Below are 57,671 nucleotides of genomic sequence, written 5' to 3'. Positions count from 1 at the left end.
GGTATTTTCCAAGATGGAGAATTACCAAAATTCAATGATAAAATTGCTGAAAGTCAGCAATTCCCTTTAAAGGCCAATCTGCTTGAAATTCTTCAAATCAATGTCGGATACATGTGCAATCAGGTTTGCGAACATTGCCATGTAGACGCGGGTCCAGACAGAAAAGAAATTATGACCCGTGAAACCATGCTACAATGTCTGGAGGTAATAAAAAAAACTGGCGCGCATACCCTGGATCTTACTGGTGGAGCACCCGAGATGAATCCTAATTTCAGATGGTTCGTTGAAGAAGCAGCAAAAGCCGGTATTAAAGATTTTATTGTCAGGTCGAACCTCACTATTATTCGTGCCAACAAAAAATACCACGACTTACCAGAATTCTTTAAAAAGCATAACATTCATGTGGTAAGTTCCATGCCCCACTGGACCCGCGGAAAAACTGATAAGCAAAGGGGTGACGGTGTTTTTGACAAATCCATTCAAGCACTTAAGGACCTCAACGCTGTGGGTTATGGAATACCAGACAGCCCACTTAAGTTGGATTTAGTCTACAACCCTTCTGGAGCATTTTTACCTGGGGACCAGGCTTCACTTGAAAAGGAATTTAAAAAAGCCCTGTTGGAAGATTTTAATATTCAGTTTCACAACTTATTTGCCATTACCAATTTACCAATCAGTAGATTTCTGGACTACCTCATCGCTTCAGAGAATTATGAAGATTACATGTACCAGTTGGTAGATGCCTTTAATCCGGCTGCCGTTGCCAATGTCATGTGTACCAACACCTTGTCTGTAAGTTGGGACGGCTATCTATACGATTGTGACTTTAATCAGATGCTGAATTTAAAGGTCAACTCTAAAGTTAAACACATTAAAGATTACAACGAAGCTCTACTAACCGGAAGAACCGTAGTCACCTCTCAACATTGTTATGGTTGTACGGCTGGTGCAGGAAGTAGCTGTCAGGGGGTTGTCGCCTAAGTCTATGAAAAAACTCTTTGGCCCTATAATCATTTTACTCATGAGTTTGTGTACACAAGCTCAACCAATGATTGGTGATGTTCTTGCTAATTACAATACTGGTAAGGTGCCCTACATGTACATTTCTGAAATTGACAGCTTAAAAACACATACCATCTTCTTGGACGCAAGAGAACCAGTAGAATACGAAGTAAGTCATATTGATGGTGCTATTCATGTTGGTTTCAACAGTTTTAATTTGAATATAGTTTCCAGTCGAATCCCGAATAAAAAGCAAACTATAATCGTTTATTGTTCTATTGGGGTACGATCTGAAATAATTGGAGAGCGCTTAAAATCTGCGGGCTATACCAATGTATTTAACCTTTATGGTGGTATTTTTGAATGGGTTAATCAAGGATTCCCAATTTATAAAAGCCAAGAGCAACTAACTGATAGTGTTCACGCCTATTCCCCTCGATGGGAAAAATGGTTAACTCGAGGAATTAAAGTTTATGACTAAACATCTGCTAATCATATTTGTCAAGAATCTCATAGAAGGTCAGGTAAAAACTAGACTGGCTAAAACTATTGGAAATCATGCTGCGCTGCAGGTTTACAAATCCTTGCTACATACAACAGAACTGGCTTCCAATGGCACGCATGATACTTGGGTATTTTATTCCAAAGAGATCGACAAAAATCAATGGCCAAAGGCTAAAAAATTTCTTCAGCAAGGTCAGGATTTGGGTGCGAAAATGAAACACGCCTTTAATGAAGGTTTTGTTGCCGGATATAGGTCCATTATACTTATCGGGTCTGATCTTCCGGATATGTCCTCTGCAGTAATTGAAAAGGGCTTTGCACAGCTAAAACAAAGTTCCATCAGCTTTGGCCCGGCTACAGATGGAGGGTACTATCTTATTGGGTTAACCAAAATGATCCCTCAAATATTTGAAAACAAACCCTGGAGTCAACCAAATTTATTAAACCTAACACTCCAAGAATTGCATTCCTTAGGAAACAGAGCAAGCCTACTTGATTCTTATAACGATGTTGATACCCTTGAAGATTTGATAGCTTCTGGTTATCTTGAGAAGCATCCAAGCTTAAAACAAACTTTAGAACAACTCAATGATTAAATATATTGAAGAGAGTGCTGATTACCTGCAATCCAAGGGTTTTGAAAATCCTGAAATCGGCATCATACTTGGTACCGGATTAGGACAATTAGTGGATGAATTGGACATCATCAAATCCATAAGCTATAACCATATCCCTAACTTCCCCAGCGCCACCGTAGAATTCCACAAAGGCAAATTATTATATGGTAACCTTGGTGGAAAGCGAGTTGTAGTAATGCAAGGACGCTTTCATGTCTACGAAGGATACTCACTACAAGAAGTGACCTTTCCGGTAAGGATCATGGAAAAGCTAGGTATTCATACCTTATTAGTTTCTAATGCCGCAGGGGCAGTCAATCTGAAGTTTAAAAAAGGTGACCTGATGCTTATTGATGATCATATTAATCTTCAAGGAAGTTCTCCTCTAGCATTCAAAGGTGTTTCAGAATTGGGCGAACGGTTTACTGACATGAGTGCTCCTTATAATCCTGAATTAAACACGAAGTTTGAGACCATTGCCCAAGAAAATGACATTCCATTACACAAAGGTGTCTATGCTAGTGTTGTTGGTCCACAATTAGAGACCAGAGCGGAATACCGTATGCTAAAGATTATCGGCGCTGATGCAGTAGGTATGAGTACGGTTCCCGAAATTATTGTAGCAAATCATTTAGGGCTAAAAACCGCAGCAGTGTCAGTTTTAACCGATGAATGCGACCCAGATCACCTGGCGCCAATTAACATTGAAGAAATCATAGCCATGGCCACCAAAGCCGAACCCCACATGATTACTTTATTTAAAGAATTGATAAAAACACTTTAATTGCATGAGTTATTTAGAAACCACACATGATGTTTATAAAGAAGCAGCCTTAACTCCTGATGTTGGACTATGTTGCACTACTAATCCTATTTGGGAACTGCCCGGATTAAAGATTCCACGGATTATGCAGGAAATGAACTATGGTTGCGGGAGCACTGTACATGCACGCGATCTCACCAATAATCCAAGAGTTTTGTATGTTGGTGTAGGCGGCGGAATGGAGTTATTACAGTTCTCCTATTTTAGTCGGCAGACTTCAGGAGTTATTGGTGTGGATGTGGTTGACGAAATGTTGGAGGCTTCGCGAAAAAACTTCCTGGAAGCAGAGACTCAAAACGACTGGTTTAAAAGCGAGTTTGTAGACCTTAGAAAAGGGGATGCGCTTAATTTACCCGTTGAAGATAACAGTATCGATGTGGCTGCCCAAAACTGTTTGTTCAACATTTTTAAAGCGGAGGACTTAAAGCAAGCTATTGCTGAGATGCATCGTGTATTAAAACCACATGGTCGCCTAGTAATGAGCGATCCAACTTGCGAACAGCCTATGAATAATACATTGAGAAATGACGAACGTCTACGCGCCTTATGCTTGAGCGGTAGTTTACCAATAGCAGATTATGTAAAGGCCCTAACAGATGCTGGCTTTGGCACCATAGAGATTCGCGCCAGAAAGCCCTATCGTATATTGGATCCAAAACATTACCCTACCGATGAACTCATTTACATCGAATCGATTGAGGTAGCCGCAATTAAAGATCCAATGCCAGATGACGGCCCATGTGTTTTTACAGGAAAAGCAGCTATTTATTTCGGGGAGGAAGAGGTTTTTGATGATGGTAAAGGTCATTTATTGTTAAAGAACCAACCTCTGGCCATTTGTGACAAAACAGCCAATGCATTAGCGAGTTTGCAAAGAGATGATATATTTATAAGCGAATCTACTTTCCACTATGACGGTGGAGGTTGCTGCTAAATTAGCTTATGGAGAAGTACCTTGAGATTATAAAAAAATCGTATTCTGGTTATTGGAATTACCTCAAATACGAACTGATTGATCTCAACCATTGGGATAACTACTTCTATGGCCTGATTGCAATATCGTTTATTGTGTGGTTTTTGGAATTGGTGTTTCCTTGGCGCAAGAATCAGGCAGTTTTTAGAAAGGACTTCTGGTTAGATACCTTTTACATGTTCTTCAACTTTTTCTTGTTGAACTTAATTGTACTCATTGCCTTATCCAATTCCGCTGCTGAATTATTAGATGATGTCCTGGGAATAGTTGGTTTGCAGTTGTCCGATCTGCAGTTATTTGATTCTACAGATTTACCCAAATGGTTAGGACTGCTAATTTTCTTTTTGGTAAATGACTTTGTCCAATGGAATACCCACCGTTTATTGCACCGCGTACCGTGGCTATGGAACTTCCATAAGGTGCATCACTCGGTCAAGCAAATGGGCTTTGCCGCCCACCTGCGTTACCATTGGATGGAACCAGTGATCTACAATTCCATTCGCTATATTCCATTAGCTTTAATTGCTAACTACAGCGCTCAGGATGTGGCCATCGTTTACTTTTTTGCCATTGCCATTGGGCACCTAAACCACGCCAACTTAGGATGGGATTACGGACCTCTCAAATACATCTTCAACAATCCAAAAATGCACATCTGGCATCATGCTAAAGAACTGCCAGAAAATGTAAGGTACGGAGTAAATTTTGGACTGACTTTAAGCCTTTGGGACTATCTGTTTAAGACGGATTATATCCCTCACAGCGGTAGAGATATTGAACTTGGTTTTGATAAAGACGAGGAATTCCCACAAGACTTTATCAATCAAGAGCTATATCCTTTTAAAAAGTAATCCACATTTATGAAAAGTAGTGTTTTCTTAATTTTGGCATTGGTAGGAATGTCCATGGTTTATGCGCAAACCAATCATCAACTTTGGAGCGATGTTCTTGAATCTCATGTCTCAAATGACGGACGGGTGGACTATCAAGTCTTAAAGGAAAATCCTAAACCTCTGATAGCTTATTTAAATGATTTAGTACAAAATCAGCCTAACCAGAGATGGTCGGTAGAGGAAGAAATGGCTTATTGGATCAATGCCTATAACGCCTACACTATTAAACTCATCTTGGATAATTATCCTCTTAATAGTATTCGTGATATTAAACAACCCTGGGATAAAAAGTTTATTCCCTATAAACAAAAACTTATCTCTCTAAATACGATTGAGCATGACATCCTGAGAAAAAAAGGAGACCCAAGAATTCATTTTGCCATAGTTTGTGCTTCTGTGTCTTGTCCCAATTTATCAAACAAAGCCTTTACAAGTGATGATTTAAGCACACAGTTAGATTCTGTTACTGCAGCGTTTTTAAATGATGATTCCAAGAATAAATTCGAGAATGATAAAGCGGAACTTTCCAAAATTTTCAAGTGGTTCTCCAAAGATTTCAAAAACTCAGGTGGAGTCATTGAATTTATCAAGTTATATCGCGATATAGAGGATATTAAAAAGTCGGATATCAGTTATTTAAACTATAATTGGGATTTGAATGACTAAAATATCCATTATCATTCCTACCCTTAATGAAGCCAACCACATTGGCAGGTTGTTGGAGCATATACTATCAAACTCAAGCGCAGACCAAATTCAAGAAATCATTGTAGTCGACGGAGGAAGCTCAGATGACACCTTAGAAATTGTCAGTACCTATGATTCGGTCCGTGTTATCAGTTCTGAAAAAGGACGTGCTAAACAACTGAACAAGGGTGCTCAAATAGCCAAAGGTGACATCTTGTATTTTTTGCATGCCGATAGCCTACCGCCTAAGGGTTTTGACAGCTCAATTCTTGAAGCCATTTCAAATGAAGCTAAAGCCGGTTGTTTTCGCTTAAAGTTTGATAGTCAACATTGGTGGTTACAACTAGCAGGTTGGTTTACTCAGTTTAACTGGAAACTCTGTCGTGGTGGTGACCAAAGTCTTTTTATTACCAAAGCGTTATTTATAGAGATAGGAGGCTACGATGAAAGCTATGTTATTTATGAAGACAACATACTCATAGAACAATTGTTCAAACGAAATACACACGTTGTTATTAAGAAGCCCATTTTATCCTCTGCTAGACGTTATGAGTATCATGGAATTTGGAAACTACAGTACCATTATTGGTGTATCCATTTAAAACATCGTTTTGGAGCCAGTCCGCATGATCTGTTAAGCTATTACCAAAGACATGTTGCCTGCTAAGGCATCTTGTGTATCTTTAACCTATGAAGTCTTTAGACTTATTAGTTTCAGTAATTCTTAGCCTTGGAGCCCTTCAGGGTATCATTTATAGTATTATTCTGTGGCGAGGTCCTTCAATTAATACCACAGCCAACCGATTCCTGGCTACCATACTGTTCTTTTTCTCTTACAGGTTGTTTGTTGAGATTTTAAAACTTTATGGGCTGGGCTATTACGATTGGTTGTATCACATACTCTTGGAATACAACTGGATCTATGGGGCCCTTATATTTTTATATGTAAAGGCCTTAGTGACGCCCAATTACAAATTTCAATTCAAAGAGGAGTGGCAACATTTTATCCCAGTAGGTATTGAATTTATTTGGAGCAATTTCGTTAAAACGCAAAATTTCTTCTGGGATGGCACTCGCGAAAGTTTGAGCTGGCTAGGTTATTGGGGCTATGTGATCTGGATGCATTACCCAACGCAGTTTGTGGTGACTACGGCATTGATAATTTACTACACAGTTAAGGCCAATCAATTAATTTCTACGGTCACAAATGAAACTAATTATATTGTCCCTGACAGTCTTAAGTGGATTGATCGGCTAATCACAGTGATGAAGTACTTTGCTATTTCGGTACTAGTTATTGTTATGGCGGACTTTTTGTTTTTAGATTACGCCTTCACCAAGATCTATGAGTACCCCATTTTTATTGGAATGGCTGGCATTACCTATTGGTTAGGTCTAGCAGGGTTTAGTGAGAAAAATACCGTCGTTATCAAATCTAATGCGGTTTTTAATGAGAAGGACAGGGGGCAAATTAATGACATTGCCGCTTTATTAAGTGAAAAAATGGAAACCGAACAGCTTTATAAAAACCCCAATTTATCTCTCAATTGCCTGGCAGATTCTCTCGGTATTAAATCTTACATGTTAAGCAAGTGTTTGAATCATCACTTCAACACAAAATTTAATGATTACATCAACGGTTATCGTATTGATGAATTAAAATCGCTCTTGGCAGATCCTAAAAATAAAGATTACACCTTGCTATCACTTGCCTTTGAAGCTGGTTTTAATTCAAAAGCATCCTTCAATAGAGCTGTCAAGAAACTTACTGGTGAATCCCCTAAAGCGCTCAAGTCTTAAGGTCTCAATTAGAGAAATGACACTTTTGTCTTTGAAAGTTTGGTCTAATATCTAGAAATGAGACGACTCGCATTAACTCACACAGCATCTTTGTCTCATCAAATTATAAAACATGAGACCTATTCTATTCATTCTGTATTTATTAATACCAACCGTAATAACAGCACAAGTTAACTACGGCACTCCTTCGAAAGGGGAAATTCCTCCAGAGCTTAAAAATATTCCAGTAGGCATTGAAGTGATGCATTTTCCTAAGATAAATGACCCTATAAAAATTAAAGATACTTATTACTGGAAGCATGCGACTGGAATTTTATCTAAGAACGATACCGTAACCATAACAGAATTTGGGGCTTACTTGTATTATAATGATCAATGGAATCTAAGAAAGACCTATAAGCTTAAAGAGCTGGATCAATTTTTTGGAACAAAAAAACAAGTCCTTCCGCAAGGACAACCTCAAGTCTGGACCAAAAACTGGAGGGTTGGCAATCAACTTTATGGAGGCTGGGCCCTATGGTACTTTATTGGAAAGGATAGCAACGGGAAGACTGTTTGTGGCTATGCCACCATACATACAACAGAAAATCTTTTAAATAAATAAGTTATGAAAATTCAATTCACCCTACTTATGAGTCTATTATTGCTTACTAGTAGTACATCACAGAAAGTACCCTCAACCCTCAAATCAAATCAAATATACTGGACAGGCAAAGCTGCTTTTAACTCCTACACCTTAACAGGCACCATAGATATCAAGCGTGTTAGTTCTAAAATTACGACCAATAGTATAGAGGCTTTAACTATTGAAATTGATATGACAAGCCTCAATCATGAAAATCCAGATTTGAAAAGGCATCTGAAATCCAAAGATTTTTTTGAGGTTGACACCTACAACAGTTCTAGTTTTGTTCTTACGAAACCTGCAGATATTAAAGACGGACAGGCGACCCTAACAGGTGTCCTCACTATAAAAAACAAAAAACAAGAAGAATCATTTATAGTTTTAATAAAGGACAACCAATTACAACTGGATATTGCAGTAAATCGCATAGACTATGGTATTACCTTTAATTCCCCAACTATTTTTGAAAAGATGAAAGACCAAGCCATAGCAGACGAATTTCAGCTTAGTGGAATAATCGATTTAAATTAATGTTGTAATTCTCAATTTATTACACTACTTGTTAATCTTATGATAAAAATGTTTTAAGGAAGCCTTAAAGGCTTCTTTTTTTTCAATTGAAGGTCTATTTTGGTTCTAAATCTAAGTAACACATGTCAATCAAAAATCTCATTTTAATTTTTGCAATTGGAAGTTCGTTGAACCTCATTGCTCAAACCACAATTTCGGCTAAACTTATTGATAGTACCAAAACAGAACCCATCCCGTACGCTACCATCCAATTTAATAAGGATGTGGGAGTCATCAGCAATGATAAAGGTGAGTTTAACCTAAACATTCTAAGAAATATCAACGATCAGGACAGCCTTCATATCAGTTGCCTCGGTTTTGAGAAATTGGATATTTCTGCTTTAAATTTTAGAGATAGCATTGTTTTCCTCACTCCTAAATCAATTGATTTGGACCAAGTGGTGATTATCAATAAAGATTTAGACATTGATGAAATTATCGATAGCATTAAAATTGGATTAGCTACTAATTACGAAAAAGACCTTGCTAAACGCAAGCTGTTTTTTAGAAGTAGTTACTACACCTATATGGATAAAAACGACGTTCGGTTGCGAAAGTCCACAATACCTGAGATTAACCAATCATTTGTGGATAGCATCTTAACAACAGTTCCAAAAACCTATGATGACCATGCCGAGATTCTAGGAGAACTATACGGTAAAATTGGTCCAGAGAACGAGCAAAAGATGGATATCTTTAAAGCTACCTACCTCTATGATAAAGCCAATGAATTAACATTTGAGAATTACGAAAAACGCTTTAATGAAATATTCAGAAAACATGTAAAGCGGGATTCCTATTTCAAAATAAAATCAGGCCTCTTTGGCACGAAAGAAGATATTGATCCATCATTGTTTGGTGATGAGGATGAAGCGGCTAAAGCTGAAACTGAAGAATTCCTAAAGGAACAAAAAGAAAAAGAAGAAAAACGAAAAGAGAACTTTTTAAGGTATCGGAAGAACCAGATTAGAAATGCCGAAATCGACAATTTTTTAAGTGAGGACAACCAACTCAATTTTATAGAAAAATCCAGAAAATACCGGTTTATAGTAGAGGATTATGATTTTTATGACGATGCCTTTGTTTACAAAATTTCATTTGTACCAAAGGGTGGAGCCGACTTTAAAGGAGTAATGTATGTCAACTCTGATGATTTTGCAATTCTTAGAGTGGATTACGAAAATGTCAAATCTCTAAGAAAGTTTGCCTTACTAGGCATCTCTATGAATGCATATGAAAAGAAAGGTACCATCATTTTTAAAAAGAATGAAAACGACAAGTATTCACTCAAATACATGGATGAGAGCTTTGGTCAGAAATTTGGAATTAAACGCCCTATCAAAATCAAGGAAAAAAATAAAAACGTAAACGGACGGCGCTTGCAAAATGAGGTCTCCTGTAAAATCCATTTTATTTTAAGAACAGTGCAGAAGAAAGAGCTTATTGTTTTTGAAACAAGTGCCCTCGAAGCCTCAGAGTTTGAAAACTTCAAAGAAGATCCCGATGTGTTACCAACTTACCTCAGCGCCTACGACCCTACCTTCTGGGAAGGTTATAATATAATTGAGCCTAACGAAGCTATTAAGACCTTCAAGGTAATTGAAGAAGAGGAAATCGATTAAAAATACTGACCTATTCCAAAGACAATCCCACTATTAGGTTTAGAGCCTAAACTAAAACCATAGTCAATTCTAAAAACAGCATTGAAAATACGTCGGTGAATAAAGCGGATTCCAGCACCTGTAAATAAAGCTGAATTTGAAAATTCAACAAGGTCACTCAAGCGTCCACCGGGATCCTGCCAAGAACCGGCATCAATGAATAGGTTACTCTGCATGGCAAACCATCCTTTCTCTAAAAACGTGTAACGGTACTCTGTATTCAAGACTACTTAGGCCGTACCGCGATCCACCACATTCCCCACCCCACGAATGTTTATTTGGTTATCAAGCGCAAACGGAGCAAATGGAGTAGTAGCATTAGACGCTAAACCTAATCGCAGACGGTTGGCCCAATTACCGCGCTCACCCACACGTAGAAAATATTCAGTATCATTTCTACCAATGAAAAAGTTTCGCAAGAAATTATTATCACCTTTAGAGGCTAAGGTAAAACTATAGGTAAACAGATTTCTAAACCCATCTACGTATTGATACTCGTTCGTTATATTATTGTATTCGTACTGGCCTACAACCGAGATGCGCTGAACGCCCAATTCTTCTGGTATCTCTTCATGTAAATTCCCATTTAAAAAACCATAATCTTCATCGGCAAAGTTCAAACCAAGATCAAAGCGGTTATTAAAATTGTGCTCATAGAAAATACGAAATTCAAAAGCTCTACTATCGAATTTATAATTAACGTCACGACCGTCATCAAAAAAAATAGGTTCCTGTAGCACATTGTTCTGATAGTTGATACCAATCCCCCATTTTCGAGTAAATAGGTTGGGTGCCACCCAATAAAAGTCATACGAGTCGAATACATTTCTGCTGTAAAATCCACCGATAGTTTGGTTTTGTCCTAAAAAATTAAAATCAAACAAAGACGTCCTAAAGGCAATATCATCATTAACATCTTGAGTAACGTTGAGCCCCGGAATAATGGCAAAATTCTCTACAACGGTATAAACAACTTTATAGTTTTCATCACCTTCTGGTATGACTTCAAAAGAAGCGCTAGCCACTGAGGGCAGTAACTTAAAACGGCGCACATCCGAAGCCAACCTGGCTGAATCCAGCATACTACCTTCCTTAACATAGCCCAAGCGTTTTAGAAACCAGTCGCGCGTACGTTTGTTACCCTCCACCTCCACTTTGGCAACTAGGCGATCTTGGGCCGAAAGTGGCAAAATCAATAGCAGGAGGCATACTGGAACAAGTGAATAGACCTTCATGTAATAATGTTCATCAAAATTTGCTTTTCAAGAAATCAGACGAACAATTAAAAGTCTCATTACATCTTAGATAAAGATAAAGTTATTCTGCTGGGAGGTCATTTTTGGCATTTATGGCGCTATCCTTGTCACCCCAAAATATAGTACGATGAGGATAAGGTATTTCTATTCCTCTCTCATCAAAGGCATTTTTTAATCGTTTTCTATATTCTCTTCCTATAGCCCATTGTGTACCCGGTATGGTTCGTAGTCGTGCCTTAATAACTATTTCACTCTGACCGAATCGATCTAAACCAGAGATTTCAATAGGACCTAAAATATTAGGCCCATGGATATCATCCTGTTGCATTTGTGCTCCAACCTCATCCATAACAGCCATGACCTCATCCGGATCTTCTTTATAGGCCACACCAATATCAAAAGCTACGGCAGACCACCCTTTGGTCATATTTGACAGTGAATTAATTTTCCCATTTTGAAACACATGTACAGTCCCTGTAAAATCCCTGAGCGTCACAGTTCTAATCTCAATTTCCTCTACCCCGCCACTAGTTCCATTAATTGTTACCACATCTCCAACCCTGATTTGATCTTCCAAAATCATGAAAAACCCCGAGATAAGATCTCTTACCAATTCCTGAGCCCCAAAACCTACTGCCAAACCTGCAAATCCGACACCTGCGAGTAAGGGTGCAATTTTTACATTGAACTGATCTAAAAAGGCCAATGTAAAAAACACATAGACTATAATATTTAATGTGGTTCGTAAAAGTTCGGATAGGGTTACAATACGTTTCTTGCTTTCTGCATCTCCTTTACGTTCATTAATTTTAATTAAATACTTCTGAAAGCGGTTAACAACCACCCTTATTAGTCTTGTTGATATAAAAAAGATTATAATAATGGCTACAACTTCTGGACCATTATTAATAAGCCAATCATTGAGTCCCTTCCAAATTCTGTCGAAGATGTTCATTTAAAATGGTGTCTTAATTAATTTTTTTACCCTCGGTGGTAAAGGATAGTCCTTGCTGCCCTAGTGTCGAATTCATCACTCCTTCAAAAAGAGGTTCATTTCCGCCCGCAGGAATATGCCACTCAAAAATAAAATTAGCCCCTGTACCACCAGAAAAATCGTTTTCACTAATCACAATTTCAATCGTTTCTAAAGGGTCTAAGGCTACTGGATTATCAAGATACGTTCTTATTAATTCTCCTGAAGTACTGTAATATTCTGCCCTTGTTAAATAGACGTCGTGTTTTTCGCTAATGTTCCTAAGGCTAGCCATAACCGTGAGGTTAAGTGTTCTTTGTTCGGAGATACTATACACCTGTGAATAAACTGGGAGATAGGTTTTTCCAGAAATTAAAGAATCATTGGCTGGTAAACTAACAACCTCAGAAGACCATTTAGGAAGCTCAAAATTTGTTTCCCTTGTTGGCTCATCGCATGAAGTTAATAAGCCTAATATAATGGCTAACAAGCCTAGCACCTTTTTCATAAGAGTTTGATTTTAGTTTGTTTAAATATACTTTTTTATTCAAAAAAAAGTAACTACCAAGTTCTAGATATTCCTTTTCCTTATTTAGAATAATACTTAGCTATTAAGGCTTCAACCGGTTTGTTCTGGGGTGTAAATTGATTATTCTCTGGCCCTCCAACTTCATCATGAGCAACAAACCACTTCCAGATATATCCGCCGGCAAACCAGGGCTCATCCCAAACTGATTGGAATAAGGCTTCAGTGGCATTGCTTTGCCCCTCAAGATTAATGGAGGTCATGGACCGGTCATATTTCCAGGGTTCTTTAGCTGTATAATCGACACTACGGTAACCAAATTCTGTAAATAAAATAGGCTTTGTCCATTGCTTTGAGAAGTTAGCCAGTTTCACTTTCTCAGATGCCCACCCCTTTATACAATCTTTTACAGTAGGTGTTTGCATGTTACTTACGGGAAAATAAGCGTCAATGCCAATATAATCAAGCTCATCCCAGAAGGGTGTTCGCCAAAACTCGTCCCAATTGGCCGCATAAGTGAGTTTACCTTTATAAACGTTTCGAATGTCTTTGATAAGACTGAACCAGAATTGGGGTCGGTTTTTTATAAACAGTTCAAGCTCAGTACCAATGCAAAAGATCTGAACTTGCATTTCCTGGGCCAGATCAGCATAGTCCAGAATAAAATTCGCATAACTTTTTTCCAGGGCCTCCCAATCCTCTTCATTGTTCATAACCAATGTTCCAGTAAACTCACCACGCCAAATCCAAATCTGAGGTTTTAACATGATGCTCAATCCCGCTCTGTTCAGTTCTGAAATATACTGTTTAGCACCAGCTTTGGTTTCCCCGTACCATTGCCTATCTGAATTATAAATAATCTCGGGATCGTTAATATTTCTAATAAACCCAAACGGCATTATCGCCGCTGAATTTGCATTAATATTAATGACAGGCTGTATATGCGTACTATCAACAGCAATCCTGTTCGCTACATAGCTTATACCATTGATTTTAGAAACAGGACTTGGAGCCGCGGCGCAAGCCATAAGAAGAAAAATAAGGGAACTATAAAGTAAACGCTGCATGCCAAAAAATATGTCTAAATTTAAAGAAATTGCGAAGGTCTCGTTAAGTTTTAACAAAACCTTCGACCTATTTCTCAACTAACATTCAGCATCAATGCAGCACATCGTTATTATTGGTAATGGCATCTCGGGAGTTACACTGGCACGGCATATCCGTAAACTTTCAGACTATAAAATCACCATTATCTCATCTGAAACAGAATACTTCTTTTCGCGTACCGCACTTATGTATATCTACATGGGTCACATGAAATTTGAACACACCCAACCTTATGAGAACTGGTTCTGGAAGAAAAACAGAATTGATCTTAAACAGGCATATGTTAGTGAGGTAGAAACCGAAAGTAAAACGTTGCACTTGGCCAATGGAGAAAAAGTTAACTACGACAAATTGGTTATCGCAACTGGCAGTAAACCAAATAAATTTGGATGGCCAGGTCAGGATTTAAAGGGTGTTATGGGTATGTATCACAAACAAGACCTAGAAAACTTGGAGGTGTATGCACCAAACAATAAGGTTTGTAAACGTGCCGTGATTGTTGGGGGTGGTCTTATTGGAATTGAACTTGCGGAAATGCTGAGCTCTAGGAGTATTCCAGTAACCTTTCTTGTTAGAGAATCTAGTTTCTGGAATGGAGTGCTACCTGAAGGAGAAAGCGGCATGATAAATAGACACATTCTATCACACCATATTGACCTGCGTTTATCTACCAATCTTAAGGCCATAAATGCAAATGAGGCAGAACAAGTAAAATCTGTAGTGATTGAAGAAACTGGTGAAGAAATACCTTGTGATGTTGTTGGATTAACAGCTGGTGTAACGCCTAATATAGACTTTCTGAAATCTTCAAAGATTGATCTTGGCCGCGGGGTTTTAGTAAATCGTCATCTTGAAACCAATATCGAAGGCGTTTACGCCATTGGGGATTGTGCCGAACAGCACGAAGCCATTGGAAACCGCAGACCCATAGAAGCAGTCTGGTATACAGGACGTATGATGGGAGAAACACTGGCTCAGACCTTATGTGGCAACAAAAGAGCTTATAATCCGGGGCATTGGTTTAATTCTGCTAAATTCTTTGATATCGAATACCAGACTTATGGTTGGGTTCATGGTGCTAAAGGGAAACCGGACTACGAAAAACAGTTTCATTGGATTCATGAGGATGATGATAAATGCATTACAATCGCCTATCATAAGGATACAGATCAGTTTCTCGGTATTAACACCTTTGGCATTCGGATGCGTCATGAAACCTTTGATCGATGGCTTACTGAAAAACGGGATATCCATTATGTCATGGAACATTTGGCAGAGGCCAATTTTGATCCTGAGTTCTATGCAGCTTACGAATCGCAAATCTTTGAATTATTTAAAAACCGTCTTCAACTCGTTTAATTATGAGCAACAAACTACATATAAGTATGTCTTTAGCAAAGCCAGATGCTTTACAAATAACCAATACTCAAAAGGTCGCTATTCTAGCAGGAGTAGTTGGTCTCTTTATAATGACACTAGCCTTATTTAATATTGATTTTCCTCAGAAAGGTTTTTTTCTAGGCTTGTCAATGGGTCTTATTGGTATTGGAACCATTGTCTATTCAAGAGCTGCTTATCTCAATAAACTTGAAGGCATTAAAAATGATGGCACATGGTTCAAGTCCATTTCTTCTCGTGGTATTTGGGGTTGGATTGTTGGGCTCATATTGACTGGTTTTTACATTGTACTGTATTTTTTTCCACAGTACTTGGGATTGGCTGCTGACGGAGGAAGTAACACCGGGCTCATTAGCCTTTTTGATCCACTAAGTCTTCTTTTAAGTGGGCGTCCTGCTAGTCAGTGGTTTGTGTATGGTACACTTTACACCTTAGCCATTCTTGCTTTTGGGTATAAGTTTATGTTGAAATACCGTCACAACCGATATCAGCAATTACGAACCATCTCTGTGATGTTTTTTCAACTGGCTTTTGCTTTTTTGATTCCAGAGTTTATGTATGTCATGAACAATGACCTTCCATACTACGATATGAAAAGTGTATGGCCTTTAAACTATTACATCTTTGACGAATGGTCAGTGAAAGGCTTTATTTCTGCAGGCAATATTGGCCTAGCACTTTTGATTTTTGGAATATTATCCATCTTCGTATTTACACCCATATTGACTTATAAATATGGTAAACGTTGGTATTGCTCTTGGGTATGTGGCTGCGGTGGACTGGCCGAAACAGTGGGTGACCCCTTTAGACAACTGTCCTCTAAAAAATTGAGCGCCTGGAGATTTGAACGTTGGATGATTCATTTGGTACTGGTTTTTTCCGTAGTTATGACCACCGCCATGGTTTACAGTTATCTTGGTTACAGTCATAATGATTTTTGGTTAACACGTGGAGTCTTTATATCACTGGTAATAGGGTTTCTTACACTTGTTTTTATTGGAGTGTTATACTTCAAAGGACGGGAACTAGGAACTGACGCCAAATATGGTGCCATTGGTTTCTTTGTGGTTATTGCGGCTCTACTCATCATGCATTTTACTGGAACAACAGATAAGCTCTTTTATATAAAATCAGGAACACTTCGTTCGGCCTATGGCCTTTACATAGGATCTATTTTTTCTGGGGTGATTGGCACCGGATTCTATCCAATTTTAGGTAGTCGGGCTTGGTGCCGATTTGGTTGCCCTATGGCTGCTATTTTAGGATTTCAGCAGCGTCTGTTTTCAAAATTTAGAATTACCACCAATGGTGGGCAATGTATTTCTTGTGGCAACTGTTCCACTTATTGTGAAATGGGAATTGATGTACGCGCTTATGCTCAGAAGGGTGAAAATATCGTCAGATCAAGTTGCGTTGGTTGTGGTATTTGTTCAGCGGTTTGTCCAAGAGGGGTCCTTAAGTTGGAGAATGATACCATGAAAGGACGTATTAACCCCAATGAGATTCTATTAGGAAATGATGTGGATCTTATGAAATTGGTCAACGATAAGTAAGAACTCTTATTTTTGCCGCTTAATTATTTTTAATGGCGCTGATTAAAGTCATCATCCCCGCTTTTAACGAAGCAGAATCCATTGGCCATGTCATAAAAGACATCCCTGCTGTTGTGGACGAAATAATTGTAGTGAGTAATAACTCTACTGACGACACCGAAAATAACGCCAGAAAAGCTGGCGCCACTGTACTAAAGGAATCAAATAAAGGCTATGGTTGGGCTTGCCTCAAAGGGATGGCTTATGTTGCTCAACAAGCTATCCAGACGGATATTATAGTTTTTTTGGATGGTGATTACTCCGATTATCCAGAGGAACTCGAAAAAATAGTGGCTCCCATAATCCAAAACGACATAGATTTCGTAGTTGGAGCTAGGACCAGAGATTTAAGGGAAGCTGGATCAATGACCGGCCCGCAGATTTTCGGTAATTGGTTGGCCACCTCCCTTATGAAGTTTCTTTTTAAGTCTACGTTTACAGATCTTGGCCCCTTTAGAGCGATCAAGTATGAAAAGCTGTTGGACTTAAACATGGAGGATAAAACCTACGGCTGGACTGTAGAGATGCAATTAAAAGTGCTTAAAAAAGGCCTGACATACAAGGAGATACCAGTTAATTACAGAAACAGAATTGGGGTCTCAAAAGTTTCAGGAACCATAAAAGGTGCTATATTTGCAGGCATTAAAATTCTGGGCTGGATTTTTAAATATAGTGTGAAGTCATGATTTTAGAAACCATTATTATAACCATCTACACTGTTGCTATTGTACTCATCTTTATGTACGCATTAGCACAGCTAAATCTGCTTTACAATTATTTGAGTTCGAAACGTAAGGAGGATAAAGCAGAACTCTTTGACTTAAATAACCCAGAAGAAGTGCCTTTTGTAACAATTCAGTTACCGGTTTATAATGAAATGTACGTTATGGATCGTCTTTTGAACAATATTGCTCAAATTGAGTATCCAGAAGACAAACTTGAAATCCAGGTATTGGACGATTCAACTGACGATACCGTTACGGCTACCAGGGCACATATTGAAGAACTTCAAAAGACTGGTTTAAATATTCAACATATTACCAGAACGGATAGAACTGGATTTAAGGCTGGCGCTTTAAAGGAGGGACTGGAAATTGCTAAAGGTGAATTCATTGCCATTTTTGATGCAGATTTCCTTCCAAGCCCTAATTGGTTAAAACGCACCATCCCGCATTTTAAAGATAAAAGTATTGGTGTGGTTCAGACGCGATGGGGTCACATCAACAGAAATTATTCCTTATTAACAAGAATTCAAGCATTTGCCTTGGATGCACACTTTACCTTAGAACAGGTTGGACGAAATAGCAAGGGACATTTCATCAACTTTAATGGAACTGCTGGAGTATGGAGACGCGACTGTATCATTGATGCAGGGAACTGGGAAGGTGACACCCTTACTGAAGATCTTGACTTGAGCTACAGAGCACAGTTGAACAACTGGAAGTTTAAATACCTAGAAGATGTTGAAACACCTGCGGAATTGCCAGTAGTGATTAGTGCGGCCCGTTCGCAACAATTTCGATGGAACAAAGGTGGGGCCGAGAATTTTAGAAAAATGCTTTGGCGGGTTCTCAAGTCTAATAACATTTCTTTTAAAACCAAAGTTCATGGCTTACTGCACTTATTAAACAGTACCATGTTCCTCAGTATATTTACAGTAGCCATACTGAGTATCCCAATGTTATACATTAAGAATGAGTATGCCCATTTAAGAACCTATTTCTACATAATGAGCTTCTTTGTCTTAAGCACTGTGATTTTCTTTGTATGCTATTGGTTCATGTATCGACAGATCTACGGCAGTGGATTTAAGAAGTTCTTTAGCTATATCGGGATGTTTTTCACCTTCTTTTCAATTGCCATGGGATTCTCATTACATAATTCTATTGCTGTTTTAGAAGGACACCTCGGCAAACGAAGTGAGTTTGTAAGAACACCAAAGTTTAATATTAGTTCTATTTCCGATTCCTGGAAGGGTAACCGCTATCTACGTGCCAAGCTATCGCCAAATGTTATTATCGAAGGCCTATTGATGCTCTACTTCGGTTTTGGTCTTTACAGTGCTTTTATAGTTGGGGACCAGGGCGGTGATTTTGGATTGTTTCCTTTCCACCTGATGCTGTTTATTGGATTTGGATACGTATTCTTTAAGTCTCTAAGCTCTAAAGTGTGATTTCCCTCTGGAAATATCACAAGACCAGCATTCTATTTGTTCTATTAAGCGCTTTATTTTATTGGGCTTTTGCCTATCAACTCGAGCGGACTGATTTTCCTAAACTACTTGGCTTATACGTAGGCCTGTTTGTATTTGCGTTCCAACTGAGGAAAATGATTAGCCACAACTTTAAGGCTATGTTTATTATTGGTCTTGGGCTACGTCTAATTTTTATCTTGGCTATCCCCAACCTATCTCAGGATTTTTACCGTTTTATCTGGGATGGGAATCTCAACTTAAATGATATAAACCCTTATTTATTTACACCAAATGCCTTAATGATAAATGGAGTTCCTGAAATTCCATTAGCTCAGGATTTATTTAATGGTATGGGAGAACTCAGTGCCTCCAATTACTCCAATTACCCTCCTTTCAATCAGTTGTGTTTTGTTCTAGCTACATTTATTCCAGGGGCCTCCATCTTGAGTTCGGTAATTGGGTTGCGCCTGCTTATTATTCTTGCCGACATAGGTATCCTATTCATAGGAACGCAACTGCTTGAAAAATTGCAATTACCAAAGGCCAATATATTCTGGTACTTTCTAAATCCCTTTATAATTATTGAATTAACAGGCAATTTACATTTTGAAGGAGTTATGCTGTTCTTTCTGGTAGCAGCACTCTATTTACTAGTTCAGAAACAGTTGATCTCATCAGCTATCTGTTATGGATTAAGTATCTCGGTAAAACTGGTGCCGTTAATGTTGTTGCCACTGTTCTTTTCCTATTTCTTAGGTGGCTGGAATAAATCCAATACACCAAACTGGTCCTTGAAAAATATCAAACAACTCATTCTCTATTGTGGAATGGCACTGCTGGTGTTTACAGGTAGTTTTATTCACTATACCTCAGGTGATTTTATAGACAACTACAGTGCTACAATTGGACTTTGGTTCAATAATTTTGAATTTAACGCGAGCATTTATTACCTCTTAAGAGGGCTGGGGTATGCCATCACCGGATATAATGAAATAAGTATTATTGGGAAAATCCTTCCTTTGATTACAATTGGCTTTATAGGAATCAGATCTGTATTCTCAGATCATTTTAAGCCTGGAAAACTGATAATATCCATGCTGTTAGTTGTAAGCCTCTATCTCTTTCTGAGCACGACGGTTCACCCATGGTACATTGCTACATTAGTAGCTTTAGGGATATTCACTAACTACAAATACCCTATTGTCTGGTCTCTGATGGTGATTTTAAGTTATTATGCTTACAGCCAGGAAGGCTTTAAAGAGAGATACTGGCTCTTAGCAATTGAATATGGAGTAGTGCTATGGTTCTCAGTTAAAGAATTAACTGGCCATACTTTTAAGAAGCTGTTTTAATCTTCTTCAACGAGATCCTTCTGAATATCCTCTGGTGCCTCTAATTCTTCGGATTCATCAGACGATATATCTTCATCCTCATCTTCGTCATAATTTTCCATAGTCTGTGCAAGTTTGGTACTCACTTTTACCAAGTACTTTGTATCCTCAGTTGTTACTTCAACTGCCTCAATTAATTCGTTTTTTGCATTACGGAAGGATATGATATGACCGTCGTCGTATCCATAGGGATACTTGTCTACCAGAAGAGATAGAATCTCAGGAGTTAACTTCTTAAAGTCAACAATGACGCGTTTTAAATTGTCTCTCATTTTTTGATCAATGATTGATTATCATAATACCAAGTTACAACTGATTCTCTTTTTCCAAAAAGAAAAAATAATTAATTCTTTGTAAAGAAACCGCTAAGTCTGTGGGGTATTAAGGGAAATAATAGGACCGCTTATAGCATTTTGAGTGTATTGAGCTCCTGCACGGTTAAGTGCTTCCAATGTCCTCTTGGCAAGTCTTTTTTAGTAAGATGTGCTATGGCAACACAATCTATTTTAATGATGTCATAATTAAGAGCTTCAAATATATTCCGGATGATGGAATTTCCAGTATTCTTAATCTTAAGGCCCACTTCACTTTTAGGAGAGCCCTGCACATAACTAATATCCTCCACCTCTAAAACTCTGTCACCACTCTTTAGACCAGTTTTAATTTTGTTGAGATCTTCAGCTTTTAAATTCTTATCTAACCCAATATGAAATAAACGCTCAACCCCTTTATTGGAATTAGTAAATTTTTGCATCATTTCATCATCATTGGTGAACAAAATAAGACCTGTTGAATTTCTGCCCAGTCGTCCCACCGGTTTTATTCTTGCAGAGGTAGCATTGGCCACTAGATCCATAACCGTTTTACCTTTATCACCACTAGTTGTAGTAGCAAAGCCTTTGGGCTTATTCAGCAACACATAGGTCTTGGGTTCTGGATTGATTCGCTGACCATCATAACGGACTTCATCACCAAGTTTCACCTTGTAGCCCATCTCAGTTATAACTTTTCCATTGACCGAAACCAAACCTAAAGCAATATTCTCATCGGCCTCTCTCCTGGAACAGATGCCCGAATTGGCAATGTACTTGTTTAAACGAATTTCGTTAGAAGTGGTCTGTTTAGATGACTTCTGAGATGGTTTTGGTTTATTGGAAAACGATCGTCTTTGAGACGATGAACCAGACTTTTTATTATTTCCTCTGCGATTCATAATTCATGGCAAAGGTACACTTATTCAATAGACTACCTATTTAATTTCCACAGTAGTTTGTCTTTTAGTGTTCACTATTAATTGAGTAACGTCTGGACGTGAATAATGTCCAACAGCATCAAAATTCTGGCGTTCTTCTAAAACACGATTAAAATGAATAGTCTCAACAAACACTCCTTCTTCATTAATAATTGGCGGTATTACCCATTCGCCATCAGGACCAGCAATACAGCTACCACCATTAGCCAAGGTTTCAGGAGCCTTATCCAGAATAGCCTCTAAATGTGGGGTTCCTTCAGGGAAATCAGATTTAAACATTAGACTCGAGACAGAAACCACATAAGATCTTGATTCCCTAGCTATAAATCTGGTAATATCCTTAGTATTATGATCGCTTCCAGGCCATACGGCGATATGTAAGTTTTCACCTTGGCCATATAAAGCTGTCCTTGGAAGTGGCATCCAATTCTCCCAACAGTTTAATCCCCCTACTGTAAAGGCTTTCAATGGATGTACCTGAAGACCATTGCCATCACCAGGAGCCCAGGTTAATCGCTCATCATAGGTAGGCTGTAATTTTCTATGAACTGATTTTATTTCCCCCAATTCATTAATGTAAACAAGACTAGCATAGATACTGTGTCCACCGCGATCTAAGGGGCGTTCAATAATTCCTAAATAAACAGCAATCTTTTGTTGTTTAGCTAAATTTTGAACAGACTCTAACTCCCCTTTTTCAATACAAATAGAATTAGCAACATAATGCGCATGCAATACCTTATTGGTCTCAGTATTCCACTCAGCACCTCCGGTTAATGCCAACCAAAAGGGATAACCCGGCACCAAAGCTTCTCCAAAAACCACTAACTCAGCTCCTTTTTCGGCAGCTTCAATTATAGAAGCTTCCACTTTCTTAAGGGTCTCATTTTTATGTAACCAAACTGGTGCTATTTGGGCCACTGCCACTTTCAAGGAATTGTTCATTTATATGCGGTTTAAAACTACTGAAACGTCAATTAGTAAAATCGAGACTATCCCAGTTACAATTATTATTTTCAAAATATTATGCACCCATAAATACTGGGCACGTCCATTGGATCTCCAGAGCAGTAGTAGTATAACAACTAATAACATTACACTTAAATAGAAATAGTAGTACATATGACCAATTTCAAAAAAATTAATAAGTGCGAAAGCAGCGATTATGTTTAAAACACAGAGAACAGTAAACATCAATTTTGAGGTATGTTCTCCATATACCACTGGAACCGTTCGGTAATCTAAGGCCAAGTCTCCCTTTATATTTTCAAGATCTTTTACCAGCTCTTTCATAGACACCAAAAGGAACAGAAAAATAGCGTGCATAAATACTACAGGCTGAAAATTTCGGTAGTAGATAAATATCGCAAAAAAAGGGGTTACTGTGAGCAAAGCCGAAATTAGATTACCAGTCATCGGCATCTTCTTGAACCTATGAGAATACAACCAAATACCTACAATGTATAAAGCGAAAAAGAGAACCGCCCTAAAGGAAACATAACTAGCAAAAATGAGCGCAAAGAAATTTAGAACAAAGTAAAATGACAGCTTGGTATTTTGACTTACCAAACGGTCCAGCATGCTCTTCTGAGGCCTGTTAATCAAGTCCTTTTCAGAGTCATAAAAATTATTGATTATATAGCCCGCCGCAATAGTTGCAGCCGACGCCAGCACTAACATTAAGAGGTTAACATCAAATAAGACCTGGCCGAGGCTTTTATCGTTGGCGAAAATATAGATAGAAGCCAGGTACATAGCCACAATGATGACGAGTATGTTATACCCACGAACTACAGAAAAAAGGCTGAATAGTTTTAACAGCACTAATTTCTGTCGTCTTGTTAGCATATATTCAAATTAGGAATTTCGGCAGTTTAGGATTCGCTAAAAGTGATAGACCACCTCCAACTTATGACCATCCAGGGCTTTTTGAGCTTTTTCAAAATCTTCTGTAAACCCAAGAATGTAGCCTCCTCCACCAGAACCACATAATTTCAAGTAGTAATCATTTGTTTCAAGGCCTTTTTTCCAAAGCTCATGAAATTGTGATGGGATCATAGGCTTAAAATGGTTGAGAACAACCTTAGATAATTTTTTAGTATTCTGAAACAAAGATTTGATATCCCCTTTTAGGAAATCGTCTACACAGGCATCTGTATGTTTTATAAACTGGTCTTTCAACATATTTCTAAAACCTTCCTGCTTCATATTCTCCATAAAAATACCAACCATAGGTGCTGTTTCACCGATTATACCACTATCTAACAAAAAGACAGCTCCCATTCCTGTAGCATTTTGAGAAGGAATTCCAGTGGCCTCAATATTATCTTTGGAATTGATTAAGATGGGAAGACTTAAATAACTATTGAGTGGATCCAGACCTGAAGATTTGCCATGAAAAAAAGACTCCATAGCTGAAAATATACCCTTCAATTTCGACAGTTTGTTCCGTGTTAGATTTTCTAAAACGGTTATTTTATTCAAACCGTATTTATCATAAATAGCTGCCACCAGGGCCCCACTACTACCCACACCATAACCCTGCGGAATAGAGGAATCGAAATACATGCCTGATTGGATATCTGCGTCTAGTTTTTCAAAATCAAAACTCACCAGATTGGAATCTAATCCCTTTAGGTAAGATGCAAACTCACCTAAACTATCGTTAGATTTTAAAGCAGTTTGATCTGGATTCTCATCTACTTTTAAAGCACCGTTATAAAAGTTATACGGGATGGATAATCCTTTGGAATCTTTAATGATTCCGTACTCTCCAAAGAGAAGGATTTTAGAATAAAATAAAGGACCTTTCATAGTCAAAAATTGATAGTTCTAATCGTCATTAGAATTCCAATATTGGGTCAAAGTTACAATTGTTTAGCCCCCCGACCAACATTATCACAAAGATAATGTCCGTTTTGGCAATACACAACAAGCTCATTCTTAATGAATTCATAAACTTTATCTTTCTCATTTTCAGGAAAAAGGAGATGAACATTGGCTCCAGCATCCAGTGTAAAACACGCTTTTGAACCTGTTGTTTTTCTGAATTCCCAGATACGGTTGATAATTTCAAGGGTATTTGGTCGCATTAATATAAAGTAGGGTTGGCTAGTCATCATCATAGCATGTAATGTTAAAGCCTCACCTTCAACTAAGGCAATAAACGCCTCTAAATCGCCGGTAGCCAGAATATCCTTCATAATGCTCATATTGGTATTCGCCTGCTTAAAACGTTCCTGAGCAAAAGGATGATCATGCATTAAATTATGCCCTACGGTACTACTAACCTGCTTCTCTCCTTTATCAACTAATAAGATAGCGTCCTGATAGTTTTTAAAGGCCTCATGAATTTCATCACCATACACCGTTCCAAACAAATCCGAACTGTTTTTATAGTCCTTATGAGCCCCCCAAGACACCAATGTGCCTTCAATACTTCTAGCGGCACTACCAGAACCCAGTCGCGCTAGAAACGAACCTTTATTTTTAAAATAGGGAGACTGAGAATCAAATTGAGTAGAAGGGCCCTGGCTGGACCTAATCTCACTTTCCAAACTCATTAAACACATAGCCAAAGCAGACATTCCTGATGCCGAAGAGGCGATACCTGAACTATGAGGAAATGTGTTTTTGGTATCAATGGTAAAATGGTAATTAGTTACGAAAGGGACATATTTAGCAACCCTTTTAAAGAATGTTTCAATTTTTGGGTGAAAATCCGGTTTGGGCAATCCATCAAAGAGAACTTCAAAAGAAAAATTTGGATTTGGTTCCCGTTTGTTATAATGCAATTCTGTTATGGTCTTACAATGATCAAGCGTAAAACTAATACTGGGATTAGCAGGTATCTGATGCTCTTTTTTACCCCAATATTTGATTAATGCAATATTACTTGGAGATGACCAGGCAACCTTCCCAGATTGAGGCAACTGATCTTCAGAAAAATTTAGAACAAACTCCTGTTCTGACATAAAGAATTATTTAAGCGGCAAAGATACGAGTTTTGTTATCGTTTTATAATTCCTGGCCGTGCTCTTGACCTCTAATATCTTTTCAAATCGTTTGAGATTAAACTTTGACTTTCCGTAGCCTTGCTCAGGCAGTAGATACAGTGTGTGTGATTTAATCACAAACTGATCAAATGGTAATTCAATTAGTTTCACCTTGTCAACTTTTTCCTTTTTGGGAATAGTTTTAAATAAAACGAAATAGGATTGTGTTATTTGCTCCGGTGGAAAAGGAAACTCCTTCAAGATGGACTTTAGTTCCTTTTGAGTTCTAATTATTACCTGCACATCTAACTGAAAATGTTCGAGGAGTAACTGTTCAAACTCCTTTTCAAGAATTGCTGCGTCTTTACTTGAATTAAAAAGAACATTACCACTTTGTATATAGGTGCTTACATTATTAAAATGGTTGGACGTTAGTGTTTGCCTTAAATCTGCCATAGGTAACTTGTTATGGCCACCCACATTAATCCCCCTAATAAACGCCACATAAGTCTTCATTTAGCCTGAAGGTTTTGAGAAATTAGATACCCACCTGTCCATGCATTTTGAAAATTGAATCCTCCGGTAACCGCATCTATATTTAATACTTCACCAGCAAAATAAAGTCCTGGAATTAATTTACTTTCAAAGGTTTTAAAATTAACCTCTGATAATTCTACACCACCTGCAGTTACAAACTCCTCTTTGAAGGTACTTTTTCCTGAAACTTGAAATCGTGCTTGAGTAAGTTGTGCTGTCAAATTTTGAAGTTCCTGCTTGCTAAGGTCAGCCCATTTTCGTTCGTTAGGTATCTGTGCTGCTTTAACAAGTTGTTGCCATAAACGCTTAGGAATAGTATCAAAGGAAATAGACATTACCTGTTTTTTAGGATTATCAATTTTCATGGTCTTTAACATATCAAGACATGCGTTAAATGCCATTCGCACAAAATTAATTTGGATTTGGAATTGATAATTAAGTCTCGCCAATTCCAATGCGCCAAAAGCTGAAAGTTTTAAAACAGATGGCGCGCTCAACCCGACATGGGTGACTAGTACTGGCCCTTCGCTTTCAAGGTGAGTTCCCGACACATTAATGGCCACGTCTTTAACCACCACACCAGGAATGTCTTTCAATCGCGGATCATCAATATCAAATGTGAAAAGCGAGGGTACAGCTGGTACAATTTGGTGCCCTAAGCTCTGGATCCATTTCCACGCCTTAGGGGAACTTCCCGTAGCGATAATAAGCCCTTTAGCTAACAGCATACCTTGATTGGTTTCTATTTCAAAATAATCCGTTTTCTTAACTGCATTCACATTACAGTTGTAATAGATCTCGACTCCTAAGCGTTGAGTCTCGTTTAAAAAGCAATCAATGATACTTTGAGAAGAATCCGATGCTGGAAACACTCTGCCATCTTCTTCAATCTTAAGCGGAACACCCCTATCTTGAAACCATTGCATGGTATCCCCCGTCATAAAACTATGAAAGGGGCCTAATAATTCCTTTTGTCCTCTGGGGTAGTTCTCAGATAAGTCTTTTGGCACAAACTCCGCATGAGTAACATTACAGCGTCCACCACCTGAAATTTTTACCTTTTGGAGTCCTTGCTTGGCCTTTTCCAGAATAGCAATGGATAACTCTGGATGTAATTCAGCCGAGTTGATGGCCGTAAAAAACCCTGCGGCTCCACCACCGATAATCAAAAGGTCCCATATTTTATCTGAAGATTGCACGACAACCATGTTTATATTGCTAAATTACACTTCGACTATCACATTTAAGTTCTTTTTGGAAGAATGAATCGATTTTTGGCTTATTATTTATTTTGCTTGCTGCTCTTTACTGCCTGCTCACACGGTCAACTTAAGGTCATTTGCCAAACTGAATCTGACTTAAAGGAAATTTCTGCAGTTGAATACGACTCTAAACACAAAGTATTTTGGGTAATACAAGATTCGGGAAATTCTAATGAATTAATTGCTATTAATGATCAAGGCAAAACTACTCATAGACTAAAGTTAAAGGACACTAAGAATAAAGATTGGGAAGATCTCACTATAGATGCTAAGGGCAATCTTTACATCGGTGATTTTGGAAATAATGATAAACAGCGAAACACTTATAAAATTTATAAGGTCAAAGAATCAGACCTTAATCAATTGCATGTTCAACCCGAATTAATTGCGTTTAAACTTCCTAAGGATTCTAATGAAAAAAACTTTGAAGGGTACTTTTTATTTAAAAATCACTTTTACCTATTTACTAAGGAGGAGGGTAAAACAGCAGTGTACAAAGTCCCTAATGAGCAAGGTGAACACAAAGCCAAAAAGATAGGGTCCCACAAATTTCATGAAAAGCAAAGCAAGGTGACCTCAGCGGCTATAAGTATGGATGGCAGTACAGTAGTTTTATTGAATCATTACCGCTTATGGAAGTTGAGTGATTTTTCAGGCGATGATTTCTTCTCGGGTAGTATAGAAAAATTGGATTTGAAGCATTCCTCTCAAAAAGAAGGGATTGGCTTTTTTGGCTTAAATAAAGTAGTAATCACAGACGAGCGTAGCGCTTGGGTTGGTGGTAATATTTACAGCTTTGATATTGATTAGAATCCAAATCCAAAACCAAATGAAAAGCGCAGACTATCGTCCGAATTAAACAAACCTACATTAGCAGATAAGGTATCTACCAAATTTAAAAAGAGCCCACCACCAAAAGAAGTATTAAGTCGGTCTTTATTGAACCCAGGGTCTTCAACCAAATCATTACTAACCCATACACGACCATAATCAAAACCTAGAAATACCCCATACTCAATGGGAACAATTGAGGTAACTGCTCTTTTTAAATTCCATCGTAAATCCGTAGTCTGATAAAAGGATTGTTTTCCAGAAAAGCGCTCATTCCTATACCCTCTTAAGCCGTTATTGGCTCCAATAGTAGCCGCTTGATAAAATTCATAGTCATCACCTAAATTGAATTGAGTCCCAATTTTAGAAGCTAAAACAAACTTTCCACGTGGTTCCAATTTTAAGGCTGCTCCTAACCATGATATGATATACGAATAGTCATTTGAATTATTAACGTTATTGTTATAACCAACCGTTAAATTAAAGTCGAGACCCAGTGTTGGAAAAGCCAGATTATCAGCATTTCTATAGCGATAGTTTAATTGGGCACTTATAAACTCATCTCTAGGCGGATTTCCATCAAATGGCAGAACCTCATTTATAAATCTACCAGGGGTATTCTCTATGCCGATGGACTGAAACTCCACGCCAACAGAAAAATAGCTTCCATAGTCGCCCCTCTTAATTATTGAAGCAGCTATATCGTAAGTGGATTTTCGCACCCTGTTATAATCAAGGTCTTGTTGCTCATCTCCGACGCTTAGATTTGGAGTGGAGTTTCCAAATCCGAAGAAGTTAACAGCAAAATTAGGTGAGGTAATACGACCATTCACACCTAAAAATGTATTTCTAAATATTTCAGAGAATTCCCCTTTATAATTCAAATCAAAACCACCAGTTGCAAAAAATATATGACCGTTAAATGCATGACTCGATGAAAAATACTGGTTGTCAAATCCATTCATTTTCAAATTAGCTCCGACACCTAATTTAAAACCATCATCTGGATTATACCCAATAAGCGGAATGATGATTCCCGAATTGTATTTAACTTTTTTAAAATCGTAAAAATTGGTGTAGTAGTCATCCTTTAAATGCCTGTGCCCCTTATTGGTAAGAAAGTTGTTCTCTCTAGACAGATAATCATAGACATGCACTCCTGCCCCTTGCTCTATATTGTAGCTATCCGTACCCTGACCGCCAATAATACGCAATGAGATTTTGCGCTGGGACAACCCTTTTACCTCAAAGTAATCCTCATCATCCAGGCCATAAATCCAAACCTCCTTATGTTCATCGGGGAAAAAGATTCGGTCTTTATACAGGCGCTCCTTCTTACCTTTTATAATTCTATACACACGCACTCGTGTGCGCCCATCGCTTAGCCGTTCAATCTCAAAGTAGTCATCTTTATCGGTACCAGTTACCGTGGTATATTTATTAACCACCTTGTAATAATCTTCAGCTAAGCTTGTTAACAGTGCTTTTCTACCTAGAAGTTTGCTCTTTATGGTGTCAATGGTGTGATCTCTAACTTCTTCAGGAAAGTTTAAAAAAGCCTTATTTATAACTTCTTCGGTAATATTATCTTGAAGATACTTGGCCTGAGTTATCCATTCTTCCTTCGGGGTAGTGCTTAACAAGGCAACATCTAATGGATAGGGCTCTAAATTAAACCATTTTGGATTCTTTAACTCTGCTTCATAAGATCTTATCAATCTTATAGAAGGCACTAGCCAGGTGGCGGTACCCATTAGAAATCCATCATCCATTAAAGAAAAAGCCTGATCTCTATCTCTTGGGACCGGTCGGTAAATGGTTTTACCATTTTCTTTAAATCGCGCCCAGCGCCATTGATCTTGATGACGGTCCCAATCGCCAATAAGCATATCGAAGAGTCGCGCTCTCAAATAAGAAGCTTCGTCCAAAATATTATCTTCATCATCGCGTAATTCTTCCAATAAATCGTACGTACTAATTAACTTGTTAGAATAGCCAAATCCCGCCTTATCACCATGCCCATCGCCAGCACGTTCCTCGATCATGTATATTTCATCACCAAACTCATCATTAAACTTTCCAATTGTTTTCTGTTTTGGAACATAAAACAACCGTGGTGTTGTGTGATAGACATCAACAGCTTTTGATAATTCTGCTATTGTAAAAGGTGCATAAGGATGTGACCCTGTGAATACATCCGCCACCAAGCCTTCTGTATCTGTCCCTTCAAGATCTGGTGTTATATACTGATCTTTAAACACAACCGATTGTAAATACTGTGTTGGATTTTTACGTAAAGCACGCATAATGTATTCTCGGCCTTCATTATCCTCAAACCGCAGTGATTTGGATTGATGGCCACCACCCTTACGAACTGGCTTGAGCCCCCCATAAAGGGTGTCTAGATGTACCGTTGGAAGCGTCACCTCCGTGCCAAAATACTCCCGATAACGTTTGCCCCAGTAGCGTTCATAAGACCGAGTCTTTTGCGTCTCTTCTTTGGTATAAATTGAAGTTGTTATCGAGTCTGGGAAGGACTCAGGATAATCAATCCCAGCATCTTCATTGGCCGCTATGACTCTAGTAGTAAATACAGGCTCTGTTTTGTTTATTTCGTAAAAACGAACCCATGAGGAGCCATCATCAAATACATCCAATCGGGCATAACCTTGTTGACCATAAGAAAACTTGCCACCACCTACATTCCTAGTCGGACTCTTTTTAGATCCAGAACCGCTAACTATTTGAGGCACTCTATCTTCTACAATGTATTGGAGACTGTGCTCATGACCAGAAACAAATAATGCCTTGTCATTTTCTCGAGCAATAGTAACCAATAGCTTCTTTAACTCCCGATAACGCGCATTATTCAAATCGGCATTAGACACCCCACCTAACTTACGGACCAGGTTTTTGAGAGTTCCTAAAATTGGAATCGGAGACATGTGCGATCCAAAGCTATACTGCCCTCCATGTGGTCCGTTGGTAAACATAGGATGATGAATGGCAATTATGGTAGTTTTCCCACGTGCCTTTTTTACTTCCCCCTCGAACTCATCTATAAAACGGTCACGAGTCTTAAACTCACATTTATCATTTATTTTTGGATACTTGTCCCATTTGGTAATATACCATTGGGAGTCTACGATGATTAGCACAATATCATCTGAAATATTAATACGTTCAATCGGACAACCGTTTTCTGGTAAAAAGGTGTTTTTCCCCAGGGCATCTTCAACAAATTTCTCCTGGGCTTTTAATCCGTCCAATCCAGAATACCAATCATGATTTCCAGGAATGATTATTGGACGGCCCTTAAAATCTTTGAGGGCTTCCGTCTGAACTTTAATTTTATGTTCAGCATCTGCCTCTGATTCTTTGGATTTTGTAGACCACCCTTTTTCGTAAATATTATCTCCAAGGATTATTGCTGTACTGTTACTCGAGGCAGAATCCAAAGCTTTCTCGAACGACTGAATTGCTTGTGAAACTGATCCAAATTCTGAATTACCGGCGTCACCTAAAAGGTAAAAACTATGTTCAATACTCTTATCCAACGGATACGCTGTCTCCGAGAATGCTTCAACCTGAAGATTATAAGTAGCACAGCTCTCCAAGATCAAGAGGCTTAGTACCCAAAGAAACCATTGAAAATTCCTCATACTATCACAATTGTTATTATCAAAAATAGGTAAAAGTATCGTCTATTTTTCCCAGAGTGTATCAGTAAAATAGTGCTTGCAGTCCAGAAAGTTGTTGAGTAGTTTAAAATACGTGCAATCAGCTAATTCGCCTATTTCTTCAAAATCGTATTTTTTAGATAATTCTGTCCATATGACTTCACCATAGCCAAAATCAAAAACCCTATCCAGAACACCTATTTTCACACTTTGATTTCTTAAACTTACCAGATAACTCCTGACCTCCCCAGACATAGGATCATAATGACAATAAAAATCAAAGTCATCTATCTTAAAGTCAGCCTCCAGTTCTCTATTGATGCGAAGCAATAAATTTAAGTTAAAGCGTTTGGTAATACCATGTGGGTCGTCATATGCATTCTTAATAACCAGGGGATTCTTCTTAAGATCAAAACCAACTAATAATTTGTCCTGTAACTTCATATGCTCATTAAAGAGTCCTAAGAGTTCCATGGCTCTATCCTTCGGATAATTACCAATATTTCCACCTAACAGAAGTAACAAACTGGGATATTGACTCACAATATTTTTCTTTAACTCTTCAAAATAATCGCCTACCTGTGGTTTAATATTCAGATCTGGTAATTTTTCCTTAAGTCTCTTGGTAAGTGCGTCGATAGCTTCTTGAGAAATATCAATGGGGACATAGAAAAACTCTTTACCTGCATTTACCAGGTATTCTAACAGTTTAAAGGTCTTAAACCCATCACCAGGACCAAGTTCTACAATATTGAAAGGCCTATCAAAGTTAAGTGCCTCATAAATTTGCTTCGACTGGAGTGATAAGATTTCAAACTCAGCATCCGTCAAATAGTATTCTGGCATAGCCATAATCTCTTGAAATATTCGGCTACCGTTATCATCGTAAAAATATTTTGATTTTAGAAATTTCTGGGGAGCACTAAGACCTTGTTGAACGTCTTCTGCAAAACTGTTTATCATATAGATTTAGCTAGTCTTATTCCGGCATACTGCCAGCGCATATTTGGGTGAAAAAAATTGCGATACGTTGGTCTTGAGTGATTTGGAGAGGTTACCACAGAGCTACCTTTAAGAACCATCTGATTAACCATAAACTTCCCATTGTATTCCCCAAGAGCCCCTTCGGCCTTTGTGTAATTTGGATAGGGTAAATAGGCACTATAAGTCCATTCCCATAATTGCCCATAGTCAAACTGTGAGGAAGCCACTTCCCATTCAAATTCAGTTGGTAATCTAAGATCTTTCCATTGAGCATAGGCGAAAGCTTCATAAAAACTTACATGCACCACGGGTTCGTCCGGATGGATCTCTTTAAAGCCATTTAAAGTATAATGCTTCCAACCATCTGTTGTTTTATGCCAATATAAAGGTGCTTTAATGGCATTCGATTGTATAAAATCCCAACCTTCAGCATGCCAAAGATTAAAATCCTCATACCCCCCTGCCTTCATAAATTCCAAATACTCTTTATTTGAAACCAATTGGTTTGCAATAGCAAAATCGTTTAAAAAGATTTTATGCGGGCCTAGCTCATTGTCAAAACAAAATCCCTCTCCAGAATAACCAATAATGTATAGGCCTTCAGAGATTGGAACAAACCTTTGCTCCGTGACTGGCTTTAATTTCACCTTAAAATCAAGAATAGGAAAACTTGGTTGATGTCCAAGGATGTATTTGATGTCATAGAACAAAAGTTCCTGATGCTGTTGCTCATGTTGAAGACCGATTTCTATAATGTCATACAAATCAGGTGTAAGATCCATCTCAAGTATCGCCGCCATTTCAGAATTAACGTGTCTCCTATAATCAAGAATATCTTGAAGAACCGGCCTAGTCATGACACCTCTTTCTGCCCTTATAACCCGATCCCCTACATTATTATAATAGCTGTTGAAAAAATAAGAGTAGTCTTCCTTATACCAGCTATAATATGGCTTTTTGGTGAGCACAAACTGCTCAAAAAACCATGTGGTGTGGGCCAAATGCCATTTAGGTGGTGACACAAATTCAGTGGGTTGCACTACCGTATCTTCGGGCACCAGAGAGGAACAAATGGATTCAGTTAGCGCTCTAACTCCTAGAAAGCGTTCTTTTGTAATAGCATTGGATTGGATCAGTTGCAAAATCAGTCTCTGATTATATCGGTTTGAAAAACAACTTGATTCTCTATAGTACGATGTACTGGGCAGCGGGATGCTATTTCCTTCAAGCGTTCTTCTTGTTCTGTGCTTAAGTTACCAACAAATTTTAACTTTTTACTGATATGATCTAAATATTTAGGACTGTCAACCTCAACGTTTAAATCATCGCTATGCTTTCTGGAATGTGAAATGTAAACAAACACTTCGTGTAGGTCCCAATTCTTTCTATTGGCATACAATTTAAGGGTCATTACGGTACAACTGGCAAGAGCTGCATTCAGGTACTCATATGGAGACGGCCCAAAATCATTGCCGCCAATATCTTGGGGCTCATCAGCAATTAAGGTGTGGTTTTTTGTCTGAATGGAAGTAGTAAAGTTATCCTCCAAAAGGTTTAAATGCCCCACGAGTTGTTCTCCCATTGGATCCAGCATAACATTCTCCACCCTTGGAAAATAACGCTTAGCCCAGGTTCCAATGACATCCCCAGCATAGGCAGCATCTTTGTCCTGAGTTAATAAATGGTTAGCGTCATCCAAGGTCACGAAACTCTTCGGGTGAAAGGCATTGACATATAATTGTTGTGCATTTTCAATACTAACAATCTTATCAAATGGTGAATGCATGATCAACAAAGGTTTACGAAGCCCTTTAACAACAGCTGGCAGGTTAGTGTTGTCAAATTCGTTTACAAATGCTTCATCAATCTCAAAAGGTCTACCCCCGATATCTACTTTAACCCGCCCTTTCTCCTTGACCTCATCAATAGCATGCGAAAACAAATGTTTAACATGGCCAACCGTGGCCGGTGCACCAACAGTAGCAACAGCTTTTACCGCTTCTAATTTCGAGGCAGCAACTAAAACAGCAGCACCTCCTAGCGAATGCCCAACTAAAAGACTTGGTGCCTCATAAATTGTACGCATATAGTCATGGACATCCATAAGATCCTCAACGTTTGCTGAAAAATGACTGTCGGCAAAATCGCCTTCAGATCTTCCCAATCCAGTAAAATCAAATCTTAAGACGGCAAAACCATCATGAGTCAAGGCCCTGCTAATATTCCTAACAGCACTGAGACTACTACTGCATGTAAAGCAATGTGCGAATATCGCGTAGTAATTTGGTTTTTGATTCGCGGGTAATTCTAGCTGAGCATTCAGTTCTAAACCCTTTCTATTTGTGATTTTTAGTTTCTGTGTAGCCATGATTTTATTCCACAACTTGCACTCCTTTCCAGAATGCAACACGGTTTTTAATTCCTGTAGCAAGTTCAGATACCTCTGGATAGTACCATGCCGCATCCATATTTTCCTTGCCGTCTACTTCAAGACTGTAGTAGGATGCCGTACCCTTCCATGGACACACAGTATGGGTATTACTCGATTTAAAAAAGTTAGCTTTAATGCTGTCATGAGGAAAGTAATGGTTGCCCTCAATTACAACAGTATCATTGCTCTCCGCAATAACCTGATTGTTCCAAATAGCTTTCATATTTTGAGTTTGATTGTGGTTTCAATTCTATAAAAAAGTCGCCCTTAAGACATTATCCTTACTGAAAACAGTTCAAATAAAAGTGTTTGTTTCAACCATTATAATGCCCCTTATTTAATAGCTAAAGGATCAAGAACTACAAGACAACATGGAACACCCGACCTTATGTCTAGCCCATTCTGGGCGTTTGGCAAACCAACGTTCCTGATTGGGTTGTTCGTCATACGGGTTTTTTAAAAGTTGAAATAGCTCACCTATTAAAGCATAATCGCCTTTTTCGGCAGCATCAATTGCCATCTGCGCCATATAATTTCGCAACACAAACTTGGGATTAGCCAAGTTCATTCCAGATGCTCTTAACCGATCATCGGACTTCTCATTTTGCAAGCGCTTATCATAGTTTTTAAACCAGCTATTCCATAGGGTTTTATGTTCTGGAGAATTTAAATTCTCTTTATAAAAAGCAGGTTTAATAAGATTGTATGCCGCTTCTGGTTTCCCAATCCTGTAATGGGACAAAAGTCTGAAAAATATAGTCATGTCCGTTTCACTACTTAGTAGGGCATCCTCAAGGTTTTGTACTAATTCAAGATCTTCAGATTCCTGACCCTTTAAGCCTAATTTAGAGCGCATCATGTCTAGCCACTTCAGATCAAATTTAGATTGGAATTCTTGTAAAATTTGTTCTAGTGGTTCTGTCTCCTCGATTAAGGGATACAGGGCATTGGCCAACTGCAATAAATTCCACAAGGCAATATTAGGTTGATTGCCATACCGGTAACGTTTATTTTGTTTATCTGTAGTATTCGGCGTCCAACCAAAATCAAAACCTTCTAGCCATCCATAAGGACCATAGTCAATTGTTAGGCCAAGTATTGACATATTATCAGTGTTCATTACCCCATGTACAAAGCCAACACGCTGCCAATGAATAATCATTTCTAATGTGTTGATCATAACCCTTCTAAAAAATTCGATATAGACTTCCTTGGAAGGAATACCAAGATCAGAGTAAAATTGCTCAATGACGTAATTTGCCAGACGCTCGAGGTTGTCAAAGTCCTGTCGGGCGGCAAACAATTCAAAGTTTCCAAACCTGACAAATGAAGGAGCCACTCTGGAAACAATAGCCCCTTGTTCGTATTCTGGGTGCCCATCATAAAGCATATCTCGTAGAACCTGATCTCCGGTAAGAACCAAACTCAAAGCTCGTGTAGTAGGCACACCAAGATGAAACATAGCTTCACTACAAAGGTATTCTCTAATACTAGACCTTAAAACTGCCAATCCATCCCCTTGTCTGGAATAAGGTGTTTCTCCTGCCCCTTTTAATTGTACTGCCCACAATTTGTCTTTGTGTCTTAATTCAAACAGGTTTATAGCTCTACCATCACCTAGCTGTCCAGCCCAGTTTCCAAATTGGTGGCCCGCATAAGCCATAGCGTAAGGATTGGTATTTGGATAGACCTTGGCTCCTGAGATTATTTCTAGGAAATCCTCAGACTTAGCGTCCTCTTGTCCAATTCCAAGTTCATCTAACATGTCATCTGAGACATGGATTAATTGCGGCTTAGAAGGTTTCTTAGGCTGAACATGTGAAAACCCTGCCTCAAAAACTTGCCGTCGAGAATTCTCCAAATTAGAATCGGCAGGTAATGCTTTTGTAAATGACTCTGTTAGTTTTAAGTTCATTCAGTCGCAGCTATTTTAAGCTTATCGGCATGTAATTTCCTTAGCTTCTGTAGTTTTGGTGTAATCACATAACTGCAATAGCCTTGCTGTGTATGTTGTCTATAATAATTCTGATGCTCCTCTTCTGCCTTAAAATAGGTATCCAAAGGTGACAGTTCTGTCACGATCTTTCCTTCATAATATGGATTGAGTTCTTTTAAGACCGCTTCTGCTGTTTTCTTTTCTTCTTGGTTCTGATAAAAGATCACAGATCTGTACTGAGTACCAACATCGGCCCCCTGTCTGTTTAAGGTCGTCGGATCATGTGTTGTCATAAATATGATTAAGATATCAGCATAACTAATGATATTTTGATCGAAAGTAAGTTTAACGACTTCTGCATGACCCGTTAATCCAGAACATATCTCCCTATAAGTGGGACGACCTGGCACCGTTCCTCCAGAATATCCAGATTCCACTTCAAGTACACCATTTACTTCTTGAAAAACCGCCTCAGTACACCAAAAGCACCCTCCTCCTACGATAGCTGTTTTTATGTTACTCATCAGTTTTAATTTTAATCGATTCTGAATTGACACAATACCGCAAGCCACTGGGCTCTGGGCCATCGGGAAATATATGACCTAAATGAGCATCACATGTATTACACATGATCTCAACACGCACCATCCCATGAGAAGTGTCTTTGTCATACTTGATAGCATTTTCTTTTATGGGTTGGGTAAAACTTGGCCAACCCGAACTTGAGTCGTACTTTATGGTAGAATCAAATAGTTCTGTATTACAGCATATACAGCTGTACACCCCAGCGTCATAGCTGCTACAAAAAGCACCCGAAAAAGCCATTTCTGTACCTTTTAAGCGCGTGATCCGATACTGATCAGGAGTGAGGAGTGCTTTCCATTCTTCCTCGGATTTTTCGACCCGTCTGTCTGGAATTGGATTTCCATTAACTGCAAAATAAATTATATATTTCCAGTTTAGCATGTTCTAATTTTTAATGAAATGATAGCAATCTTTTGTCGACAAACTGGTGGTTTCATAACACCATGTGTCTGGTTTATAAAAATACGACTTGACCTTAAGTAGGGTCACTAACAAAATGTTAAGTCTTTATATTTTTGTAATTTTCAACATCTTTAAAATCCACATTGCATATGGCCGAAGCGCTTCTAAAAGAAACTCAAGCATTTGTTTCAAACCTGCTAAAAAACGAACTGCATCAGACCTTTTTATATCACAATTATACTCACACTGAACGCGTCTACAAAAGTACGGTTGAGATTATTGAAAATAGTGAATTATCTGAAGAGGACACATTGGTTCTTAAATTAACTGCTTGGTTGCACGATATTGGATATACTAAGGGCTGTGATAACCATGAAGTAAACAGCGTCAAGATTGCCGTTCCATTTCTCAAGGCACATGCCGTGGATGACAGCATTATAAAAAAGGTTTCAGATTGTATTATGGCAACTGTCTTTGATGCAGAACCTACCAATAATCTTGAAGAAATTATACGGGATGCCGATGCCTCTCATTTTGCCAAACCTTATTTTGAAGAAGCAAGTGAATATCTAAGAATTGAGCTGGAACTACACGACCTTAAAAAATATAGCCCTGCTCAATGGAGAGAAGAAAACATACGCGTTTTAAGAGATGTACATCAATTCTATTCACCCTATGCTAAAAAGCATTGGCAACCGAAAAAAGATGAAATATTAGCATCATTAATTGATAAAAACGCCAAACGACAGAAAAAGAAAGAATTAGAAAAATTAAAGTCTAAATACAAAGCGCAATATAAAGATCAGTATAAGAGTGCTAATCCTGACAGGAGTATACAAACCTTCTACAGAGTCGCATTAAGAAACCATATAAAACTTAGCGACATTGCAGATACTAAGGCAAATATTTTGCTCTCCGTAAATGCGATAATTATTTCCTTAGTACTTTCTAATTTAATTTCTAAACTTGACAACCCGTCAAATGCCTACCTGATTTGGCCAACGGTCATCTTCATAACATTTAGTGTGATATCCATGGTTATGTCTATTATCGCTACAAGACCAAATGTCACCAGAGGTCAGTTTACCAAGGAAGATGTGGAACAAAAGCGTGTTAATCTTACATTCTTTGGCAACTTTCATAAAATGAAATTGGATGAGTACCAATGGGCTATTAATGAGATGCTTAATGACAAGGAGTACGTCTATAATTCCTTGACTAAGGATCTCTATTTCCTTGGTAAGGTTCTAGATAGAAAGTACAGAATTCTTAGGAATACCTATACTGTTTTTATGGTAGGTATGATTATTTCCATTGTTGCCTTTGCCTTTTCATTCAAGCAACAGGGTCATCATAGTTCAGCCGACCAAGCATTGTTAAATTTGCAAAAAATTGAGTGGTCCCAGGGGCATACCTTTATTAATCGTGCCTAATAGTATCCATTAGATCCTGATAGGTATAGAAGTTTTTATCTTCAGAATCCTTGTGATAAAGAATACTAACTCTCAAGGCTTTTAAGCCTGTCACACCTTGTAAATCTTCCAATTCAAGAAATTCAAGATCATTATCCAGCATATTTTTGGACTGCATGAATTTGATGTAGCGCACGTACTCAAGTTCGTCCTCTTTTTGAGAATAGATAATCGTTAGTTTACCCTTAACCGTAGCACGTTTAGTAGTACCCTTGATGTAAGCCTTATCAACTCGTTTTTTAACCACTTCATATCTAGCATTGTAAGTTCCGTCGACATCAAAGCGCTTCTCATCTTGCCTAAATCGTATTGATAGTGGCTGGTTAAATACTAATACCATTGAGGCCACATCTAAAGCAACAGGATATTGGTCTTGATTTTGATAATATTCATTCTCCATTTCAACCATTACCTGTAGCTGCCATAACCTTAGATTATACAACAATATTGGGCTAAAGCTGTCTTCCTTGGTGATGGATTCACCTATATACATATTATGCTCTACCCCATCAGTCTTAAATCGCTCATAGTAGTGAGGATACACGGCCTGAGCTTCTTCCTGCTTGTCATCAAGCATAGCTGCCATGTTATTATTAATCATTCTGATGGTTTCATCATAATCTCTTCGATAGAAATAAATAACCTCAAGATCTTCATCAATACGATTGAAGTAATCATCTATTCGATCTTTCAAAGTCTCAACATTTTTATTAATCAACCTTAAAACTGGATTTACCTCTTCTCTCAGAAAGTTTGAAATTTCATGCTCACTATCAACTTTAAAGCTCTTTTCAAGCATGACCACATACTCCTTTATTTGAAATTTAGTCTGCTCATAAATTGGTAGGTATTTAATCTCTAAAGCCTTCTCAACGATATCTTGAGCTAAGGATAACTGCAGATTTAAATCTCTTTGGGTTGCTGTATTCCTAGCCTGTGATGAACCTTTAACGTCAATTTGTCCAAATAGAGGATAAACATTATCAAAACTAATTTTGCGAAATATGGGCTTTTCACCTGTTTCGGCAACGGTATGAATAAAATTTTTAGCTTCTTCAGCGAAACGCCAATGTACACTCGAATGAATAGAGGTGCACTCTTGCTGTATAATTGCCTCTACCAAATTCTCTTCTTCACGTTTGATTCGTTCTACTGCCATTAAGATGAATGGCATAATATCAATCAGTTTATTTGCATTTAAACTATTGAGTGCTCTAGGTTGGTAAGAAACCAATTCCAATATTCCCAATAGTTCATTTTGATTAGCTATTGGAGCAATAATTGCGCTCTTAAAGCCTTGTTCTTTTAATATTTGGTATTGCGGAGCCCTACCTTTAGACATTTCATAATAAAGATCCACATCTGACACAGAGAAAAAATCGCTACCTGAATGAATAGCCTTATAGGATCTTTCGCAGAATGCAGCATCGCAGCCCACCATTTCTTTGCCATTTAAAACAAAGCTTTGAACACCCTCTCCTTTAATACGTTCAAAAGATTTGGTTTCTTCGTTAAACATTGAAAAACCAACCTTAATATTCTTAACTCCCATAAGAGAGCTAAAGGCTTCATGCAGGTCGGCCATGACCTCATCGTTACGCTTATTTATATCTATAAGGCTGGATTTAATATTAGATATGGACTGATCGTCAGTCACATCAAATATGTTGGAAATAACAAAGCCTTTAAAATCATAGGAGTTGGGTGGAAACTTCGCTTTCCAAAGATCCAGGTCATCAAAATTATCGAGTAATACCTCAATATCTTTTTCGGTCAGCCTTGGAGCTGAAGCCTTTGGAATAATATCAATAAAATCAGCATTGTAAAGGATTTTATAAAAACGCTTTATGCCCGCTGCATCAGGAATTTCGTAAAAGAAGGGACGCTTAAAGTTAAAATTATAGCGATAGCATCGCGTTAATATAACGGTACATGCAATAATGTACATGCGATCCATAGGCATATTTTGGATCTCTAATTCAAAATTGTCGCCGGCTGCTTCAATGATACTTTTAAACCGTTCCGATGCATTAAATATAACATTGTGAAACGGAACAGATGCTGTTTTAATTTCGTTCGCTGTCAATAATGGATCAAACGTGTCCCTAAGGATTTCTTTGATTTCTGTCTCATACTCATCCAAAATGGAAAGTTCTGAGAATCCATCTCGCAAAATAGGATTGGCTTCAGCAATGGCAATTACGCGCTTGGCATTTTCAACCTCTACAGGGTTGTTACTCTTTGCCAAACGCTCATAACGCTCCAACAATCCATTAAAGCTAACCTTTAGGTTTAAAGGTGATTCTATGTTATCGTTGATATCCAAAATATCCATGAAAAGATTGGTCAAAGGTATAAATTATGCGTTTAGTCGATAAAAACAAGACGACATTACACTATAAATGTTACTCAATCCTGGACTTAAATTTCAGGAATATTATCCGAAAGATTTGTTATATTTTTTGCATGCTAATCGCAAAACCACCGCCAGAAGCCAAAACAATATCTAGGGCAGAATCACTGGATATTTCAACGGTTTCGATTTTAAGATCTAATGGATTATCATCCCAATGTGCTAAAGGTCCATCCTTATATATCGTGGCCTTGTAGGACTCCTCTTTATCTAAAAAACTAAAATCCAATGTCATTGTTCTGCCATTCTCATCCGTTATCCCACCAACAAACCAGTTACCTGTTTCCCTTTCTTCTCGAGCTATTGCAACATAATCTCCAACCGCACCATCTAAAACCATTGTCTGCTCCCAATCTACTCCAACATCTTTTATAAACTGTAAGGCTCTTGGGTTAGCTTCATAATGTTCTACTAGATCGGCTGCCATTTGTACCGGACTATAGATAACGACATAGAGTGCCAATTGCTGCGCTAATGTAGTATTGACTTGGTTGTCCTCACGATATTCGTTGAATTTAATATTAAAAACTCCCGGTGTAAAATCAATGGGACCTGCCAGCATTCTGGTAAATGCAACAATGGGTAAATGTTCAGGTGGGTTACCCCCATCACCAGACCAAGCATTAAATTCCTGACCTCTTAATCCTTCTCTGGAAATGATATTAGGATAGGTACGTCTCAAACCAGTTGCTTTAATTGGTTCGTGGGCATTTACAGCCACCTCATAGGTGGCAGCCTTGATAGCTGCATTGTTGTATTGGTTAACCATATACTGACCATGATGGTACTCCCCTTTTGGAAGAATTTTACCAACATATCCAGATTTCACAGCATGCATTCCATAATGATTCATAAGGGCATAGGCTGTGTCCTGTTGTTGTTCATAAGTTTGAGTAGCTGCAGAGGTTTCATGGTGCATTATAATTTCCACACCCTTTTGGGCAGCATAACTAGTTACTTCTTCCAGATCATAATCGGGATACGGGGTGATAAAATCAAATACCCCCTCACGGTCCTCAAATCCTATCCAGCGCTCCCAGCCAGTATTCCAACCTTCTACAAGTACTCCGCCAATATTATTGGCAGCAGAAAAGTCTATAAATGACTTTACGTTCTCAGTAGTTGCTCCGTGTTTTCCATGCGCTTTTCCAGTATCAACCCATTTACCATTAATCATTTCCATACCGTAGTCCCAGGAAGACTTTCCTAAATGCATCTCCCACCAAACACCGGTATATTTCATTGGTGTAAACCAAGAGACATCTCCTATCTTATTAGGCTCATTAAGATTTACAATAAGATTAGATGCTATTAAATCAGATGCCTTATCCGTAATTTGAATGGTACGCCAAGGCGTTTCAAATGGTAATTTCTTAAATACTTTGTAGCTTGTATTCTCCGAACCGACAAGATTACTTGTTAATCTCAGATTATCTGTGTCAACTTGAAGCGTCATCCCTGCATAATCGATTAACGCAGCTTCGTGGAAGCTTAAATGAATTCCTGACTCCCCAACCATAGTAACAGGAGTATTTACAGCATTCCCCGGAATATAACTTTGAGCAAGATTGGTACGCTCAATATAACTTTGAGCATCTATTTCAGAAAACTTTGTAGTACTATACAAATGTTCATAGATGTCCCAGTCTCCTGGAATCCAAAAAGTTTTATAGTCTTCTGTTAGGTTAAACTCCGTGAGTTCCTCGGCAATTCGAGCTTCGGTCCAATTATCTTGTTCTGGGAATTCGTACCTAAATCCAATTCCATCGTCATAAGCCTTAAACACCACGAATAATGCTCTTTCTTCATCCTTTTCCTCTTTAAGCAGTATACGGAGTTCATTGTACCTATTAGCAACAACTCTTTGCTCACCCCATGGCATTTCCCATGATTCATCATGAGCTGTAATCTTGGCAGATAACACCTTAATTCCAGACTTAATGGGTTCAGACCCTTCAAATTCAAATCCAAGGTAACTAGTGTCAATAGCGACTGAATTATTAAATCTCACTGTATAATATGGCCTACCCTTGGTATTAATATTGAACTCAACAGCGATGTTGCCACTTGGAGAATTCACTTTAATAGTATCTTGTTCACTGTTTGTCCCAGCGCAAGCTATTAACGCAACTGCAACTAATAAGGACAGAATTTTGATTCTCATTAATTTACTGTTTCTAGTAAGACTATATCAAAAGGTGAGTCTATAGTAACACGTCCACTTTTAACCTCAGCTATTTGATTTGAATAGGCATCTCGTAAAGTCGAACCGTCATTAAATAATTTGGAGACATCGATAGACTTGGCTCCTTTATGGACCCCGATTCCAATAACCACTAAGTCTTTAAAATCACCTTGCTGATAGCTTCTGTAGAAATAGTAGGGCTGTCCAGTGATCATTTGATGAATACCCGCCCCAACAGCTGGGTGATCTCTCCTGAATTTTCCTAACTTTTGCCAGTGTTCGAGTACTTTTTTGGTTTCTGGACTTCTACTAATATTGTCCCAATTCATAAAGGACCTTAAGTTGGCATCCCCTTCTGCTCCTTCGACAATAAGCGGACGAGCAGATTCGTCTCCATAATAGACTTGTGAGGTTCCTGGTGACAATAGTAATTTAGTTGCTGTCTCATAAGTCTTTGTACGTTCAGCATCAAACGGACTGCCATCATCATGAGAACTTAAATAATTTAAAACGCCATATCCTTTAAGATCACCTTGTAGACTGCTGGTATACTTTTTAAACAGTGCTTCGTAGTCCTGTTCTTTGGCATTCCACTTAAACTCAAAATTGATTAAACTCTCAAAAGCATTATCGAAATAGTTGACCTTTTTATCTCCAAAGTCAAACCATTGACCACCACTAACACCGTAATTATATACTTCACCAACCAGGTAGAATTCATTATCATCCATTACTTTGTCTGGATTGTTCTTTTTAAATTGAGCAAAAACATAATCACATTCTACTTTAAACTCCTGCCAGACATAGGCTTCTGTATGCTTAACCGTATCGGCGCGGTAGCCATCGATACCAAACTCCGTTATATAATCGGTTAACCACTTGATAATATAAAATCGTGGAGCTCTTGGATATCCAGTGCGATCAAAATAAGCATCTAATTCTGCCACTTCTTCTTCGTAACGCCCTTCGGCCTTCCATTTTTCAACTAATTGTGGTGGTAATTCTACGTCATCATTGGATTCGGTTCTAATATCAGGTAGATTGGCTACCAATGTACAACTAACCGTATTGTCATAATTGTCGTAAGAACATTGTTTATCTGTACGCACCCATTGTTCTGGCCAAACAGGATCCTTATAGGTAACTGGTCCTGTGTGATTTATAACGGCATCAAGGACAATTCTTATCCCTCTTGCATGTGCCTCTTTAACTAGTTCATGAAGATCTTCTTTAGTTCCGAAATTGGGATCAATTTTAGTCCAATCTTTGGTCCAGTACCCATGAAACCCATAAGTAACTCCGGTACCCTCATCGGTTCCACCATGAATCTGTTCCACTATAGGGGTCATCCAGATGGCATTAATACCAAGATCCGTAAAGTAGCCTTCTTTAACCTTTTGTGTGATTCCTTTAATGTCACCACCTTCAAATCCTCTTAAAACTGCGGTTTCCTTAGAACGATCAAAATTCACATCATTTGAAGGATCCCCATTATTAAATCTATCTGTAAGTAGGAAGTACAGATTGGCAGCATCCCAAACAAATGGAGTTTCTCCTACTGAGGGCTCCACCACCGCACCAAAATCTGCGTCTTTATTTTTTTGATCTTTACAATTCAACATTATCAATGAAATACTTAGTAATAGAATTAGTCTTTGCATGGTTAATTGATTTTTAGAACAAGTGATTCTAAAGGTTTAATATCTATTCGCACCTTGGCTTCAGTATCTGTTACCACAAGAGTGGATTTATAATTGTTATACAATTGATCGGTCACTTGATGCTCCCCGGAAGATAAGTTCCATTCTTTAACGAGATCCTCAGGTAACTGAAGTTCAAATCCATAGGTGTTTTCGTCATTGAAATTAGCGATAACCACAAGTTTCTCATCTTCACTCCAACGGGCAAAAGACAATACTTTATCATTGTACCATTCTGTATGTTCCTGATTAAAGTGTTGCAAATCCTTATAGCCACCCATTAGAGCACTACTATTTATAGTGAAATTTAAAACACGTTTATAGAAATCTCGTAATTCCAATTCCTCGGCAGTGGACTGACCACCATCAAAAGCCTTTTCATTTACCCATCGCACCATGCTTGGTACCGACCCATAATCAAAAATCGAGGTACGTGTTGGATCGCCATAGCCCAAATCTTCTGCTCCTGGCTCCCCAAATTCCTGACCAAAATAAATCATAGTAGGGGCCGTGGTATTCATGGCCGAAACTACCATTGCTGGTTTTCCTTTCAAGGCACTACCAGCAAAATCTGGACTTGCTATACGCTGCTCATCATGGTTTTCGAGGAAATGTAGCATGTGATGCTCTATATCAGCCAACTCATCTAGAATTGGTGGAATATTATTAGTACTCCCATGACCTTGTATTACATGTTTCAATGTATCGTACAATTGAACCTTGTCATAGAGATAATCCATTTTTCCTTTCCTAATGTAATCTCGATATAAGTGTGGCTGGTAAACTTCAGCTAACAAAAACGCCTCAGGGTTAGCATTTTTAATATGAGAATTCATATAGCTCCAAAATTCAACAGGAACCATTTCAGCCATGTCAAAACGGAAGCCATCGACTCCTTTTGCTGTCCAATAAAGTGCTATGTCTTTAAACTTGACCCAAGAACTTGGAACTTTTTTATCCTGCCAGAACTTGAAATGTACCTCATGATTTTCATTTTCAAACCCGACAGGTAATTCATCATAATCCTTATTGCCGTCAGGATCAATTCCATAATTAACTTTTACAGTTTCATACCAGTCGTTCATATCAGGTTGGGACGCTCTTGATCCATTTCCTGTCCATTTAGCTGGCACTTCTTCGAACTTGCCATCAGCCAAAGGATGTTTTTCTCCACCGAGGGGTTGGTATTCATTCTTCCAAACCGGAACTTGGAAGGCCTCACCCGGGTTATAGTAAAAATTATTATCAACCGCATACTGAATCGAAGTATCATCTTCAGCACCGAAATCTGAGGCACCTTCAGGATTAGTTAAACTTTGGTAATTCCTTGCAACATGATTCGGGACAATATCAATTAGAACTTTAAGACCTGCATCATGAGTTCGTTTAATTAAGGCTTCGAACTCACCAAGTCTGTTATTGACGTCAACGGCCAAATCCGGATTAACATTGTAATAATCCTTTACTGCGTATGGGGAACCTGCCCGACCTTTAACGATATCAGGGTCGTCATTTGAAATACCAAAGGCCGTATAATCCGTAATTACATCATGGTGCGGTACCCCTGTATACCAAATATGCGTCACACCAAGTTCTTTAATTTCTCGTAATGCCTTGGAGGTAAAATCATTGAATTTTCCAACGCCATTTTCTTCAATAGTTCCCCAAGGTTTATTTGTTGTGTTTGTATTTCCAAATAACCTTGTAAACACTTGGTAAACCACCTCTTTCTTTTCCATTTTAGTCTTTATTTCTTTTTCTGGAGGATTATTTGGTTCTACTTTACCATTATCCTTACATCCAACGATTAAGATGAAGGACACCAAAAGGCTTAAAAATTTTAATTGTTGCATATCGCCTATTTTACTCGCACTCGTAAAGATGATAACTCAGCTGTGTTCCACTTCACGTCCACTTTTAGTGTATTCTCCTTTTTAATCCAGCGTGCTTTAACTTCTTCCTTATTAAATTCAATTTTTTCTGGAAAACCTTTTATGTTATGAATCATAAATTGTATTCTTTTGGTTCCCGGACTATAGTTATCTCCCCATTTTGCCTCTAAATCAATTTCTAACCATCGACCTTCATTCTCAGCTTCAAACTCCAGTATCTCATACTTGCCATTCTCATAAGCTAATGGTGTGCCATCATCAAAGTAAAAATCTCTATCGCTTTCCTCAATAGATTCATGATGGTAATAATGCAGTATCATGGTCTTTCCATTGTACGCCAAGGTGTTAGTTAGGTTCTTTGCCATTGGAATAAATGCCCCCGCTCTAACATAGGTAGGAATGTTAGCTTCATTTGTTGCTACAGTCTTTGATTGACCACCTTCTACAATTTCGTCGCCATAAAAATCCATCCACAAACTTCCCTCAGGAAAATACACATCTTGAGTTTGCTTACCAGCTTCCATTACGGGTGCCACAAGGATATCCTTCCCCCATAGATAACTTTCAGAATAATCATAAAGTGCCCTGTTATCTTGTTCTTCGAAGAAAATAGGGCGCATTAGGGGAGTTCCTTTTTCATTGTTTTCTCGCATCAAACTATAATTGTATGGTAGCAACTTATATCTAAGTTCAATAGCTTGTTTTGCTAAAGCTTTAGCCGAAGCACTTCTAAAAACAGGTTCGCTAGGAACGTCCTCTTGTGCATGTGGTCTATAAATAGGATTAAATACACCATATTGCAACCACCTCACATATAATTCATCATCTAAATTGGCTCCAGCAAATCCCCCAAGGTCTGAATGCATATAGGCCATACCTTGCATTCCCATCTGAAGCGCAATCTCAGGTTGAGATTGGAATCCCCCCCAAGATCTGCTAACATCACCAGACCAGGGAATCATTCCATAACGCTGAGATCCAGAATATCCGGCTCTCATAAGTATAAATGGGCGAACTTCAGGAAAGTCTCTCTTGTAGCCTTCAAAAACTAATCGAGCCCAGTTATGACCATAAATATTATGGATTTCATCAGCCTTACCGCCTGCGAAGTTAACCCAGGAAGGTAGTACCTCAGGCTCACCGAGATCACCCCATACTCCAGTAATACCTAATTCAGCAAATGACTTGTAACGTTCCCAAAACCATTCCTCACCCTGAGGACTAAAAATATCTATGATTCCAGTGTTTCCAAAATAAAAGTCGTAGGTGGCATCGTTACCTGTACTATCCTTAGCAAGGATATTCTTTTCAACAGCCTCATCCCATCTGTTGGAAGTAGTTAGTATATAAGGTTCCGTTATAGTCACAGTATTAACTCCCTGACGAGCAAATGTGCTTACCATTCCTTTAAAATCAGGGAATGAATCTCTAAATACCTCCAAATTTCCCATAGTCCCTTTTACTTCTTTCCCAAACCAATACAAATCCAGTATAATAGCATCTAAAGGAATACCTTCGGATATAAATTGATCTACAGTAGCTTCAGTTTCTAATTGGGTATGATAGCCAAAACGACTTGAAAAATTACCTAGCGCCCACTTAGGCAACATTGGTTGCTTACCTGTAAGATCTGTATAGGAATCAAGGAGTTGGTACCAATCATCACCCGCTACGACCTGATAAACCATTCTACCTGAAATAGTTTCATAGGTGACGGTATTATCCTTTTTGCTGTCTAAATCTAAAAATCCAATTGGAGCATTGTCAAAATGAACTAAATAGCGTTTAGACGACATAACAATTGGCATGGCAAAATTCATTTGCTCACTATAGGTTTCGTAACCATAATGGGCTCTGTTATACAACGGAAGTCGTTTCCCACGGCGATTCATACCTAAAGCACGAGCCCCAGCCCCGTAGAGTACCTCATCTTTCGATATTTTTAGCTCAATTGTCTTTAAAGAATCACGATTCTCATACCCCTTACCCTCAGCAACAAGTGACTCGCCTTTATAGGTGTAAGAAATCTTAAATGGATTTGTAGTGATCGTAACCCCTATACCATTAGTATTAAATGAAATATCATCTCCCTTATAACTATATTTAGCTAAATCCCCATCGTACGACATGACTACAGCGTGTGACGTGGAATCTATCGTTTCGCCTGAAGGGACAAACATGGTCTCAATAATTTGATCTGAATAGGGAGTGAAAATGTAGGTTCCATCAGAGGTAACGACACTAAGTTTGCCGTCTTCTTCGTTATGTGACATGTAGGTTCGCTCTTGTGCAATTGATAAACAACAAACAAAAGCAATACTGAAAATGGAAATTAATGTTCTCATTACTTACCTAATAAAAAAATGAATGGTTTATCTAATCGCTGGTTCCAGGCATTCTCTGAATGATTTGTCCCTTCAAAAAAGAGGTTTTGAGAATCCTTTTCTGTATAGCCTTTTTCTGTTAAAATAGCGTCTACCCTTGGTGCATATTGCGGGTAATACTGGTCCAGCGTTTCGTTGCCATAATCAAAATAGGCTAGATTATTACCTGCCTTAGGAAAGTTTTCTGCCATATACTGAAAAATAGCATCGGGGAATGGGTTATTCTCCTGAGGCATAGCTCCTACCCAATGGGTAGAAATACATGCAGCACCTTGAAATACTTCTGGATATTCTGAAATAGCGTACATAGACATGAGCCCTCCCATACTTGATCCAGCTACAAAAGTATTTTCTTTATCCGTTCTTACGGAGTATTCTTCATCAATGATTGGCTTTAATTCTTTCGTTAAGAATATTAGATAATTATCCCCTTTTAAATCGCGATAAGTACTGTCTGCTTTAGTCTTTGCAACAATACTATCAGCTACTTTTGGGTCTAAATAATCCCAAGCTTTTTGAGGAAAAAGATCAAACCAACGAATTTCAGAAATATTGTGAATTCCAACGACTATAAAGTCTTTGGTCTCACCTTCATCCATAAGTTGCGATGCCCATTCATCAACCTTCCACTCCTGCTTATTCCAGGTAGTGGTAGAATCGAATAACATTTGCCCATCATGCATGTAGAGAACCGCATAAGAGTTCTCATCCGAATAGTCTGCCGGTAACCATACATCTACAGGTCTATCTTCAATAAAATCCGAAGGGATCATTAATCTTTGTAAAGTTCCAGATGCCAACTGAGCATTATCTAAAGTCTCAATATCATAATTGACCTCCTGGGATTCAACTTGGGGTTCACTATTATTTTCATTTGATACTTTCGCGTCATTTTTACAAGAGGTAAAAGCCCATACAATACAGATAAATAGAATTAGTTGTTTCATATCCTTTATTTAGTTGTAAACAAATAGCTTCCTTTAGCAGGTAATTCAATACTTCCAGACCAAGTTATTTCCATACCTGATAATACATCTTTAAAAGATTTACCGTCCGCTCCAATCTCAGCAAATCGATCTAGTTCCAAAATATAAGGATCTTCATTCTTATTGAGGATATGAATCACCACTTCGTCTCCCTTAATTCTAGTTAATACATAAACACCATCTACAGGTGCAAAATGAAGGGTTTTCCCCTCATGGATTGCTTTACTATTTTTTCGATAGTTAATTAAGGCCGATACAAACTCTTGCATATCCTTTTTCTCTGGTGCCAAGCCTTCTCCCGTAAATGCATTGACCTCATCTCCATCCCATCCCCCAGGGAAATCTGTTCGTATAAGGCCGTGATCACCAGGCTGCGCAAAATCATCCATAAGAATCTCTGTACCATAGTACATCTGGAAGGTTCTTGGCAATACAGAATAATAACTTAAAGCCATTTTTGTATTGGTAATGTCCCCATCCAATTGAGTAAAGATCCGACTCATATCGTGATTATCTGGGAATACCAAAATATCCTCAGGCCGTGTATAACTAAAATCATTAGCTAATGATTCATACAATTCTCTCAAACCAGTACCCCAAGACTCTTCATTTTTTAAACCTGACACTACCCGTTCTTGCATGGCAAAATCCATACTTGATCTTAAATTAGAAACATAGCCATCCTTATTTTCATGGCCATCTTGCCAATAGGCAATTAACAATGGATTGGTTGACCATTCCTCACCAACAATATTGAAGTTTGGATACTCAGTCATAATAGCTCCAGCCCAATCACTCATAAAGTCTTTGTCAGGGTAAGGATAGGTATCTTGCCTAATACCTCCAAGACCTAAGGATTCTATCCACCAAATACTATTTTGAATAATATAATTTGCCATATAAGGATTGCGCTGATTTAGATCTGGCATCCCTTCTACAAACCATCCATCTGAATTTAGATCTGAATCCACTTGTGCACCGTAGATGTCCTGATTGGTTGTTCTGATATGATTGGTATACATTGTTGTTTTCCAAGTCCAATTAGCCCTATTAGATTCATAGTTTTCTTGATAATTAATCCAATCTTTAAATGGTAAATCTTCCATCCACCAGTGTCCCAAACCACAATGATTGGCAACCTGATCCATAATCAGCTTCATACCCTTACTATTTAATGCTTTTGAAAGTGTCAAATAATCATCAAAAGTTCCAAATCTGGGATCGACTTGATAATAATCAGTAATCGCATAACCATGATAAGATCCCTGCGGCATATCATTAGTTAGAAGAGGACAAGGCCAAACAGCTGTAAAACCAAGATTATCTATATAATCCAAATGATCGGTAATACCTTGTATGTCGCCCCCATGTCTGGCATATCCATCTTTTCTATCAATACCTTGTTGCTGAAGTCCCTCAACTGAATCATTATTAGGATCAGCATTTGCAAAACGATCTGGTGTTACAAGGAATATGGCATCAGAACTATTAAAGCCAACATAATCTTCTGCTGATTTCTCTCTAGATTTTAACTCATACGTCTGTGTCAATACAGAACCATCAGGCATTTTAAAGTCAATATTAAACCGACCAGTGGGTGTCGATTCTGAAATGGATAAATCCAAGAACAGATAATTGTTACTATTATCCCCCTTGGTTGATTTGTTTAGACTAACTCCTGGAAACGACAAGTTTGCTTCAGCTTCACCTATTCCTGGATGATGCACTAAAATTTGTAATTCAGAATTTTCAAAACCAACCCACCAATTAGGCGGTTCTATCCTATTAATATCATTGACTTCCTCAACGGGTTCTGGCGCTGGATTTGCTGCAGATTTAGATTCATTTGAATTACAGGAAGACCATAGTAAAGCCATTACCACAAGGATGGCATAAATTTTATATCTCATGATTTATAATTTTATTGTCTTAATCCTGCAATCTACCGGGCTATACCGTCACCAATTTATTGGGCGTAATAGTCACTGGTTTACCATTTACCAGAATCTCCAGATCATGATCTCCTTCTAACTCAAAATGGGTATGGCCCTTACTAGCATTCACCTTAAGGATCTGATGTCTAAAGTTAACTTTAAATGAATAACCCTCCCACTGTTCTGGTATTTTTGGTTCAAATGATAACGTATCGTTCTTAACACGCATTCCACCAAAGCCTTCAACAATACTCATCCATGTCCCTGCCATTGAGGTTATATGCAGGCCTTCATGAACTTCATGATTGTAATCATCCAAATCCAAGCGCGATGTTCTTAAATAAAAGGTGTAAGCTTGATCCATTCTATCAAGCTTAGCGGCCTGAATACTGTGTACACATGGCGACAAGGAACTTTCATGAACCGTAAATGGCTCATAGAAATCAAAATGTCTGGCCAAATCTTCGGTCGAAAACTGATCCTCGAAAAAATAGAAGCCTTGAAGGGTGTCTGCTTGTTTTATATATGGGGATCTTAAAATTCGATCCCAAGACCATTTTTGATTTATTGGTCTTTGAGACTTATCCAGATCTTTAACTGTTACTAATTCTTTATCCAAGAAGCCATCTTGCTGAAGATAAACATGGTGTTTTTCTGAATAAGGGAAGTACATGTTTTCTGCTACTTCCAACCATTCTTTTATTTCAGCCTTTGAAAGTTTAGCCTTATGCATAACACGTGTATAATCTGTGCTATATGCTTCTTGCACTTTATTAATGTTCTCAACGGCATAGGAAATACACCATTTGGCAATATAATTGGTATACCAGTTATTATTAACATTGTTCTCATACTCGTTTGGACCTGTAACTCCAAGAATTACATATTGGTTTTTATCTGTTGAGAAGGTGGCTCTCTGGTGCCAGAATCGCGCAATTCCAATAAGCACTTCAAGTCCTTTTTCCGGAATGTATGAATAATCACCAGTGTAACGGTGGTAATTAAAAATAGCAAATGCGATGGCGCCGTTTCTATGGATTTCCTCAAATGTGATTTCCCATTCGTTATGGCACTCTTCACCATTCATGGTGACCATTGGGTATAATGCGGCTCCATTTTTAAAACCAAGTTTCTCAGCGTTCTCTATGGCTTTCTGTAAGTGATTATAGCGGTATTCCAGTAAGCTTCTCGCAACACTTTGGTCTTTAGTCGCCATGTAGAATGGTATACAATACGCCTCTGTATCCCAGTAGGTACTACCCCCATACTTTTCACCGGTAAAGCCTTTAGGCCCAATATTAAGTCTAGCATCCGTACCTAAATAGGTTTGATTTAAATGAAAGATATTAAATCGAATTCCTTGTTGCGCCTTAACATCCCCAGCGATAGAAATATCAGCCATATCCCAAATCTGTGACCAAGCCTCTATTTGCTCTTTAAGAAGTGCTTCATAGCCATCTGAAATCGCTTCTTTCAATACTGATTGCGCTGCCGCAACCAATTCATATTTATTATGATTCCTATCAACCGTATAACCACCAAACTTTTCGATACTAGCGGTTTGACCTTCAGACACACTTAATTTATATACAAACGAGATATTTGTTGCATGCTTGTTTGTTTGCGCTTGTAGTTTTTGTTTATCGTCATTAATGTAAACCTGAGACTGCATGTAGGTGCAAGTATAAAAATCGGTTTTCATAGTTTTTGCCTGAATAAAGGCCTGATCACCTTCTTGAGAAACACTCATAGTATCCCAGAATTGGTCATCCCAGTTAGTATCTTCATTAGTAATACCACTATCCAAATAAGGTTGATACACAATGGAAGCATCTCCATTTAAGGGAGTAACTTCAAACTTGACAACCCCAAGTTCATCGCGCTTTAAACTTAGAAAACGGGTGCTTTTTACAGAAATCTTTAACCCACTCTTCATAGTGGCTATAAAGGATCTTTGTAACCAACCTTCTTTCATATTAAGCTCTCTCCTAAACCCTTCAACCAACTCACAAGCGTTCAGATCTAAAGCTTCATCATTTACAAACACATTTATGCCAATCCAATTTGGAGCATTTAGCACTTTGGCAAAATACTCTGGGTAGCCATTCTTCCACCATCCAACTCTGGTCTTATCTGGATAATACACCCCAGCTATATAACTCCCTTGAAAGGTGGGGCCAGAATATTGCTCCTCAAAATTAGCTCGTTGACCCATGGCTCCATTTCCAATACTAAAAAGACTCTCAGATGCTTTTACATGAGTTGGATCATAACCTTCTTCTATGATTGACCAGGGATCTGGTATTATATAATCTAAATTCATTGTTTGATTTCGTTAGGTGTTGCCCGGGCAACTTTTACTTTAATTATTTATTAAATCTGTAATAAATGATTGAGAGATTTGGGTAAAGTCTTTAAATATATAGTGTGCTTCATGAAGCACATCTTCACTTCCAATACCGATTGAAGTCATACCCGCAGTATTTGCCGCTTGAACCCCAGCGACGGAATCTTCGAATACAATACATTGATTAGGCTCGATATCTAGTAATTTTGCTGCTATTAAAAATACTTCAGGGTCAGGTTTTGCCCTGGAAACATCGTTACCATCAACAATAGCACTAAAGAATGAATTCACATTAACCTTGTCGAGTATATGACGTGCATTTTTACTCGCAGAACCAAGAGATATCCCTTGTTGTGAATCCTTTAAAAACTGAAGCGTTTCTTTTACCATCGGTAATAGCTCAGACTCGTCCATCTTATCAATATAACGGAGATAGTCTTCATTTTTTTCAGCCATTAATCGATTAAACTGGTCGTCTGAAATGGTTTTATTACCCCAGGAAAGAATTTTTTCGAGAGAACGCACTCGGCTAACGCCTTTTAGTTGTTCATTCTCTTCTTCTGTAAAGTCAATCCCTAATCCTTGAGCAAGTTTTTTCCAGGCTAAGAAATGATACTTAGCAGTATCAACAATTACGCCATCCAGATCGAAAATAAATCCTTTTTTATTCATTGTTACGATTCTATAACAGTGTCATCAACATCTTTTACTCTACGTACGAGAATTGCGGCAATTATCAATGAAACTCCGCTTGTCACTAATGCAAAAATTGGACGGTCGTTGTATAAGTACTTTACCATTGGCCCACCAATCAATGCATTAAGGATTTGAGGTAGTACGATAAAGAAATTGAAAATACCCATATATACTCCCATCTTCCTAACCGGTATAGATCCAGCCAAAATAGCATAAGGCATAGCTAGTATACTTGCCCAGGCAACACCAACACCTACCATTGATAATATTAACCAATTCTTGTCAGGCATGAAGTAAAGCGATATCAATCCCAATCCTCCAATAATTAGAGATACTGCATGAGTTCGTTTTCGGCCTAATTTTTTAGCAATGGCTGGTAAAAAGAAGGCATATACAGCAGAAACTGCATTGTAAACACCAAATAAAATTCCAACCCAATCACCGGCATCTTGAAATCCCTTACTATGAGTATCCGTAATATCCAGACCATAAATATGAGATGCGATGGCTGGCGCTGCAAATACCCACATACCAAAGAGTCCAAACCATGAGAAGAATTGCACCCATGCCAATTGACGCATGGTATCTGGCATTTTGGCAAAATCGGAAAAAATATTCATCAAGCTAGCGGACTCCTCTTCAGGTTCCTCGCCTTCAGTGGCATGAATTAAGGCCATTTCTTCTGGTGAATACTCCTTAGTGGTTGTAACCGTTACAAGAATACTTATAATTAATACGGCTGCTCCTATGAAGAAGGAAAGCAGTAAATTTAATGGCACCTCTCCAACAGCCGCTTCGTTTGAAACATTAAACCAATTAGCCAACATATAAGGTAACCAGGATCCAAAGACAGCGCCTATACCGATCAATACGGTTTGAACACTGAATCCCAAGGTTCTTTGATCGGATGGTAGAACATCCGCCACCAAAGCTCTAAATGGTTCCATGGCAATATTGAAAGAAGCATCCATAATCATTAATAGACCTGCTCCAACCCAAAGCGCGGGTAAATAAGCAGTAAACATATCTGAATTTGGCATTAGGATAAGACCTATGGATGCTAATACAGCCCCAACTAAAAAATATGGTCTTCGCCGACCTAGTCTGGTCCATGTCCTGTCACTGTAATGGCCAATTATAGGTTGTACAATTAGACCTGTCAGGGGTGCTACGAT

The 57,671-nt window shown here is 38.3% G+C and carries 50 protein-coding genes (2 of these 50 cut by a window edge); 19 read left to right on the top strand and 31 right to left on the bottom strand.

Translation table 11 applies throughout. The features are described 5' to 3' along the window. From arsS to DN064_RS03125, 12 genes are all read left to right on the top strand, one after another. Positions 1 to 981: the 3' portion of an arsenosugar biosynthesis radical SAM (seleno)protein ArsS gene (arsS, locus tag DN064_RS03180; protein WP_115461152.1), read on the top strand. Its footprint begins 75 nt before the window's first position; 981 of the gene's 1,056 nt are visible here — the last part of the coding sequence; its start codon lies beyond the left edge, outside the window; its stop codon occupies positions 979 to 981. Between the two features lie 4 nt (positions 982 to 985). Beyond that, positions 986 to 1,483 carry a rhodanese-like domain-containing protein gene (locus DN064_RS03175; RefSeq protein WP_115461151.1) on the top strand — a complete coding sequence of 166 codons (498 nt, stop codon included), beginning with the start codon at positions 986 to 988 and terminating at the stop codon, positions 1,481 to 1,483. Then, the gene (locus DN064_RS03170; protein WP_115461150.1) at positions 1,476 to 2,102 is read left to right on the top strand and encodes a TIGR04282 family arsenosugar biosynthesis glycosyltransferase; all 627 of its coding nucleotides are present in this window, start codon (positions 1,476 to 1,478) and stop codon (positions 2,100 to 2,102) included. Before DN064_RS03175 ends, DN064_RS03170 begins: the two co-directional genes overlap by 8 nt. Beyond that, positions 2,095 to 2,907, top strand: coding sequence for a purine-nucleoside phosphorylase (locus DN064_RS03165; protein ID WP_115461149.1), 813 nt, complete (start codon positions 2,095 to 2,097; stop codon positions 2,905 to 2,907). Before DN064_RS03170 ends, DN064_RS03165 begins: the two co-directional genes overlap by 8 nt. Positions 2,908 to 2,911: 4 nt before the next feature. Then, positions 2,912 to 3,880, top strand: coding sequence for an arsenosugar biosynthesis arsenite methyltransferase ArsM (gene arsM, locus DN064_RS03160; RefSeq protein ID WP_115461148.1), 969 nt, complete (start codon positions 2,912 to 2,914; stop codon positions 3,878 to 3,880). An 8-nt stretch (positions 3,881 to 3,888) separates the two neighbouring features. Then, positions 3,889 to 4,770 (top strand): sterol desaturase family protein, encoded by an 882-nt coding sequence (locus DN064_RS03155; RefSeq protein ID WP_115461147.1) that lies wholly within the window; start codon positions 3,889 to 3,891, stop codon positions 4,768 to 4,770. A 9-nt stretch (positions 4,771 to 4,779) separates the two neighbouring features. Next, complete coding sequence (locus DN064_RS03150; protein WP_115461146.1) at positions 4,780 to 5,478, top strand: DUF547 domain-containing protein; 699 nt, start codon at positions 4,780 to 4,782, stop codon at positions 5,476 to 5,478. After that, positions 5,471 to 6,166, top strand: coding sequence for a TIGR04283 family arsenosugar biosynthesis glycosyltransferase (locus tag DN064_RS03145; protein WP_115461145.1), 696 nt, complete (start codon positions 5,471 to 5,473; stop codon positions 6,164 to 6,166). Before DN064_RS03150 ends, DN064_RS03145 begins: the two co-directional genes overlap by 8 nt. 23 nt (positions 6,167 to 6,189) lie before the next feature. Next, positions 6,190 to 7,299, top strand: coding sequence for a helix-turn-helix domain-containing protein (locus tag DN064_RS03140; RefSeq protein WP_115461144.1), 1,110 nt, complete (start codon positions 6,190 to 6,192; stop codon positions 7,297 to 7,299). Between the two features lie 112 nt (positions 7,300 to 7,411). Next, a complete protein-coding gene (locus DN064_RS03135; RefSeq protein ID WP_115461143.1) occupies positions 7,412 to 7,903 on the top strand; it encodes a hypothetical protein in 492 nt (163 codons plus the stop codon). A gap of 3 nt (positions 7,904 to 7,906) precedes the next feature. Further along, a complete protein-coding gene (locus tag DN064_RS03130) occupies positions 7,907 to 8,455 on the top strand; it encodes a YceI family protein (protein ID WP_115461142.1) in 549 nt (182 codons plus the stop codon). A gap of 122 nt (positions 8,456 to 8,577) precedes the next feature. Beyond that, a complete protein-coding gene (locus DN064_RS03125) occupies positions 8,578 to 10,116 on the top strand; it encodes a carboxypeptidase-like regulatory domain-containing protein (protein ID WP_115461141.1) in 1,539 nt (512 codons plus the stop codon). Here the strand turns inward: DN064_RS03125 and DN064_RS03120 are convergent. From DN064_RS03120 to DN064_RS03100, 5 genes are all read right to left on the bottom strand, one after another. Further along, positions 10,113 to 10,379 (bottom strand): hypothetical protein, encoded by a 267-nt coding sequence (locus DN064_RS03120; RefSeq protein ID WP_157962214.1) that lies wholly within the window; start codon positions 10,377 to 10,379, stop codon positions 10,113 to 10,115. The genes DN064_RS03125 and DN064_RS03120 overlap by 4 nt on opposite strands. Positions 10,380 to 10,385: 6 nt before the next feature. Then, a complete protein-coding gene (locus DN064_RS03115) occupies positions 10,386 to 11,390 on the bottom strand; it encodes a BamA/TamA family outer membrane protein (protein WP_115461139.1) in 1,005 nt (334 codons plus the stop codon). 82 nt (positions 11,391 to 11,472) lie between these two features. Next, positions 11,473 to 12,366, bottom strand: coding sequence for a mechanosensitive ion channel family protein (locus DN064_RS03110; RefSeq protein ID WP_115461138.1), 894 nt, complete (start codon positions 12,364 to 12,366; stop codon positions 11,473 to 11,475). 13 nt (positions 12,367 to 12,379) lie between these two features. After that, the gene (locus DN064_RS03105) at positions 12,380 to 12,892 is read right to left on the bottom strand and encodes a DUF3124 domain-containing protein (protein ID WP_115461137.1); all 513 of its coding nucleotides are present in this window, start codon (positions 12,890 to 12,892) and stop codon (positions 12,380 to 12,382) included. 80 nt (positions 12,893 to 12,972) lie between these two features. Then, entirely contained in the window at positions 12,973 to 13,977 is a 1,005-nt protein-coding gene (locus tag DN064_RS03100) for a glycoside hydrolase family 113 (protein ID WP_115461372.1), read from the bottom strand. 94 nt (positions 13,978 to 14,071) lie between these two features. Between DN064_RS03100 and DN064_RS03095 the strand changes: the two genes are divergently transcribed. From DN064_RS03095 to DN064_RS03075, 5 genes are all read left to right on the top strand, one after another. Beyond that, positions 14,072 to 15,376: an NAD(P)/FAD-dependent oxidoreductase gene (locus tag DN064_RS03095; RefSeq protein ID WP_115461136.1), complete on the top strand. Its 1,305-nt coding sequence runs from the start codon at positions 14,072 to 14,074 to the stop codon at positions 15,374 to 15,376. A gap of 2 nt (positions 15,377 to 15,378) precedes the next feature. Continuing rightward, positions 15,379 to 16,968, top strand: a complete 1,590-nt coding sequence (locus tag DN064_RS03090) for a 4Fe-4S binding protein (protein WP_115461135.1) — start codon at positions 15,379 to 15,381, stop codon at positions 16,966 to 16,968. A gap of 32 nt (positions 16,969 to 17,000) precedes the next feature. Continuing rightward, entirely contained in the window at positions 17,001 to 17,693 is a 693-nt protein-coding gene (locus DN064_RS03085; RefSeq protein WP_115461134.1) for a glycosyltransferase family 2 protein, read from the top strand. Further along, positions 17,690 to 19,180, top strand: a complete 1,491-nt coding sequence (locus DN064_RS03080) for a cellulose synthase family protein (RefSeq protein ID WP_115461133.1) — start codon at positions 17,690 to 17,692, stop codon at positions 19,178 to 19,180. Before DN064_RS03085 ends, DN064_RS03080 begins: the two co-directional genes overlap by 4 nt. A gap of 155 nt (positions 19,181 to 19,335) precedes the next feature. Next, entirely contained in the window at positions 19,336 to 20,553 is a 1,218-nt protein-coding gene (locus DN064_RS03075; RefSeq protein ID WP_232827357.1) for a mannosyltransferase, read from the top strand. On the opposite strand, the gene DN064_RS03070 is transcribed toward DN064_RS03075, so the two are convergent. From DN064_RS03070 to DN064_RS03035, 8 genes are all read right to left on the bottom strand, one after another. Beyond that, the gene (locus DN064_RS03070; RefSeq protein ID WP_115461131.1) at positions 20,550 to 20,864 is read right to left on the bottom strand and encodes a hypothetical protein; all 315 of its coding nucleotides are present in this window, start codon (positions 20,862 to 20,864) and stop codon (positions 20,550 to 20,552) included. The genes DN064_RS03075 and DN064_RS03070 overlap by 4 nt on opposite strands. A gap of 131 nt (positions 20,865 to 20,995) precedes the next feature. Further along, positions 20,996 to 21,805 carry a pseudouridine synthase gene (locus tag DN064_RS03065; RefSeq protein WP_115461130.1) on the bottom strand — a complete coding sequence of 270 codons (810 nt, stop codon included), beginning with the start codon at positions 21,803 to 21,805 and terminating at the stop codon, positions 20,996 to 20,998. Positions 21,806 to 21,841: 36 nt separating this feature from the next. Beyond that, complete coding sequence (locus DN064_RS03060; protein WP_115461129.1) at positions 21,842 to 22,789, bottom strand: carbon-nitrogen hydrolase family protein; 948 nt, start codon at positions 22,787 to 22,789, stop codon at positions 21,842 to 21,844. Then, positions 22,790 to 23,692, bottom strand: a complete 903-nt coding sequence (locus tag DN064_RS03055) for a geranylgeranylglycerol-phosphate geranylgeranyltransferase (protein WP_115461128.1) — start codon at positions 23,690 to 23,692, stop codon at positions 22,790 to 22,792. Positions 23,693 to 23,728: 36 nt separating this feature from the next. Continuing rightward, positions 23,729 to 24,658 carry a mevalonate kinase family protein gene (locus DN064_RS03050; protein WP_115461127.1) on the bottom strand — a complete coding sequence of 310 codons (930 nt, stop codon included), beginning with the start codon at positions 24,656 to 24,658 and terminating at the stop codon, positions 23,729 to 23,731. A 53-nt stretch (positions 24,659 to 24,711) separates the two neighbouring features. Then, positions 24,712 to 25,818 carry a diphosphomevalonate/mevalonate 3,5-bisphosphate decarboxylase family protein gene (locus tag DN064_RS03045; RefSeq protein ID WP_115461126.1) on the bottom strand — a complete coding sequence of 369 codons (1,107 nt, stop codon included), beginning with the start codon at positions 25,816 to 25,818 and terminating at the stop codon, positions 24,712 to 24,714. 6 nt (positions 25,819 to 25,824) lie between these two features. Beyond that, positions 25,825 to 26,355 carry a DUF1697 domain-containing protein gene (locus DN064_RS03040; RefSeq protein WP_115461125.1) on the bottom strand — a complete coding sequence of 177 codons (531 nt, stop codon included), beginning with the start codon at positions 26,353 to 26,355 and terminating at the stop codon, positions 25,825 to 25,827. Further along, on the bottom strand, positions 26,352 to 27,575 hold the full coding sequence (locus DN064_RS03035; protein WP_232827356.1) for a BaiN/RdsA family NAD(P)/FAD-dependent oxidoreductase: 1,224 nt from the start codon (positions 27,573 to 27,575) through the stop codon (positions 26,352 to 26,354). The genes DN064_RS03040 and DN064_RS03035 overlap by 4 nt, the downstream gene beginning before the upstream one ends. Before the next feature lie 63 nt (positions 27,576 to 27,638). Between DN064_RS03035 and DN064_RS03030 the strand changes: the two genes are divergently transcribed. After that, a complete protein-coding gene (locus DN064_RS03030; RefSeq protein WP_115461123.1) occupies positions 27,639 to 28,448 on the top strand; it encodes an SdiA-regulated domain-containing protein in 810 nt (269 codons plus the stop codon). Here DN064_RS03030 and DN064_RS03025 read toward each other — a convergent pair. The 8 genes from DN064_RS03025 to msrB all read right to left on the bottom strand — a co-directional run bounded on the left by DN064_RS03025 (position 28,445) and on the right by msrB (position 38,466). After that, entirely contained in the window at positions 28,445 to 32,131 is a 3,687-nt protein-coding gene (locus DN064_RS03025) for a metallophosphoesterase (protein WP_115461122.1), read from the bottom strand. The genes DN064_RS03030 and DN064_RS03025 overlap by 4 nt on opposite strands. Before the next feature lie 42 nt (positions 32,132 to 32,173). Continuing rightward, positions 32,174 to 33,112: an L-histidine N(alpha)-methyltransferase gene (locus DN064_RS03020; RefSeq protein WP_115461121.1), complete on the bottom strand. Its 939-nt coding sequence runs from the start codon at positions 33,110 to 33,112 to the stop codon at positions 32,174 to 32,176. Then, a complete protein-coding gene (gene egtB / locus DN064_RS03015) occupies positions 33,109 to 34,275 on the bottom strand; it encodes an ergothioneine biosynthesis protein EgtB (RefSeq protein ID WP_317047354.1) in 1,167 nt (388 codons plus the stop codon). Before egtB ends, DN064_RS03020 begins: the two co-directional genes overlap by 4 nt. A 2-nt stretch (positions 34,276 to 34,277) precedes the next feature. Further along, entirely contained in the window at positions 34,278 to 35,501 is a 1,224-nt protein-coding gene (locus tag DN064_RS03010; protein ID WP_115461370.1) for a bifunctional alpha/beta hydrolase/OsmC family protein, read from the bottom strand. 4 nt (positions 35,502 to 35,505) lie between these two features. Continuing rightward, entirely contained in the window at positions 35,506 to 35,787 is a 282-nt protein-coding gene (locus DN064_RS03005; RefSeq protein ID WP_115461120.1) for a DUF427 domain-containing protein, read from the bottom strand. Positions 35,788 to 35,916: 129 nt separating this feature from the next. Beyond that, complete coding sequence (locus DN064_RS03000; protein ID WP_115461119.1) at positions 35,917 to 37,479, bottom strand: protein adenylyltransferase SelO; 1,563 nt, start codon at positions 37,477 to 37,479, stop codon at positions 35,917 to 35,919. Beyond that, positions 37,476 to 38,024: a peptide-methionine (S)-S-oxide reductase MsrA gene (gene msrA / locus DN064_RS02995; RefSeq protein ID WP_115461118.1), complete on the bottom strand. Its 549-nt coding sequence runs from the start codon at positions 38,022 to 38,024 to the stop codon at positions 37,476 to 37,478. The genes DN064_RS03000 and msrA overlap by 4 nt, the downstream gene beginning before the upstream one ends. Then, on the bottom strand, positions 38,017 to 38,466 hold the full coding sequence (msrB, locus tag DN064_RS02990) for a peptide-methionine (R)-S-oxide reductase MsrB (RefSeq protein ID WP_115461117.1): 450 nt from the start codon (positions 38,464 to 38,466) through the stop codon (positions 38,017 to 38,019). Before msrB ends, msrA begins: the two co-directional genes overlap by 8 nt. 170 nt (positions 38,467 to 38,636) lie before the next feature. On the opposite strand from msrB, the gene DN064_RS02985 reads away from it, so the two are divergent. Beyond that, positions 38,637 to 39,920, top strand: coding sequence for a Pycsar system effector family protein (locus DN064_RS02985; protein WP_115461116.1), 1,284 nt, complete (start codon positions 38,637 to 38,639; stop codon positions 39,918 to 39,920). Here DN064_RS02985 and DN064_RS02980 read toward each other — a convergent pair. The 10 genes from DN064_RS02980 to DN064_RS02935 all read right to left on the bottom strand — a co-directional run. After that, positions 39,907 to 42,309: a GAF domain-containing protein gene (locus DN064_RS02980; protein ID WP_317047353.1), complete on the bottom strand. Its 2,403-nt coding sequence runs from the start codon at positions 42,307 to 42,309 to the stop codon at positions 39,907 to 39,909. The genes DN064_RS02985 and DN064_RS02980 overlap by 14 nt on opposite strands. A gap of 103 nt (positions 42,310 to 42,412) precedes the next feature. Next, on the bottom strand, positions 42,413 to 44,536 hold the full coding sequence (locus tag DN064_RS02975; protein ID WP_115461115.1) for a glycoside hydrolase family 97 protein: 2,124 nt from the start codon (positions 44,534 to 44,536) through the stop codon (positions 42,413 to 42,415). Continuing rightward, entirely contained in the window at positions 44,536 to 46,218 is a 1,683-nt protein-coding gene (locus DN064_RS02970; protein WP_115461114.1) for an alpha-amylase family glycosyl hydrolase, read from the bottom strand. Before DN064_RS02970 ends, DN064_RS02975 begins: the two co-directional genes overlap by 1 nt. Before the next feature lie 2 nt (positions 46,219 to 46,220). Then, positions 46,221 to 48,110 (bottom strand): alpha-amylase family glycosyl hydrolase, encoded by a 1,890-nt coding sequence (locus DN064_RS02965; protein WP_115461113.1) that lies wholly within the window; start codon positions 48,108 to 48,110, stop codon positions 46,221 to 46,223. Between the two features lie 5 nt (positions 48,111 to 48,115). Further along, positions 48,116 to 50,494, bottom strand: coding sequence for a glycoside hydrolase family 31 protein (locus tag DN064_RS02960; RefSeq protein WP_115461112.1), 2,379 nt, complete (start codon positions 50,492 to 50,494; stop codon positions 48,116 to 48,118). After that, on the bottom strand, positions 50,494 to 51,480 hold the full coding sequence (locus DN064_RS02955; RefSeq protein ID WP_115461111.1) for an alpha/beta hydrolase: 987 nt from the start codon (positions 51,478 to 51,480) through the stop codon (positions 50,494 to 50,496). The genes DN064_RS02960 and DN064_RS02955 overlap by 1 nt, the downstream gene beginning before the upstream one ends. A gap of 5 nt (positions 51,481 to 51,485) precedes the next feature. Then, positions 51,486 to 53,429, bottom strand: a complete 1,944-nt coding sequence (locus tag DN064_RS02950) for a glycoside hydrolase family 13 protein (protein ID WP_115461110.1) — start codon at positions 53,427 to 53,429, stop codon at positions 51,486 to 51,488. Between the two features lie 40 nt (positions 53,430 to 53,469). Next, positions 53,470 to 55,776 (bottom strand): glycoside hydrolase family 65 protein, encoded by a 2,307-nt coding sequence (locus tag DN064_RS02945; RefSeq protein ID WP_115461109.1) that lies wholly within the window; start codon positions 55,774 to 55,776, stop codon positions 53,470 to 53,472. A 39-nt stretch (positions 55,777 to 55,815) separates the two neighbouring features. Further along, a complete protein-coding gene (pgmB, locus tag DN064_RS02940) occupies positions 55,816 to 56,472 on the bottom strand; it encodes a beta-phosphoglucomutase (RefSeq protein ID WP_115461108.1) in 657 nt (218 codons plus the stop codon). Positions 56,473 to 56,474: 2 nt separating this feature from the next. Further along, positions 56,475 to 57,671, bottom strand: the 3' portion of a protein-coding gene (locus tag DN064_RS02935) for an MFS transporter (RefSeq protein WP_115461107.1). The gene runs 150 nt beyond the window's last position; the window shows 1,197 of its 1,347 coding nt (coding positions 151-1,347); the start codon falls outside the window, past its right edge; the stop codon is at positions 56,475 to 56,477.

Origin of the sequence: Winogradskyella aurantiaca, from assembly GCF_003362725.1 — a bacterium.
GTDB lineage: Bacteria > Bacteroidota > Bacteroidia > Flavobacteriales > Flavobacteriaceae > Winogradskyella_A > Winogradskyella_A aurantiaca.
Note: the sequence above shows the minus strand (reverse complement) of the source record. Positions and strands in the feature narration are given on the sequence as shown.

Bases quoted from the DNA above. Each gene is read 5' to 3' on its own strand.
- DN064_RS02950 (WP_115461110.1), bottom strand. From the start codon at position 53,429: ATGAGATATAAAATTTATGCCATCCTTGTGGTAATGGCTTTACTATGG.
- DN064_RS03165 (WP_115461149.1), top strand. From the start codon at position 2,095: ATGATTAAATATATTGAAGAGAGTGCTGATTACCTGCAATCCAAGGGT.
- DN064_RS03045 (WP_115461126.1), bottom strand. From the start codon at position 25,818: ATGTCAGAACAGGAGTTTGTTCTAAATTTTTCTGAAGATCAGTTGCCT.
- DN064_RS03145 (WP_115461145.1), top strand. From the start codon at position 5,471: ATGACTAAAATATCCATTATCATTCCTACCCTTAATGAAGCCAACCAC.
- DN064_RS02970 (WP_115461114.1), bottom strand. From the start codon at position 46,218: ATGCAAAGACTAATTCTATTACTAAGTATTTCATTGATAATGTTGAAT.
- DN064_RS03010 (WP_115461370.1), bottom strand. From the start codon at position 35,501: ATGGCTACACAGAAACTAAAAATCACAAATAGAAAGGGTTTAGAACTG.
- DN064_RS03080 (WP_115461133.1), top strand. From the start codon at position 17,690: ATGATTTTAGAAACCATTATTATAACCATCTACACTGTTGCTATTGTA.
- pgmB (WP_115461108.1), bottom strand. From the start codon at position 56,472: ATGAATAAAAAAGGATTTATTTTCGATCTGGATGGCGTAATTGTTGAT.
- DN064_RS03135 (WP_115461143.1), top strand. From the start codon at position 7,412: ATGAGACCTATTCTATTCATTCTGTATTTATTAATACCAACCGTAATA.
- DN064_RS03025 (WP_115461122.1), bottom strand. From the start codon at position 32,131: ATGAGGAATTTTCAATGGTTTCTTTGGGTACTAAGCCTCTTGATCTTG.
- DN064_RS03095 (WP_115461136.1), top strand. From the start codon at position 14,072: ATGCAGCACATCGTTATTATTGGTAATGGCATCTCGGGAGTTACACTG.
- DN064_RS03065 (WP_115461130.1), bottom strand. From the start codon at position 21,805: ATGAATCGCAGAGGAAATAATAAAAAGTCTGGTTCATCGTCTCAAAGA.
- DN064_RS03090 (WP_115461135.1), top strand. From the start codon at position 15,379: ATGAGCAACAAACTACATATAAGTATGTCTTTAGCAAAGCCAGATGCT.
- DN064_RS02975 (WP_115461115.1), bottom strand. From the start codon at position 44,536: ATGAGAATCAAAATTCTGTCCTTATTAGTTGCAGTTGCGTTAATAGCT.
- DN064_RS03175 (WP_115461151.1), top strand. From the start codon at position 986: ATGAAAAAACTCTTTGGCCCTATAATCATTTTACTCATGAGTTTGTGT.
- DN064_RS03115 (WP_115461139.1), bottom strand. From the start codon at position 11,390: ATGAAGGTCTATTCACTTGTTCCAGTATGCCTCCTGCTATTGATTTTG.
- DN064_RS03000 (WP_115461119.1), bottom strand. From the start codon at position 37,479: ATGAACTTAAAACTAACAGAGTCATTTACAAAAGCATTACCTGCCGAT.
- DN064_RS03140 (WP_115461144.1), top strand. From the start codon at position 6,190: ATGAAGTCTTTAGACTTATTAGTTTCAGTAATTCTTAGCCTTGGAGCC.
- msrA (WP_115461118.1), bottom strand. From the start codon at position 38,024: ATGAGTAACATAAAAACAGCTATCGTAGGAGGAGGGTGCTTTTGGTGT.
- DN064_RS03050 (WP_115461127.1), bottom strand. From the start codon at position 24,658: ATGAAAGGTCCTTTATTTTATTCTAAAATCCTTCTCTTTGGAGAGTAC.
- DN064_RS03150 (WP_115461146.1), top strand. From the start codon at position 4,780: ATGAAAAGTAGTGTTTTCTTAATTTTGGCATTGGTAGGAATGTCCATG.
- DN064_RS03005 (WP_115461120.1), bottom strand. From the start codon at position 35,787: ATGAAAGCTATTTGGAACAATCAGGTTATTGCGGAGAGCAATGATACT.
- DN064_RS03020 (WP_115461121.1), bottom strand. From the start codon at position 33,112: ATGATAAACAGTTTTGCAGAAGACGTTCAACAAGGTCTTAGTGCTCCC.
- DN064_RS03075 (WP_232827357.1), top strand. From the start codon at position 19,336: ATGATTAGCCACAACTTTAAGGCTATGTTTATTATTGGTCTTGGGCTA.
- DN064_RS02945 (WP_115461109.1), bottom strand. From the start codon at position 55,776: ATGAATTTAGATTATATAATACCAGATCCCTGGTCAATCATAGAAGAA.
- DN064_RS03055 (WP_115461128.1), bottom strand. From the start codon at position 23,692: ATGCTAACAAGACGACAGAAATTAGTGCTGTTAAAACTATTCAGCCTT.
- DN064_RS03125 (WP_115461141.1), top strand. From the start codon at position 8,578: ATGTCAATCAAAAATCTCATTTTAATTTTTGCAATTGGAAGTTCGTTG.
- DN064_RS03030 (WP_115461123.1), top strand. From the start codon at position 27,639: ATGAATCGATTTTTGGCTTATTATTTATTTTGCTTGCTGCTCTTTACT.
- DN064_RS03155 (WP_115461147.1), top strand. From the start codon at position 3,889: ATGGAGAAGTACCTTGAGATTATAAAAAAATCGTATTCTGGTTATTGG.
- DN064_RS03070 (WP_115461131.1), bottom strand. From the start codon at position 20,864: ATGAGAGACAATTTAAAACGCGTCATTGTTGACTTTAAGAAGTTAACT.
- DN064_RS03170 (WP_115461150.1), top strand. From the start codon at position 1,476: ATGACTAAACATCTGCTAATCATATTTGTCAAGAATCTCATAGAAGGT.
- DN064_RS03130 (WP_115461142.1), top strand. From the start codon at position 7,907: ATGAAAATTCAATTCACCCTACTTATGAGTCTATTATTGCTTACTAGT.
- DN064_RS02960 (WP_115461112.1), bottom strand. From the start codon at position 50,494: ATGAGAACATTAATTTCCATTTTCAGTATTGCTTTTGTTTGTTGTTTA.
- DN064_RS02985 (WP_115461116.1), top strand. From the start codon at position 38,637: ATGGCCGAAGCGCTTCTAAAAGAAACTCAAGCATTTGTTTCAAACCTG.
- DN064_RS03040 (WP_115461125.1), bottom strand. From the start codon at position 26,355: ATGAAGACTTATGTGGCGTTTATTAGGGGGATTAATGTGGGTGGCCAT.
- DN064_RS03105 (WP_115461137.1), bottom strand. From the start codon at position 12,892: ATGAAAAAGGTGCTAGGCTTGTTAGCCATTATATTAGGCTTATTAACT.
- arsM (WP_115461148.1), top strand. From the start codon at position 2,912: ATGAGTTATTTAGAAACCACACATGATGTTTATAAAGAAGCAGCCTTA.
- DN064_RS03060 (WP_115461129.1), bottom strand. From the start codon at position 22,789: ATGAACAATTCCTTGAAAGTGGCAGTGGCCCAAATAGCACCAGTTTGG.
- DN064_RS03110 (WP_115461138.1), bottom strand. From the start codon at position 12,366: ATGAACATCTTCGACAGAATTTGGAAGGGACTCAATGATTGGCTTATT.
- DN064_RS03085 (WP_115461134.1), top strand. From the start codon at position 17,001: ATGGCGCTGATTAAAGTCATCATCCCCGCTTTTAACGAAGCAGAATCC.
- msrB (WP_115461117.1), bottom strand. From the start codon at position 38,466: ATGCTAAACTGGAAATATATAATTTATTTTGCAGTTAATGGAAATCCA.
- DN064_RS03100 (WP_115461372.1), bottom strand. From the start codon at position 13,977: ATGCAGCGTTTACTTTATAGTTCCCTTATTTTTCTTCTTATGGCTTGC.
- DN064_RS02955 (WP_115461111.1), bottom strand. From the start codon at position 51,480: ATGAAACAACTAATTCTATTTATCTGTATTGTATGGGCTTTTACCTCT.
- DN064_RS02965 (WP_115461113.1), bottom strand. From the start codon at position 48,110: ATGCAACAATTAAAATTTTTAAGCCTTTTGGTGTCCTTCATCTTAATC.